The organism is Pseudochrobactrum algeriensis, assembly GCF_018436245.1.
Lineage (GTDB): Bacteria > Pseudomonadota > Alphaproteobacteria > Rhizobiales > Rhizobiaceae > Pseudochrobactrum > Pseudochrobactrum saccharolyticum.
Map to the genome: position 1 here is coordinate 807400 of NZ_CP075361.1, position 56867 is coordinate 864266.

The 56867-nt window shown below is 52.6% G+C and carries 56 protein-coding genes (2 of these 56 only partly in view); 41 read left to right on the forward strand and 15 right to left on the reverse strand.

What is annotated here, in order from left to right; all coding sequences use genetic code 11:
- From ureB to KHQ09_RS05660, 5 genes are all read left to right on the forward strand, one after another.
- Positions 1 to 29, forward strand: the 3' end of a protein-coding gene (gene ureB, locus KHQ09_RS05640; RefSeq protein ID WP_213596922.1) for an urease subunit beta. The gene continues 733 nt to the left of window position 1, outside the view; the window shows 29 of its 762 coding nt (coding positions 734-762); its start codon lies beyond the left edge, outside the window; the stop codon is at positions 27 to 29.
- Between the two features lie 90 nt (positions 30 to 119).
- Complete coding sequence (ureC, locus tag KHQ09_RS05645) at positions 120 to 1835, forward strand: urease subunit alpha (RefSeq protein ID WP_213596924.1); 1716 nt, start codon at positions 120 to 122, stop codon at positions 1833 to 1835.
- A gap of 210 nt (positions 1836 to 2045) precedes the next feature.
- Positions 2046 to 2738 carry an alpha/beta hydrolase gene (locus KHQ09_RS05650; protein WP_213596926.1) on the forward strand — a complete coding sequence of 231 codons (693 nt, stop codon included), beginning with the start codon at positions 2046 to 2048 and terminating at the stop codon, positions 2736 to 2738.
- Between the two features lie 365 nt (positions 2739 to 3103).
- Positions 3104 to 4393, forward strand: a complete 1290-nt coding sequence (locus KHQ09_RS05655) for an NCS2 family permease (protein WP_213596928.1) — start codon at positions 3104 to 3106, stop codon at positions 4391 to 4393.
- A gap of 271 nt (positions 4394 to 4664) precedes the next feature.
- The gene (locus tag KHQ09_RS05660) at positions 4665 to 6056 is read left to right on the forward strand and encodes an MATE family efflux transporter (RefSeq protein WP_075654794.1); all 1392 of its coding nucleotides are present in this window, start codon (positions 4665 to 4667) and stop codon (positions 6054 to 6056) included.
- A 59-nt stretch (positions 6057 to 6115) separates the two neighbouring features.
- Here KHQ09_RS05660 and KHQ09_RS05665 read toward each other — a convergent pair whose 3' ends face one another.
- Positions 6116 to 6805 (reverse strand): hydrolase, encoded by a 690-nt coding sequence (locus tag KHQ09_RS05665; RefSeq protein WP_022711184.1) that lies wholly within the window; start codon positions 6803 to 6805, stop codon positions 6116 to 6118.
- A 109-nt stretch (positions 6806 to 6914) separates the two neighbouring features.
- Entirely contained in the window at positions 6915 to 7796 is an 882-nt protein-coding gene (locus tag KHQ09_RS05670; protein ID WP_213596930.1) for a pirin family protein, read from the reverse strand.
- Between the two features lie 188 nt (positions 7797 to 7984).
- On the opposite strand from KHQ09_RS05670, the gene KHQ09_RS05675 reads away from it, so the two are divergent.
- Entirely contained in the window at positions 7985 to 8911 is a 927-nt protein-coding gene (locus tag KHQ09_RS05675; protein ID WP_022711182.1) for a LysR family transcriptional regulator, read from the forward strand.
- Positions 8912 to 8955: 44 nt separating this feature from the next.
- Here KHQ09_RS05675 and KHQ09_RS05680 read toward each other — a convergent pair whose 3' ends face one another.
- Positions 8956 to 11277: a heavy metal translocating P-type ATPase gene (locus tag KHQ09_RS05680; protein ID WP_213596932.1), complete on the reverse strand. Its 2322-nt coding sequence runs from the start codon at positions 11275 to 11277 to the stop codon at positions 8956 to 8958.
- Positions 11278 to 11352: 75 nt separating this feature from the next.
- Between KHQ09_RS05680 and KHQ09_RS05685 the strand changes: the two genes are divergently transcribed.
- Both KHQ09_RS05685 and KHQ09_RS05690 read left to right on the forward strand, forming a co-directional pair.
- Positions 11353 to 11802, forward strand: a complete 450-nt coding sequence (locus KHQ09_RS05685) for a MerR family transcriptional regulator (protein WP_213596934.1) — start codon at positions 11353 to 11355, stop codon at positions 11800 to 11802.
- A 25-nt stretch (positions 11803 to 11827) separates the two neighbouring features.
- Positions 11828 to 12175, forward strand: coding sequence for an ArsC family reductase (locus tag KHQ09_RS05690; protein ID WP_213596936.1), 348 nt, complete (start codon positions 11828 to 11830; stop codon positions 12173 to 12175).
- Between the two features lie 27 nt (positions 12176 to 12202).
- Here KHQ09_RS05690 and KHQ09_RS05695 read toward each other — a convergent pair whose 3' ends face one another.
- On the reverse strand, positions 12203 to 13222 hold the full coding sequence (locus KHQ09_RS05695; protein ID WP_213596938.1) for a polysaccharide deacetylase family protein: 1020 nt from the start codon (positions 13220 to 13222) through the stop codon (positions 12203 to 12205).
- A 410-nt stretch (positions 13223 to 13632) separates the two neighbouring features.
- Here KHQ09_RS05695 and KHQ09_RS05700 point away from each other — a divergent pair, with 410 nt between their 5' ends.
- The 6 genes from KHQ09_RS05700 (at position 13633) to KHQ09_RS05725 (ending at position 20128) form a co-directional block, all read left to right on the forward strand.
- Positions 13633 to 14304 (forward strand): tetratricopeptide repeat protein, encoded by a 672-nt coding sequence (locus tag KHQ09_RS05700; RefSeq protein WP_213596940.1) that lies wholly within the window; start codon positions 13633 to 13635, stop codon positions 14302 to 14304.
- Between the two features lie 59 nt (positions 14305 to 14363).
- Complete coding sequence (der, locus tag KHQ09_RS05705; protein ID WP_213596942.1) at positions 14364 to 15803, forward strand: ribosome biogenesis GTPase Der; 1440 nt, start codon at positions 14364 to 14366, stop codon at positions 15801 to 15803.
- 86 nt (positions 15804 to 15889) lie between these two features.
- A complete protein-coding gene (locus KHQ09_RS05710) occupies positions 15890 to 16471 on the forward strand; it encodes a histidine phosphatase family protein (protein WP_213596944.1) in 582 nt (193 codons plus the stop codon).
- 100 nt (positions 16472 to 16571) lie between these two features.
- The gene (locus KHQ09_RS05715; protein ID WP_213596946.1) at positions 16572 to 17534 is read left to right on the forward strand and encodes an L-threonylcarbamoyladenylate synthase; all 963 of its coding nucleotides are present in this window, start codon (positions 16572 to 16574) and stop codon (positions 17532 to 17534) included.
- A 20-nt stretch (positions 17535 to 17554) separates the two neighbouring features.
- A complete protein-coding gene (locus KHQ09_RS05720; RefSeq protein WP_213596949.1) occupies positions 17555 to 18973 on the forward strand; it encodes an FAD-binding oxidoreductase in 1419 nt (472 codons plus the stop codon).
- Between the two features lie 588 nt (positions 18974 to 19561).
- Positions 19562 to 20128 (forward strand): DUF6101 family protein, encoded by a 567-nt coding sequence (locus tag KHQ09_RS05725; protein WP_213599830.1) that lies wholly within the window; start codon positions 19562 to 19564, stop codon positions 20126 to 20128.
- A gap of 170 nt (positions 20129 to 20298) precedes the next feature.
- On the opposite strand, the gene KHQ09_RS05730 is transcribed toward KHQ09_RS05725, so the two are convergent.
- From KHQ09_RS05730 to purD, 3 genes are all read right to left on the reverse strand, one after another.
- A complete protein-coding gene (locus KHQ09_RS05730; RefSeq protein WP_213596951.1) occupies positions 20299 to 21051 on the reverse strand; it encodes a crotonase/enoyl-CoA hydratase family protein in 753 nt (250 codons plus the stop codon).
- Between the two features lie 2 nt (positions 21052 to 21053).
- The gene (locus tag KHQ09_RS05735) at positions 21054 to 22820 is read right to left on the reverse strand and encodes an acyl-CoA dehydrogenase family protein (protein ID WP_213596953.1); all 1767 of its coding nucleotides are present in this window, start codon (positions 22818 to 22820) and stop codon (positions 21054 to 21056) included.
- A 252-nt stretch (positions 22821 to 23072) separates the two neighbouring features.
- Positions 23073 to 24380: a phosphoribosylamine--glycine ligase gene (gene purD, locus KHQ09_RS05740; RefSeq protein WP_238481569.1), complete on the reverse strand. Its 1308-nt coding sequence runs from the start codon at positions 24378 to 24380 to the stop codon at positions 23073 to 23075.
- 102 nt (positions 24381 to 24482) lie between these two features.
- Between purD and ubiA the strand changes: the two genes are divergently transcribed.
- Positions 24483 to 25466 carry a 4-hydroxybenzoate octaprenyltransferase gene (ubiA, locus tag KHQ09_RS05745; RefSeq protein ID WP_213596957.1) on the forward strand — a complete coding sequence of 328 codons (984 nt, stop codon included), beginning with the start codon at positions 24483 to 24485 and terminating at the stop codon, positions 25464 to 25466.
- Between the two features lie 51 nt (positions 25467 to 25517).
- Here ubiA and pdxH read toward each other — a convergent pair whose 3' ends face one another.
- Positions 25518 to 26129: a pyridoxamine 5'-phosphate oxidase gene (gene pdxH / locus KHQ09_RS05750; RefSeq protein ID WP_213596959.1), complete on the reverse strand. Its 612-nt coding sequence runs from the start codon at positions 26127 to 26129 to the stop codon at positions 25518 to 25520.
- Between the two features lie 430 nt (positions 26130 to 26559).
- Here pdxH and KHQ09_RS05755 point away from each other — a divergent pair, with 430 nt between their 5' ends.
- From KHQ09_RS05755 to KHQ09_RS05770, 4 genes are all read left to right on the forward strand, one after another.
- Positions 26560 to 27030 carry an RT0821/Lpp0805 family surface protein gene (locus KHQ09_RS05755; RefSeq protein WP_370637800.1) on the forward strand — a complete coding sequence of 157 codons (471 nt, stop codon included), beginning with the start codon at positions 26560 to 26562 and terminating at the stop codon, positions 27028 to 27030.
- Between the two features lie 359 nt (positions 27031 to 27389).
- Positions 27390 to 28310, forward strand: a complete 921-nt coding sequence (locus KHQ09_RS05760) for a DnaJ C-terminal domain-containing protein (protein WP_022711640.1) — start codon at positions 27390 to 27392, stop codon at positions 28308 to 28310.
- Between the two features lie 208 nt (positions 28311 to 28518).
- A complete protein-coding gene (gene fabI / locus KHQ09_RS05765; RefSeq protein WP_116087060.1) occupies positions 28519 to 29337 on the forward strand; it encodes an enoyl-ACP reductase FabI in 819 nt (272 codons plus the stop codon).
- Between the two features lie 11 nt (positions 29338 to 29348).
- Entirely contained in the window at positions 29349 to 29948 is a 600-nt protein-coding gene (locus tag KHQ09_RS05770) for a histidine phosphatase family protein (RefSeq protein WP_213596961.1), read from the forward strand.
- 78 nt (positions 29949 to 30026) lie between these two features.
- Here the strand turns inward: KHQ09_RS05770 and KHQ09_RS05775 are convergent, their stop codons facing one another.
- The gene (locus KHQ09_RS05775) at positions 30027 to 30284 is read right to left on the reverse strand and encodes a DUF1344 domain-containing protein (protein WP_022709980.1); all 258 of its coding nucleotides are present in this window, start codon (positions 30282 to 30284) and stop codon (positions 30027 to 30029) included.
- 292 nt (positions 30285 to 30576) lie between these two features.
- Here KHQ09_RS05775 and aroC point away from each other — a divergent pair, with 292 nt between their 5' ends.
- From aroC to KHQ09_RS05795, 4 genes are all read left to right on the forward strand, one after another.
- On the forward strand, positions 30577 to 31668 hold the full coding sequence (gene aroC / locus KHQ09_RS05780; RefSeq protein WP_213596964.1) for a chorismate synthase: 1092 nt from the start codon (positions 30577 to 30579) through the stop codon (positions 31666 to 31668).
- 58 nt (positions 31669 to 31726) lie between these two features.
- Entirely contained in the window at positions 31727 to 32833 is a 1107-nt protein-coding gene (ribB, locus tag KHQ09_RS05785) for a 3,4-dihydroxy-2-butanone-4-phosphate synthase (RefSeq protein WP_075654473.1), read from the forward strand.
- 142 nt (positions 32834 to 32975) lie between these two features.
- A complete protein-coding gene (locus KHQ09_RS05790) occupies positions 32976 to 33938 on the forward strand; it encodes a histone deacetylase family protein (protein ID WP_213596966.1) in 963 nt (320 codons plus the stop codon).
- A gap of 3 nt (positions 33939 to 33941) precedes the next feature.
- Complete coding sequence (locus KHQ09_RS05795; protein ID WP_022709975.1) at positions 33942 to 34211, forward strand: exodeoxyribonuclease VII small subunit; 270 nt, start codon at positions 33942 to 33944, stop codon at positions 34209 to 34211.
- An 84-nt stretch (positions 34212 to 34295) separates the two neighbouring features.
- Here KHQ09_RS05795 and KHQ09_RS05800 read toward each other — a convergent pair whose 3' ends face one another.
- Positions 34296 to 34793 (reverse strand): DedA family protein, encoded by a 498-nt coding sequence (locus KHQ09_RS05800; RefSeq protein ID WP_213596968.1) that lies wholly within the window; start codon positions 34791 to 34793, stop codon positions 34296 to 34298.
- Positions 34794 to 34811: 18 nt separating this feature from the next.
- A complete protein-coding gene (locus tag KHQ09_RS05805; RefSeq protein WP_022709973.1) occupies positions 34812 to 35072 on the reverse strand; it encodes a GlsB/YeaQ/YmgE family stress response membrane protein in 261 nt (86 codons plus the stop codon).
- Positions 35073 to 35332: 260 nt separating this feature from the next.
- Between KHQ09_RS05805 and KHQ09_RS05810 the strand changes: the two genes are divergently transcribed.
- The 5 genes from KHQ09_RS05810 to KHQ09_RS05830 all read left to right on the forward strand — a co-directional run bounded on the left by KHQ09_RS05810 (position 35333) and on the right by KHQ09_RS05830 (position 41233).
- Positions 35333 to 35980: a YidB family protein gene (locus KHQ09_RS05810; RefSeq protein ID WP_116087069.1), complete on the forward strand. Its 648-nt coding sequence runs from the start codon at positions 35333 to 35335 to the stop codon at positions 35978 to 35980.
- Between the two features lie 229 nt (positions 35981 to 36209).
- Complete coding sequence (locus KHQ09_RS05815; RefSeq protein ID WP_213596970.1) at positions 36210 to 37145, forward strand: pirin family protein; 936 nt, start codon at positions 36210 to 36212, stop codon at positions 37143 to 37145.
- Positions 37146 to 37242: 97 nt separating this feature from the next.
- A complete protein-coding gene (gene dxs / locus KHQ09_RS05820; protein ID WP_213596972.1) occupies positions 37243 to 39183 on the forward strand; it encodes a 1-deoxy-D-xylulose-5-phosphate synthase in 1941 nt (646 codons plus the stop codon).
- A gap of 41 nt (positions 39184 to 39224) precedes the next feature.
- Positions 39225 to 40004 carry a TlyA family RNA methyltransferase gene (locus KHQ09_RS05825; protein ID WP_213596974.1) on the forward strand — a complete coding sequence of 260 codons (780 nt, stop codon included), beginning with the start codon at positions 39225 to 39227 and terminating at the stop codon, positions 40002 to 40004.
- Positions 40004 to 41233, forward strand: coding sequence for a class I SAM-dependent RNA methyltransferase (locus tag KHQ09_RS05830; protein ID WP_213596976.1), 1230 nt, complete (start codon positions 40004 to 40006; stop codon positions 41231 to 41233). Before KHQ09_RS05825 ends, KHQ09_RS05830 begins: the two co-directional genes overlap by 1 nt.
- Before the next feature lie 18 nt (positions 41234 to 41251).
- Here KHQ09_RS05830 and KHQ09_RS05835 read toward each other — a convergent pair whose 3' ends face one another.
- The 3 genes from KHQ09_RS05835 to KHQ09_RS05845 all read right to left on the reverse strand — a co-directional run bounded on the left by KHQ09_RS05835 (position 41252) and on the right by KHQ09_RS05845 (position 44149).
- Positions 41252 to 42001 (reverse strand): SDR family oxidoreductase, encoded by a 750-nt coding sequence (locus tag KHQ09_RS05835; RefSeq protein ID WP_213596978.1) that lies wholly within the window; start codon positions 41999 to 42001, stop codon positions 41252 to 41254.
- A gap of 2 nt (positions 42002 to 42003) precedes the next feature.
- Complete coding sequence (gene tldD / locus KHQ09_RS05840) at positions 42004 to 43431, reverse strand: metalloprotease TldD (protein WP_213596980.1); 1428 nt, start codon at positions 43429 to 43431, stop codon at positions 42004 to 42006.
- A gap of 157 nt (positions 43432 to 43588) precedes the next feature.
- Positions 43589 to 44149, reverse strand: a complete 561-nt coding sequence (locus tag KHQ09_RS05845; protein WP_151158278.1) for an invasion associated locus B family protein — start codon at positions 44147 to 44149, stop codon at positions 43589 to 43591.
- Between the two features lie 883 nt (positions 44150 to 45032).
- Between KHQ09_RS05845 and coxB the strand changes: the two genes are divergently transcribed.
- The 12 genes from coxB (at position 45033) to KHQ09_RS05905 (ending at position 55597) form a co-directional block, all read left to right on the forward strand.
- Positions 45033 to 45917, forward strand: coding sequence for a cytochrome c oxidase subunit II (gene coxB / locus KHQ09_RS05850; RefSeq protein WP_033316145.1), 885 nt, complete (start codon positions 45033 to 45035; stop codon positions 45915 to 45917).
- A gap of 184 nt (positions 45918 to 46101) precedes the next feature.
- The gene (ctaD, locus tag KHQ09_RS05855; RefSeq protein ID WP_213596982.1) at positions 46102 to 47790 is read left to right on the forward strand and encodes a cytochrome c oxidase subunit I; all 1689 of its coding nucleotides are present in this window, start codon (positions 46102 to 46104) and stop codon (positions 47788 to 47790) included.
- A 339-nt stretch (positions 47791 to 48129) separates the two neighbouring features.
- Positions 48130 to 49083 carry a heme o synthase gene (locus tag KHQ09_RS05860; protein WP_213596984.1) on the forward strand — a complete coding sequence of 318 codons (954 nt, stop codon included), beginning with the start codon at positions 48130 to 48132 and terminating at the stop codon, positions 49081 to 49083.
- Positions 49083 to 49262, forward strand: coding sequence for a hypothetical protein (locus tag KHQ09_RS05865; protein WP_022711679.1), 180 nt, complete (start codon positions 49083 to 49085; stop codon positions 49260 to 49262). Before KHQ09_RS05860 ends, KHQ09_RS05865 begins: the two co-directional genes overlap by 1 nt.
- A 74-nt stretch (positions 49263 to 49336) precedes the next feature.
- A complete protein-coding gene (locus KHQ09_RS05870) occupies positions 49337 to 49984 on the forward strand; it encodes a cytochrome c oxidase assembly protein (protein WP_213599832.1) in 648 nt (215 codons plus the stop codon).
- Positions 49985 to 50187: 203 nt separating this feature from the next.
- Positions 50188 to 51066, forward strand: coding sequence for a cytochrome c oxidase subunit 3 (locus KHQ09_RS05875; RefSeq protein WP_022711677.1), 879 nt, complete (start codon positions 50188 to 50190; stop codon positions 51064 to 51066).
- A gap of 302 nt (positions 51067 to 51368) precedes the next feature.
- The gene (locus KHQ09_RS05880; protein WP_213599834.1) at positions 51369 to 51761 is read left to right on the forward strand and encodes a DUF983 domain-containing protein; all 393 of its coding nucleotides are present in this window, start codon (positions 51369 to 51371) and stop codon (positions 51759 to 51761) included.
- Positions 51758 to 52510, forward strand: a complete 753-nt coding sequence (locus KHQ09_RS05885; RefSeq protein WP_213596986.1) for an SURF1 family protein — start codon at positions 51758 to 51760, stop codon at positions 52508 to 52510. Before KHQ09_RS05880 ends, KHQ09_RS05885 begins: the two co-directional genes overlap by 4 nt.
- A gap of 111 nt (positions 52511 to 52621) precedes the next feature.
- Positions 52622 to 53623: a 4-hydroxy-3-methylbut-2-enyl diphosphate reductase gene (gene ispH, locus KHQ09_RS05890; protein ID WP_022711674.1), complete on the forward strand. Its 1002-nt coding sequence runs from the start codon at positions 52622 to 52624 to the stop codon at positions 53621 to 53623.
- A gap of 53 nt (positions 53624 to 53676) precedes the next feature.
- On the forward strand, positions 53677 to 54636 hold the full coding sequence (locus KHQ09_RS05895; protein WP_213596988.1) for a homoserine kinase: 960 nt from the start codon (positions 53677 to 53679) through the stop codon (positions 54634 to 54636).
- Positions 54637 to 54700: 64 nt separating this feature from the next.
- Positions 54701 to 55141 (forward strand): ribonuclease HI, encoded by a 441-nt coding sequence (rnhA, locus tag KHQ09_RS05900; RefSeq protein WP_116087091.1) that lies wholly within the window; start codon positions 54701 to 54703, stop codon positions 55139 to 55141.
- Between the two features lie 54 nt (positions 55142 to 55195).
- Positions 55196 to 55597 (forward strand): DUF3995 domain-containing protein, encoded by a 402-nt coding sequence (locus KHQ09_RS05905; protein ID WP_213596990.1) that lies wholly within the window; start codon positions 55196 to 55198, stop codon positions 55595 to 55597.
- A 68-nt stretch (positions 55598 to 55665) separates the two neighbouring features.
- Here KHQ09_RS05905 and KHQ09_RS05910 read toward each other — a convergent pair whose 3' ends face one another.
- Positions 55666 to 56151, reverse strand: coding sequence for a peroxiredoxin (locus tag KHQ09_RS05910; protein ID WP_075654487.1), 486 nt, complete (start codon positions 56149 to 56151; stop codon positions 55666 to 55668).
- Between the two features lie 389 nt (positions 56152 to 56540).
- On the opposite strand from KHQ09_RS05910, the gene KHQ09_RS05915 reads away from it, so the two are divergent.
- A protein-coding gene (locus KHQ09_RS05915) for a YqgE/AlgH family protein (RefSeq protein WP_075654488.1) crosses the window boundary here: on the forward strand, positions 56541 to 56867 show its 5' portion. 255 nt of this gene lie beyond the right edge of the window; 327 of the gene's 582 nt are visible here — the first part of the coding sequence; the start codon lies at positions 56541 to 56543; its stop codon lies beyond the right edge, outside the window.

A 56867-nucleotide genomic window follows, 5' to 3' on the forward strand; every position in this document is an offset into this window, starting at 1 on the left:
CTTTTGCCGACAGTCGCAGTGCTGAATGAGCGCTTGCATCATAGATTTTACACAACAATTTAAGCTTGCAGAGTGCCGGATATATGCATCACGCCGCGCTCTGCCGATAAGGATAAAACATGGTCTATAAAATAACCCGTGCAGATTACGCCAAGTTTTTCGGCCCGACCAAGGGTGATAAAGTTCGTTTGGGCGATACCAATCTCTATGCGGAAGTCGAGCATGATTACACCGTTTATGGTGACGAATGCATCTTCGGCTCCGGCAAGGTCATCCGTGATGGTATGGGGCAGGCAACGGGTGTCAGCAGTGATAAGGCACTGGATTGTATCATCACCAATGCGCTGATCATTGATTATACCGGCATCGTTAAAGCTGATATCGGCATCAAGGATGGTAAAATCGCCGGTATCGGCAAAGCCGGTAATCCGGATATTATGGCTGGTGTGCATCCTGATCTGGTGATCGGGGTAAATACAGAGGTGATCTCAGGCGAGGGCTGTATCGTCACCGCCGGTGGTATTGATACGCACTTCCATTATATCACGCCGTCACAGCCAATTACTTCGATTGCCAGCGGTTTAACCACGGTGCTCGGCGGCGGTACTGGTCCTGCAACAGGCTCAATGGCGACCACCTGCACGCCAAATCCGAACTACTTGCATAATATGATGCAGGCGACCGATGATCTGCCGCTCAATGTGATCTTTACCGGTCGTGGCAGTTCATCCCGACCTGAAGGTATGCGCGAGCAGGTTCTGGCCGGTGCTGCTGGTCTGAAGCTGCATGAGGACTGGGGCACAACACCGGCAGCTATTGCAACCTGTATGGATATGGCTGACGAATATGACATTCAGGTCACCATTCATATGGATTCCGTCAATGAAAGCTGCACGGTGGAAGATTCCATCAAGGCTTTCGGTGGTCGCTCCATCCATGCCTATCATGCGGAAGGTGCAGGCGGTGGTCATGCGCCGGATCTGATGCGCATCTGTGCGGAAGCCAATGTGCTGACCAGCTCCACCACGCCGACTTTGCCTTACACCGTGAATACGGTGGAAGAGCATCTCGATATGCTGATGGTCTGCCATCATCTGGATAAGAATATTCCGGAAGATGTGGCTTTTGCAGCCAGCCGTATCCGTGCCAATACGATTGCTGCCGAAGGCGTGCTGCATGATATCGGCGCGATTTCCATGATGACATCTGACAGTCAGGCGATGGGGCGCGGCGGTGAAGTGATCATGCGGACATGGCAGGTCGCCGATCAGATGAAGGCGCAGCGCGGAAGCCTGCCGCAGGATGGTGCGGGAAATGATAATTTCCGTATCAAGCGCTATATCGCCAAATATACCATCAATCCGGCAATTGCCCATGGTATCAGCCATCTCATCGGGTCAGTTGAAACCGGCAAAGTCGCTGATCTGGTGCTGTGGAAGCCGGCATTCTTCGGCCAGCGTCCTGAGCTGGTGATGAAGAGCGGTTTCATTGCCTATGCGCAGATCGGCGATGCCAATGCTTCGATCCCGACACCGCAGCCGGTAATCATGCGCCCGATGTTTGGTGCTTTGTCTTCCGGTATCGGCAAAACATCGATCCTGTTTGTTAGTCAGGCATCGGTCAATGACGGTAATGTGCTGAATCTCGGCCTGAATAAGCGTATCGAGCCGGTTGTTAAATGCCGTGGTCTGACCAAGGCTGACATGAAGCTCAATGATGCATTGCCGAAAATCACCGTTGATCCGAAGACGTATAAAGTCAGTGTTGACGGCGCAAAGGTCGGGGCGGAGCCGGTTTCTGTCGTGCCGCTCGCGCAACGTTACAACCTGTTCTGATTATTAAAGACAGCACGCCGTGTAGAAATATGCGGCGTGCTGCTACGAAAAATATTGAATGTCCGGTTGCCGGATAAAACAGGCGCTCTAATTACGAGGCACTGTCGTTACAGCAATATCGCATCATTCTAAAATAATAATATTCCTTATTCTGTAACGCATCAAAAGACAGCACATCTTTCAGGATTATCACTGCAAAAGGAGATAGCTATGGGTAGTCAGCTGACAATTGTATTGGTGCACGGGTTTTGGGGCGGTGCCGCCCATTGGAGCAAAGTTATTCTCGAATTGTCCCGTAAAGGATATGACAAAATCCGTGCCGTGGAAATGCCGCTGACATCTCTGGCAGATGATGCGGAACGCACCCGCAAAATGGTTAAACAGCAGGAAGGCAAAGTTTTGCTGGTCGGCCATTCCTATGGCGGAGCGGTTATTACCGAGATGGGCAATCTGCCAAATGTTGCCGGACTGGTCTATATTGCGGCCTTCGCACCGGATACAGGGGAAAGCCCCGGTCGTATCAGTCAGGCAAATCCGCCTGCAGCCATTGCCAATCTGGCTCCGGACAGTGACGGCTATCTCTGGATTAATTATGACAAATACCATGAAAGCTTCTGTCAGGATATGAGCGCAGATGAAGCGCTGGTAATGGCTGTAGCGCAGAAGGCGCCAATTGCCACAACATTCGGTGATAATGTGACCGACCCTGCATGGAAACATAAGCCGGTCTGGTATCAGCTTTCAACGCAGGATCACATGATCCATCCGGCCAATCAGAAACATATGGCTGAACGGATGAAGCCGCGTAAACTGATTGAGCTGGATGCAAGTCATGCCTCACTGGCTTCCCGCGCGGCAGAGGTTGTAAATCTGATTGATGAGGCTGCAAAAGCGCTCGGCTAAAGCTGTTTCTATATTGATCTTACCTGATCGCCGCTATGATGCGGCCTATTAAAAAGGAGTGTGTCGCAGTGTTCACGCGCGACACATTCCGGTGTTGAACCAGCCTGTCATCACGATTTTACCTGCGAGATTCCGGTGCATAAAGCCTGCACAGCGGAGTGCCGGAGGGTGCTGTGCATTTACGCGACCGGCTATTCATGATAATGGCGAAAATGTGGCGTTGTTTTATCCCGCCGGATCAGGCGCTATAAAACAGGTCGTCTCCCGTGGACTGCAGCAGGTTTTGCTATCAGGATTTTGCGAGGAGGCCATTCATCTGCAAGACGTCAGAATGCTTTCTTACCAAAGACTGACAGGGAGCTACCATGCTGGAAAAGCTTTTCAAATTACAGGAACATAAGACCAATGTGCGCACAGAAGTGCTCGCCGGTCTGACAACGTTCCTGACAATGTCCTATATCATTTTTGTTAATCCGGACATTCTGTCCTCGACCGGCATGGATCGTAATGCGATCTTTGTCGCGACCTGTCTTGCCGCAGCGCTTGGCTCTATCGTGATGGCATTTGTTGCCAACTGGCCGATCGGTATGGCACCGGGCATGGGTCTGAACGCGTTTTTTGCTTTCACCGTTGTCGGTATTATGGGCTTCACATGGCAGCAGGCTCTGGGCGCTGTCTTTATCTCCGGTGTGATTTTCTTCATCCTCACCATTTCCGGCATCCGTAGCTGGCTGGTTGACGGTATTCCGAAATCCCTGCGCAGTGCGATTGCTGTCGGTATCGGCATGTTCCTTGCGCTGGTCGGTATGAAAAGCTCCGGCATTATTGTCGGCAGCGAAGCAACCTTCATCACTCTTGGCGATCTGACCAAAACCGGCCCGCTGCTGGCGATCTTCGGCTTCTTCGTGATGGCCGTTCTGGATGCGCTGAAAGTGCGCGGCGCAATTCTGATCGGTATTCTGGTTGTGACCGTTCTGTCGATCATGCTCGGCGTCAGCCAGTTTCAGGGCGTATTCTCAGCACCGCCAAGCCTGATGCCGACATTCATGCAGCTCGATATTATGGGCGCTCTGCATGTGGGCTTCCTGCAGGTTATTCTGGTTTTTGTGCTGGTTGAAGTTTTTGATGCAACCGGTACGCTGATCGGCGTGAGCAAGCGTGCAGGCCTCATTCCTGAAGGTAAACCGAACCGCCTGAACCGCGCTCTGTTTGCTGACAGTACTGCAATTATCGGTGGTTCCATCATCGGTACCAGCTCGACAACGGCTTATGTTGAAAGCGCTTCCGGCGTTCAGGCCGGTGGCCGCACAGGTCTGACAGCACTGGTTATCGCTCTTCTGTTCCTTGCAGCCTTGTTCATTTCACCTCTGGCCGGATCCGTTCCCGCCTATGCAACAGCGCCGGCGCTGATCTATGTCGCCTGTCTGATGATGCGTGAAATGTCTGAAATCGAATGGGACGATGTAACGGAAGCTGCACCAGCCGCTCTGACAGCTCTGGGCATTCCGTTCACCTATTCGATTGCCAATGGTCTGGCCTTCGGCTTCATCAGCTATGTTGTGCTCAAGGCCGGTTCGGGTAAATGGCGGGTTATTCATCCGGCAACTTGGATTGTTGCGGCATTGTTTGTGATCCGCTTTGCCTATGTGCATTAAAGCATAGTAATCCTGATTATTACTATGTTGAGCCGCAGCGCTGGAAAGCTCTGCGGCTCAACACATTTGGTTGTTCTTTCAGATCGCTCTCGATCTTCATGAACCGGCATGATACAGCATGGTTCTCAATGTTAAGCGCCGGCTTCTTTGTCCGGAAATTGCTTGCGAATATACCATAACAAAATGAGCGTATTTTCCTGAGGCAGTCAGGCCGGAAAATGCTTTGAAAACCCGGCCTGTGCCGGAAAAAGCTGTCGGGAGGCGGCTGAACATGACTGCAATTACGCAGACAAATACAGGTAATCGCTGGGGGCGGGAGGTCATTTCGTCCTTTAAACTTGGCTGGCCGCTGATTTTTACGAATCTTTCGCAGGCAGCGCTGACAGCAACGGATGTCATTCTGATCGGGCGTCTCGGCGCCGATACGCTGGCTGCCGCCGTGCTGACCACCAGCTTTTATCATTCGATGATGATCTTCTGCATGGGGCTGGTTTCCGCCACGCTGCCGATGATGGCGATGGCGCTTGGCCGCAACCGCCATTCCGTGCGCGATGTGCGCCGCACTGTGCGTCAGGGATTCTGGACAGCGATTATCATCTGCATTCCGTTCTGGGTGCTGCTGTGGAATGCGGAATCCGTATTCCTGTTTATGGGGCAACGGCCGGATATTGCCGCGCATTCCGTGCAGATGATGCATACGCTGCAATGGGCGATGCTGCCATATCTCGGCTATATCGGTCTGCGTTCATTTCTGGCGGCAATGGAGCGTCCGCTCTGGACATTGCTGATTGCGGCTTTTGCTATCGTGTTCAATGCGATTGCTGCCTATAGCCTGATTTTCGGTAAATTTGGTATGCCGGAAATGGGTCTGCGCGGTGCCGGTATTGCGACCACAGCCTCCAGCTGGATGATGTTCTTCGGTCTGGTTGTCGTTGTCTGCACCCATAAGAAATTCCGCCGCTACCGTTTGTTTGGCCGCTTCTGGCGTCCTGACTGGCCGCGTTTTCTTGAATTGTGGCGCATCGGTTTGCCAATGGCGCTGACCTTTGCTTTCGAAACCACGATCTTCTATGCGGCTGTGCTGATGATGGGTAAAATCAGCCCGACATCGCTGGCTGCGCATGCGGTCGCGATGCAGATTGCTTCCCTGAGTTTCATGGTGCCGCTCGGCTTCGGACAGGTGGCGACGGTGCGTGTTGGCCGTGCCTATGGCGCGGGTAACCGTGAGGCCGTGGCCTATGCAGGCTGGAGTGCCTATGCTTTGGGGGTCGGCTTCATGGGCGTGATGGGGCTGCTGATGATCCTGATGCCGAAGGTGTTTATCAGTGCGTTTTTGGATATTCGTGATCCGGCCAATGCGGAAGTGATCCGGCTTTGCATATCATTTCTTGCTTTTGCGGCATTGTTCCAGATTGTTGACGGGGCACAGGCGGTGGCAGCGGGTATGCTGCGCGGCTTGCGTGATACACGCATTCCGATGTTTTTGGCACTGCTCGGCTATTGGGGCGTCGGCTTACCACTTGGCGCGCTGCTGGCCTTTACCTTCAATTTTGAAGGGATCGGCGTGTGGATCGGTCTGGCGACGGGACTTGCAATTGTCGCCGTGCTGATGACACAGCGCTGGATGCGCCGCGACAGTCTCAGCAATGTGGTCTATGTCTGATAAAAAATGGCTGCGGAACAGATAAGTTCCGCAGCCATTTTCATTTCTGTGACCGGAAATTATTTCCGCATTGAATCCAGTGTTTCGTGATTTTTCTCGACTTCCTGCGCTTTCATATAGCTTTCAATCAGAAGCTGGTAAGGCGGGAAAATCAGAGTATAGACTTTGGCCCATTCCGCCGCATCATCACGGTTCCAGCTGCGCTGAATTTCAGAGGCTACTGCTGCGGTATCCATCGGAATAACACCGGCCTGCGTCACCCGCGCCAGCGTAATTTCCTGAGCCATTTTGGAATAGGTGCCGGAAGCATCAACAACGGCAAAAACTTTATATCCGTCATAGACCGCTGAAATCGACGGAAAGGCCATGCAGACACTGGTAATTGTACCGGCAATAATCAGGGTCTTGCGACCTGTTGCTTTGACGGCAGCAACGAAATCCGGATTATCCCATGCATTAATTTCGCCTTTGCGGGCAACATATTTGGCGTGAGGGGCATTCTCATGAATTTCCGGTATCAGCGGGCCGTTCGGCCCCTGCGGCACTGATGCAGTGGTGATAACCGGAATTTTAGCCAGTGTGGCGATCTTGGCCAATGCGGTTGCATGGGCGCGTAATTCTGTCATGGGCATATCGCCGACGGTCTGAAAAAGCCCGCTCTGGTGGTCAATCAGCAGCATAACAGAATCTTCTGGATCAATAACCGGCCGCTGACCGTTAAAATTGGCAATGGTTGATGGAATATTCATTTCGACGTCTCCCTTGGATTAAATGTCAGGCTGAATCATTTCATCATCTGCCGGTCTCACGAAACTGGGGGGCAAGGTGAGACCGGCAGCGCATGGCCGGATAAACCGGTCATGAAAGGGGTATGTGTCCGAATTGGCCATTCTGAAAATCGCGGAGGGCGGAGCTGATTTCTTCCGTGCTGTTCATTACAAATGGCCCATGAATAACGACAGGCTCGTCAATTGGTTCCCCGCTGAGAACCAGAAAAGAGGCATTATTGTGCGCTTCTATCCAGACATCCGTGCCGTGGCGATCCAGCAAAACCAGCTGAGCCTCACCGGCCTGCTTGTCATTATTGATTGTCACTGAGCCGCTGAGCACGACCAGCATTGCCGTATGGCCGTCGGGAATAGTCAGGGTTGCAGTCGTGTTCTGCTGCAGGCTGACATCCCATAAATTGACGGGAGTGAAGGTACGGGCAGGGCCTTTGACCTTGTTATACGCACCGGCAATAACGCGCAGGCTGCCTGCCTTATCCGGCAGGTCAACAACTGGTATCTCTGCACTCCGTAAGTTCTGATAGCCGGGTTCTGCATTTTTATCTTTCGCAGGCAGATTGACCCAGAGCTGAACCATTTGCAGCGTGCCACCCTGTTCAGTAAAGGCGCGCGAATGCAGTTCTTCATGCAGGATGCCTTTGGCTGCCGTCATCCATTGCACATCGCCCGCACCGATCGTGCCGCCTTTGCCGGTTGAAACCCGATGTTCGAGTTCGCCCTGATAGACAAGGGTAACCGTTTCAAAGCCGCGATGCGGATGAATGCCTATGCCCCGCCGGTCACCGGAGGCATGACCGGCAGGGCTGAATTCTGCCGGACCTGCATAGTCAAGCAGAAGAAACGGACTGACATGCTCGCCGTGGCTGGCATGGGAAAACATCGAACGCACAGGAAAGCCGTCGCCTACCCAATGCGGGCGGGGGCTGCTGTAAACGCCTAATACCTTTCTCATTGTCTGTCTCCTGTTGTCGCTTGCAGCAAATGCTGTGTGCGTGTTGATGACAGGAAGATATGAGTGAGACAAAGAATGCGGTAGTCAGTAAAAATGCACTACAATGTCTGAAAAATGAGACAATGATGTAGCGCTTTATGATAATGCGATTATATTCTATTTCATGAAGGATGACACAGGGAGTTTCCATGCAGGATCTGAATGATCTGAGATTTTTCGTGGTTGTGGTGGAGCAGGGCGGTTTTGCAGCTGCGGCGCGCAAGCTGAATATGCCGCGCTCCCGTCTCAGCCGTCGCATCGGTTTGCTGGAAGACAGTCTCGGTGTGCGGTTGATCCAGCGCACGACCCGTCATTTCGCGGTGACGGAAGTCGGGCATGAATATTACCGCCATTGTGTGGCTATGCTGGTTGAGGCAGAGGCTGCGCAGGAGGTGATCGACCGGATGCGTTCGGAACCGCAGGGTATTGTGCGGGTCAGCTGTCCGTCCTCGATGATTTATTTCCAGATCGGCGACATGATTGCCCGTTTCATGCAGGAAAATCCGAAAGTTGATGTGTTGCTGGAAAGCACAAACCGCCGCGTTGATGTGCTGCGGGAAGGTTTTGATCTGGCAATCCGCGTGCGCTTTCCGCCGCTTGATGACAGCGATCTGGTTATTCGTAAACTGGCGGAAAGTCCGCAACGCCTTGTCGCCAGCCCGTCGGTGATTGCTGAAATTAACCGGCCTTTGGTGCCGGCTGATCTGGCTTCTTTGCCAAGCATGGCATGGGATCCGCTGCGGGTGGACCATGAATGGTGTCTGGAAAAAGCGGATGGCGCAACCGCCAGAGTGCATCACAAACCGCGTTTGATAACGGAAGATATGGTGGCGCTGCGTATGGCCGCAATACATGGCGTCGGGGTCTGTCAGTTGCCGACAATGGTTATCCGGGATGATCTGCGCGAAGGGCGTCTGGTCGATGTGCTGCCGGAATGGGCACCGCGCACCGGTATTCTCCATGCGGCGTTTCCGTCGCGGCGCGGCTTGCTGCCTTCTGTTCGCTCGCTGCTGGATTTTCTCGGCAATGAATATGCAAAAATCGCCCGTGAAGAAACGGATTACAGCCTGACATAAATAAAACAGGGCACCGGATGGTGCCCTGTTTTATGTCGTGGAGATTATGGCTTCCAGCGCAGCAAGCGCATGGCATTGGCTGTCACCAGAACCGTGGCACCGGTATCGGCCAGAATGGCTGGCCACAGACCGGTAATGCCGAGAATGGTGGTAATCAGGAACACCACCTTCAATCCAATGGCGAGCGTAATATTCTGCTTGATATTCGCCATGGTTGTTTTTGACAGGTCAATCATATTGGCAACGTCAGTCACGCGGCCATGCATGATCGCGGCATCAGCAGTTTCGAGCGCCACATCAGTACCGCCGCCCATGGCGATACCGAGATCGGCAGCGGCCAGTGCCGGAGCATCATTGATACCGTCACCGATTTTCGCAACCACCTGTTTACCGGCTTTCAGTTCACCGACCACGCGGCGTTTGTCTGCCGGCATCATTTCCGCATGGACTTCCATGCCGAGATCGCGGCCGATCGCTTCTGCCGTACGGCGGTTGTCACCGGTCAGCATGATGGTGCGGATACCCTGAGCCTGCAGTGCTTTGATACCCTGACGCGCATCTTCACGCGGCTCATCACGCATGGCGATACCACCGGCAAGCTGATCGCCGATCATCAACAGCGAGACGGTCTTGCCCTGATCGTTCATATCGGCAATGCGCTTCTGATCCGCATCAGAAATGCTGGTCTTGGCGGCAATGGCTTTAGGAGAGGCCAGCAGAATGGCTTTGCCGTCAACCGTGCCGGACACACCCTTGCCACCGAGTGCCGCCCCGTCATGTACTTGCGGCAGAGCCAGTTTCTTGTCTTCCGCAGCCTTGAGAATGGCAACAGCAAGCGGATGGCTTGAGCCCTGTTCAACGGCCGCCGCATAGCGCAACACTTCTTCTTCCGAACTGCCAAAGGCGATAATGTCGGTAACAACAGGCTTGCCTTCTGTCAGCGTGCCGGTCTTGTCAAAGGCGGCAGCCGTTACATGACCGGCGCTTTCCAGCACCGCACCACCCTTCATCAGCAGACCACGGCGGGCACCGGAGGAAAGACCGGCAGCAATAGCGGCAGGGGTGGAAATAACCAGAGCACAAGGGCAGCCGATCAGCAGAATAGCCAGACCTTTATAGATCCATTCATTCCAGTCACCACCGGCAACAAGCGGCGGTATAATCGCCACCAGAGCAGCAAGGATCATCACCGCAGGTGTGTACCAGACCGAGAAACGGTCGATAAAACGCTCGGTCGGTGCTTTGGATTCCTGTGCTTCCTCAACCTGCGCGATAATACGGGCAATGGTGTTGTTCTGCGCAGTGGCCGTGACTTTAACCCGCAAGACAGCATCGGAATTGATAGTGCCTGCGAAAACCTTGTCGCCGACTTCTTTATTCTTAGGCGTACTTTCACCGGTCACAGGGGCTTCATTGACGGCGCTGTTTCCGCTGATAATTTCACCATCGGCGGCAATACGGTCACCCGGACGCACCAGAATGATTGTGCCAAGTGCGAGGCTTGCCGCATCCTGCTCAATAATCTGGCCGTCTTTTTCCACACGCGCGGTTTTTGGCACCAGATCGGCAAGGCCACGGATGGAGTTACGGGCACGGCGTGCGGCCACACCTTCCAGAAGCTCACCGATCAGGAACAGGAAGACAACCATCGCGGCTTCTTCCACAGCGCCGATAAACAGTGCGCCGACAGCGGCAACGGTCATCAGTGTTTCAATAGAGAATGGTGTGCCGAAGCGGGCACCGGCCAGAGCGCGGCGGGCAATCGGCACCAGCCCCACCAGCATTGCAGCGGAGAAAATATAGATTTCATATTGCGGAACAAAATGGCCGAGAAGATAGGCTGCAACCAGTGCCGTACCCGCAGCAATTGTTAGTTTGGCTTTGCCCTGCTGCCACCAAGGTTTGCTGTCTTCATCCGTACCATGATCATGCATATGCAGAGGTGAGGCCTCTTTAGCCTGCACTTGTTTCTGCTCGTGTGCATGACTGTGACTATGGTCTTTATGATCATGCGAGGCATGATCGTGGCCGCTGTGGTCATGCCCTGCGTGATCATGATCATCATGACTATGCTTGTGGTCATGGCCGGAGCAGCAGGCATGTGCTTCGGTTTCCGGCTCTGCAACAGCAGCGCCTTGATTGGCACCCATATAGCTGGATTTATAGCCGAGTTTTTTCAGCTGGCCGGTAATGGCATCAGCTTCGACACCATTATGGGTCACTGTCATTGTGCCTTTGGTGACCGAAACATTGACATCGCTGATCTGTTTGCCAAGGCGGCGCACAGCGGTGTCAATTTTCATGGCGCAGGAGGCGCAATCCATGCCTTCGACGCGGAATTTATCCTGACGGACGGGACCGGACATCTCCAATTTCCTTTTCTCTTGCATCTTTTGAGAAAGACCCTAAATGCTCTAGTGGCTATAGGAGCAAGCGGAAAAATGGACAAAAAAGGTTATACGATTGGCAAAGTTGCAGCACGCAGCGGTGTTAAGGTGCCAACTATCCGTTTTTACGAGCAAATCGGGCTGATCCGCGAGCCGGAGCGCACCGAAAGCCAGCGACGGGAATATGGCGCGGAAGATATTAAGCGTCTGACTTTTATCCGTCATGCCCGTGATCTCGGTTTTGAAATCAATGATATTCGTGAATTGCTGGCAATGACTGAGACACCCAATGCGTCCTGTCACGAGGCAGATTCGATTGCGCGGCGTCATCTTGATGAGATTGAAGACCGGATTGAGCGCCTGTCAGCCTTGCGCGATGAATTACGCCGCATGGTGAGTGAATGTGATCACGGACGGGTTTGTGAATGCAGGGTGATCCAGATACTCGAAGATCACAGCCAATGCGGTCACGATCATGATCATCCGGCACAGACGCCGAAATAGCATTATCTATAAGAGAGGAATGGACGTGACTGTAACTATTTACGGAATTAAAAACTGTGACACGATGCGCAAGGCACAGGACTGGCTGGCAGCGCAGAATATTGCCTTTGACTTTCATGATTATAAAAAGGCCGGTCTGGATCGTGCCAAGCTGGAAAACTGGTGCCAGACACTGGGCTGGGAAACGGTAATCAACCGCGCAGGCCAGACATTCCGTAAACTCGATGATGCACAGAAGCAGGATTTGACTGAAGCCAAGGCTATTGAACTGATGCTCGGCAATCTGTCGATGATTAAACGTCCGGTTCTGGAAAAGGACGGCAAATTGCTGGCCGGTTTCAAACCGGAAATCTACGCGGAATTTTTCGCTTAAATCTTCAAACTGCCGTTCTCTGTTCTGTCAGAGAACGGTTTGTCTTTTATGCAGCTCAGGTTCCGCCAGATAATCCTGATAGCTGACGCAGCGTACATCCTGACGCTTGCACACATCACGGGCAAAACGCTCCAGCGCATTCCAGTAAGCGCCGTTATTCATCAGCACAAAGTGGAAGCCCATTTGCAGCGGAATACGCTGGCCGTCATATTGTTTGTTGAACGCATTCATAAAGGCATCATAACTGCGCTGCTCAAATTGCGCTGCCTGTTCCGGTTTCTCTTTGCCGCCCGAATGACGCACATAGAGATTATAGTCCATGGCAATCACGGGTTTGCGGGCAGGGCCTTCCGGTATCAGCGGCAGGCCGAAACTTTTGAGACCTGCAAGATTCTTTGGCAATTCAGGCCCTGAGGTCACGCCGCTGGCCTGATAGGCAAAACCGCTTTCACGCAAAGCTGTCTGCACCGGCTTGTCATCGGAGAGATAGGGCGCACGAAAGCCGGTGATCTTGTTATAGACCAGATCTTTCCAGCCTTCCGGTTCGCCGTCAATTTTATTGGCGCTCCATGCATTGCCGACAATAGTGCGGAATGCCTGAATTTCCTGCGCCCATTCTTTTGCCGTCCAGCTCTTGCCGTCAAAATGGCCGCAACCGTGGCTGGCAATTTCATGGCCTTCCAGATTGGCTTTCCACACCTGATCGAGACGGGTGGCAATTTCTGCTTTATCCTGTGCAAAGCCGACATTGGAGCGGCCTGCTTTCATACGCGGTGGCTGATATTGCGCACGGTCTGCGCGTTCCAGATAAAAGACGCAGGAAAGAAAATAAGTGAAATGTGCACCGGTTTCCTGTCCTAATGCGCGGCTGCGCTGCCAGAGCTTGTTATCATGCGCGCCGTCAAAGGAGATAATCACCACCTGTTTCGGGCGGGTATCAGCCGGTTTTTCCTGTTGCTGAGGCGCTGCGGGCATATCGGGCATAGCCTGCGCAGCCGTGGCCAGACACAGAGAAACCGCAAAACCGGAAAGAAGAGACTGATACATGAAAACGAAAGCTCATTGCGAAATCGGAAGCGGATTGATTAGGTATGAAATGTGGCAAAGCACAGGCAGAGAGCGCTCTGCGTCTGAATAGATGCACAAAGATGCTCTGATCTCTTGATACTGTGCCATTGATTTGAGCGCTAGAGCGGTTAACGTCCAGATTGGATCATAGCGCTCGCTCTAGATTCTTTATTTGGTCGCATTATCACGGGCGTCAAGTCGATCCAACTTGACTGTGAAATGCTCTAAGCAGCGCAAATTAAGGAATTATGCAGGAATTCGCAATCAGGACTACCATCTGTCGGCGATTCCGACTAAAAGCCGGATAGGTGTGTTAAGTCGCGGGCTGTGTATATAGTCCGTGCTCTTGATGCATATTCGATAATCTTGACAAGTTTCACAGGGTATTCATGACAGACGACAGCTTTATCCGCGAAGTCAACGAAGAGCTCCGCTCAGAACAGGTGCGCGCTGTATGGCGGCGTTTTGGTCCGGTTTTGATCGGTGGCGCGGTAGCCGTTGTTATCGGTACAGCCGGTTATGTCGGTTATGAATATTGGCGCGAGAGCAAAGCGGCAGTGTCGGGCGATCAGTTCCTGACCGCGCTTGATCTGGCCGGTGAAAAGAAAACAGATGAAGCCCTGAGCGCTCTGAAGAAGCTGGAAACCGAAGGTGCAGGGTCTTATCCGGTTCTGGCACAGTTGCGCACAGCAACATTGCTTGAGCAGAAAAAAGACATGGCCGGTGCGGTCACTGCTTTTGATGCGGTTGCGGCAGACAGCAAGGCACCGGTTGCCCTGCGTGATGTTGCCAAGCTTCGGGCTGCCTATATTCTGGTCGATACCGGCTCTTATGAAGATGTAGCCAAACGTGCGGAAACACTGAGCGCGGATGGTAATCCGATGCGCAGTTCTGCCCGTGAAGTGCTGGGTCTGGCGGCTTACAAGGCAGGTCGTGCAGACGATGCCCGCAAACTGTTCCAGCAAAATGCGGATGATGCGGCAATCCCTGCCAATCTCCGCCAGCGTGCCAATACAATGCTTGACCTGATGCGCAGCTCAGAGACTGCAGCAAAAGGCTGAAACACTCATTAGAGCGGGACGGTTTAAGTGCCGCTCTATAATACGGAAAAATAAGCTGAATGAGCTTTACACTCGCAATTATCGGACGTCCGAATGTCGGCAAGTCCACACTGTTTAACCGCATTGTCGGGCGCAAACTGGCGCTGGTCGATGATACGCCGGGTGTTACCCGTGACCGTCGTATTCACGACGGCAAGCTCTATGATCTGCATTTCAAAGTTATTGACACTGCCGGTCTGGAAATTGCTGAAGCCGGTACGTTGGAAGGCCGTATGCGCGCGCAGACCGAAGCCGCGATTGACGAGGCTGATGCGGTTCTGTTCGTGATTGATGCCAAAGCCGGTTTGACTCCGACGGATATTGAATTCGCGCAGCTGGTACGCAAATTCAGCAAACCGATTATTCTGGTTGCCAATAAATCTGAAGCCCGCGGCGCTGATGCCGGTCTTTATGATGCCTATCGTTTGGGGCTGGGTGAGCCTTGCCCGATCTCTGCCGAGCATGGTCAGGGTCTGCCTGATCTGCGCGACGCGATTGTGGAAGCCATCGGTAAAGAAAAAGCCTTCGCGGAAGAAAAAGCCGAAGAAGAGTTTACACAGGAAAAAATCGGCGCACTGGTTGGTGAAGACGTCAGCGATGAGGATGAGGAAATCATCCCTGAATATGACGCGACCAAGCCGCTGCGCATTGCCATTGTCGGACGTCCGAATGCCGGTAAGTCCACAATGATTAATACAATGCTCGGTCAGGATCGCTTGCTGACAGGCCCTGAAGCCGGTATTACCCGCGACTCGATTTCCGTTGAGTGGGAATGGCGTGGCCGCGAGGTTAAGCTGTTCGACACCGCCGGTCTGCGCCGCAAAGCGCGCGTGCAGGAAAAGCTGGAAAAGCTCTCCGTTGCTGATGGTCTGCGCGCTATCCGTTTTGCGGAAGTGGTGATTATCGTTCTCGATGCGACCATTCCTTTCGAAAAGCAGGATTTGCAGATCATTGATCTGATTATCCGTGAAGGCCGTGCGCCGATTATCGCTTTCAATAAATGGGATCTGATCGAAGACCGTCAGGCATTGCTGGCTGATCTGCGCGAAAAGACCGAGCGTCTGCTGCCGCAGGTACGCGGCATCCGCGCTGTGCCGATTTCCGGTGAAACCGGCCACGGCATTGATAAGCTGATGGAAAGCGTTGAGATGACGCACCGTATCTGGAATACGCGCATTTCCACAGGTCGTCTGAACCGCTGGCTCGAAGGTGTGATTACCCATCATCCGCCTCCGGCAGTGGCTGGCCGTCGTCTGAAGGTCAAATATATGACGCAGGTCAAGACACGCCCGCCGGGCTTTATGGTGTCCTGCTCGCGTCCTGATGTGATGCCGCAATCCTATGTGCGTTATCTCATCAATGGTCTGCGTGATACATTCGAAATGCCGGGCGTGCCGATCCGCCTGTCCTTGCGTACATCGGAAAATCCTTTTGCCGGACGGGCAAAGAAGAAACGCTGATGTCATCTTGATGATGTATTTTAAAATCCTGCCGGAAGTGTTCCGGCAGGATTTTTTATTGCCGGTAACAGATTGGCGGGAATGCAATGCAGCTGATTTTTCTGAGCCATCCGCAGGTTGTTGTCGATCCGGCCGTGCCGGTTGAGCGCTGGCATTTGTCACAAGCGGGCAGGGCTGCATTACAACAGTTTCTCGAGAGCAATATCTGGCCGGTGCCGGATATGATCTGGAGCAGTACGGAAACCAAAGCGCAGGAGACTGCTGCTTTATTGGGCGCGTATTTTACCAAGACTGTGCAGAGCCATATTGCCTTGGGAGAAAATGATCGCTCCGCAACGGGTTTCCTCCCTCCGGCAGAGTTTGAACAACTTGCTGACCAGTTCTTTGCCCAGCCGCATCATTCCGTGCGTGGTTGGGAAAGAGCGGTGGATGCACAGGCGAGAATTTGCACGGCAGTTCGTGACATTATGGATGCTGCTGCCAAGGCTCAGCATAAGAACATTATCATCTGCGGTCATGGAGCAACCGGCACATTACTTTATTGTGTGCTGGCCGGATTGCCGGTTTCCCGCCGCTATGATCAGCCTTCGCAGGGGCATTATTGGCACTATGATGACGGGGCAAAACAGATGCTGCATCATTGGCGAAGCATTAATGATCATACCTGACAGGGATTACAGTCTTGCATCGCGTTTCATGGTTCTGTAGTCAGAGAACATGCAGGTCCTGACAGTGCTGCCAGCTTGCAAAAAATTGCAGGAGTGCGGCATGGCACAAATTATTTCTACTGACATTTCATCTCTTGAACTGGCTGCAAATGCGCTGGGCACAGGCAAACTTGTGGCTCTGCCGACCGAGACTGTCTACGGACTGGCCGCTGATGCTACCAATGGTAATGCGGTTGCCGGTATTTTCTCTGCCAAAGGTCGCCCGCATTTCAATCCGCTGATTGCGCATATGGCAACGCTCGCAATGGCTGAACGTTATGTTCAGTTTGATGATCTGTCCCGTAAACTTGCGACAAAATTCTGGCCGGGGCCGCTGACACTGGTGCTGCCGGTGCGTGACGGCGCAGAGATTCATCCGCTGGTGACCGCGGGTCTGACAACGCTGGCCATTCGTATGCCGCGCGGGCCGGTGCGTGAGATCATCGCCATGCTTGACCGCCCGCTGGCCGCGCCGAGTGCCAATAGTTCGGGGCGTATCAGCGCCACCTCGGCACAGGCTGTGCAGGATGATCTGGGTGCCAAACTCGATCTGATCGTTGATGGCGGTGCCTGTGTAGTGGGGCTGGAATCCACCATTGTTAAAATCGAAAATGGTCAGGCATTTCTGCTGCGTCCGGGTGGTCTGGCAGCAGAAGAGATCGAAGCCTTTCTCGGCCAGCCTTTGCATCGTCTGGATCAGCGTGCGGCCATTCAGGCGCCGGGCATGATGGCGTCTCACTATGCGCCGGATGCAGCGATGCGGTTGAATGTCTCTGAAGTGCGTGAAGGCGAGGCGCTGCTGGGTTTTGGAGCGCAACGTGCAGCGGGGGCAGAAAATGCGGCTGCGGTGCTGAATCTGAGCCCTTCCGGTGATCTGCATGAAGCTGCCGTACATTTGTTTGATTATATGAAAAAACTGGATGCAGCAGGGGCGAAGACGATTGCCGTTGAGCCGGTGCCGCATCATGGTCTGGGCGAAGCAATTAATGATCGCTTATCCCGCGCGGCTGCGCCGCGCGATTAGTTGAATTTGGGCGGAAACAGATGATGACGATGTCAGAAGAGTTGATCGCGCGCTTCACTGCAATTGTCGGTGAGAAAAATGCACTCTGCGATCCCGCCGATCAGATTTCTTACTTAAGCGAGCCGCGCGATCTGTTTCATGGCCGCGCTGCTTTGGTGCTGCGCCCTGCATCGGTGGATGAAGTCTCAGCCATTATGAAACTGGCCTATGAGACTGCAACACCTGTGGTGCCACAGGGCGGTAATACCGGCCTTGTCGGTGCGCAGCAGCCGGATACAAGCGGACGGGCGATCATTCTCTCGCTGTCGCGTCTCAATAAAATACGCAACATTGACACGATCGGCAATCTTGTCACGGTTGAAGCCGGTGTGGTTTTGCAAAATCTGCAGGAAGCCGTGCAGGATGCGGGACGGTTGTTCCCTCTGTCCCTTGGCGCGGAAGGTTCGTGCCAGATCGGCGGCAATCTCTCATCCAATGCTGGTGGCACCGCTGTGTTGGCCTATGGCAATATGCGCGAATTATGCCTTGGTCTTGAAGTCGTCTTACCGGACGGGCAGGTGCTGAATGATCTGCGCCGCGTGAAAAAAGATAATACCGGCTATGATCTGCGTGATCTGTTTATCGGTGCGGAAGGCACGCTCGGGGTTATCACCGCGGCTGTGCTGAAAATGCACCCGCAGCCGAAAGGCAAAGCGGTCGCCTATGCCGGATTGCAGTCGCCGGAAGATGTGGTGCAGCTGTTCCGTTTGGCGGCCGATCAGGCGGGGCAGGCGCTGACCGGCTTTGAGCTGATGCCGCGCATTGGCATGGAATTTATTCTCCGCCATATTGCAGAAGCGCGTGATCCGCTGGAAAACGCCTATCCGTGGTATGTGCTGATTGAGATTTCTTCCGCCCGCTCTGAGGCGGATGCGCAGGAAATGATGGAAGCTGTTCTGACGCAAGGTTTTGAGACCGGACTGGTGCAGGATGCAGCCATTGCGCAAAATGGTGCGCAGGCTGATTTGTTCTGGAAAATGCGTGAGGAAATGTCTCCGGCGCAGAAGCCGGAAGGCGGCTCAATCAAACATGATATTTCTGTGCCTGTTGCTTCAATCCCTGCATTCCTTGCCGAAGCGGCGATTGCAGGTGAGGAAATGATCCCGTCTGCACGTGTGGTTTGTTTCGGTCATATTGGCGACGGCAATCTGCATTATAATGTGTCGCAGCCGGTCGGAGCGGATAAGCAGGCCTTTCTGGCACGCTGGCATGAACTCAACCATCGCATCCATACGATTGTGATGAGTTATAATGGTTCCATCTCGGCAGAGCACGGTATCGGCGCATTGAAGCGTGAAGAATTGCGTGCCTTTAAACAGCCGCTGGCATTGGAGCTGATGCGCCGGATCAAGCAGGCTTTTGATCCGAAGAATATTATGAATCCGGACAAGCTGCTTTGAACTGAGCCTTGTTAAAGTTTAAACATTGAGCCGCCGTTTCGTTAAGAAGCGGCGGCTCAATTGTTAAAAACAGGCCGCTTTGCCCACCGCTCATCATAAACGAGCGGTAAATATCCACATTCTGAGCAGCGAAAACGCGGTTAGCAAAAGATTGATGTGCTGTCCGGCGTGTTTAACGCGGATTTAATGTCCACAGCCTCAGCCTTAATAACTGGTTGCTGCCGGATTGTGGTTTTCAGACAATCTTCAGATTTGGAAGCTCCGGAAGCGGTAAAATACTGTTGGCGAAGCAGAACGGGTGCTTATTGTTTAGCTCTTGTTAAAAATCATGAATATTCGCTGATTTTCATGGTTTAAATGCTGTTTACCGGTCTTTCCGAAGTCTTACTTCTGTTTAGCTATTGGTTGGAATCTGTAAACCATTCCCGCAAAGACAGAAGCATTAACCCTGTCATTTAAGCAGATTGGTGACTTTGCCGCGCTATTCTTGTGTCCAACGAAGCCAAAAAGGCTCGCAAATATAACAGGACCGAAAATAAAAATAACAGCGGTTCTCAGAAGCAACAGGGCGCGAAAACAATGAACCAGATGCTGGAAAAACAGGACAAACCAGTTTGGGCGAGCAGGGAGATCCGTCTCGATCCTTTCCAGTTCCCGCAGAGCGTATCTTACGCTTCAACGGGCGAGCAGGAAGATGTGACTTTTACGATCAATGAACGTGGCGCAGTGCTGCGACGTGTATTGCCTTCCAGCGGTTTGCCAATGTCTGTGGCATTGCCTGCCCATGTGTTTCTTGGTGTGACTGCCCGTGCAGTTGAAGATGAACACGGTCTGATTACTGTGACATTGGAACTGATGCACGAAGATGCGCAAATGTCTGTGCCGCTGCTGGTGGCGCATGATCTGGATGATGTTGCCGCCGACTGGCATGCATGGGCAAATGCTTACAAGCTGCCGATGCTTCTGGTTGAGGCCGATGGTGTTGCCCGTCCGCTTCATGACAGCATTGGCGGTGTTACAGCTTCGGCCAGCACAGAGCGTCGTCAGGGACAGGAACCGCGCCGTCGCCGTCCACGTTTTCTGGCACGCCGCAAAACCGGTTCGCTGGGCGTAAGTTTGAAGATTTCTGGCCGCGAGATTATCTCGCGAGTGTAAAAAAGCTGAGATCATCTCGCGAGTTTAAAAGACAGGAAATTATTTCGCGCGTTTAAGAAACCGAAGACTGTCTCGCACGTTAAAGAATTAAATATGTGATCTCCAGTCACAGAACATGCAAAAAACCGTATGCTTGAAGGGGCATACGGTTTTTTGCGTTGTGACTGAAATTACTTTTTGCGGGAGAGGAACGCGCCGACAGCCTGTGCAGTCTCTGCAGATTTCAGGCGATCAGCAAAAATCTGCGCCTCGCGGTCGATCCGGTCTGTGAGCGGTTCGGCGGCGCTGCGCAGCAAATCACGGGTCAGTTGCAGAGCCGCAGGCGGGCGTGCGGCAAGCTTTTGAGCGGTTTTCAGCACTTCCTCTTCCAGTTCATCTTCCGCCACAACGCGCCAGACAATGCCGGCTTCCAGCGCCTGTTGTGCGGTCATGGCTTCCCCCATTGCCAGCAGAGCAAAGGCACGTTGATAGCCCATGATTTTAGGGCCGAGCAGGCTTGAACCGGCTTCCGGCACCAGCCCGAGATCTACAAATGGCGTGTGAAACACGGAGCGCGGCGTGGCAAAAGTCAGATCGCAATGCAGGTTCAGCGTGGTGCCGACACCGATTGCCAGTCCGTCAACACCGGAGATCAGCGGTTTGCGTGTCAGTGCCAGCCTGTGCAGAAAGTCGATAATTTCCTCACCGAGGCTGCCTTGTGACAGGGCTGCATGCATAAAGTCCTGCATGTCATTACCGGCGGAGAATGCACCGGGCTGACCTAGAATAACGCTGACACGGATAGTGTCGTCGCTGTCGGCCTGTTTCAGTGCCTCGGCAATGCCGTGATACATATCACGGGTGATGGCATTTTTCTTTTCCGGCCGGTTGAGGTGGATAATCTGCACTGCATCCTGACGTTCAATCTGAAGAAATTCGCTCATCATCAAATATCCTGCAAAATTGTTGCGGCATTGCTCAGGCTGGCTGCGCCATTGAGTACGACCTGTTTAAGCGCGGCAGTTTCCTGAAGCGTGTTTTCGGCAAAGAATGCGGCAAGGGCAGCAGTCCGGTCGTCATGCAATCCGGCTTTGGTGAGATAAAGCGCGCCGGCAGTCAGCGAGAGCAGGCGCTGATAGGGGGTAGCACCGCAAAGCGCTGTCTGACTATCGCCTTTGACAAGACAATCTTGCAGGAAGCGGGTGGCTTCTTCTGTAGCATCCAGCGCAGTTTCTAGCCGCGGAGCGACTGCGGAGAGCTTGCCGGAGGTTTTGGCCTGTCCGGCAATGTCGCGTAATTCCTGCAGAAAGCCATGAATATGACCGCCATTTTCCAGTGGTAATTTGCGCATCACCAGATCCATGGCCTGAATGCCATTGGTACCTTCATAAATCGGCAGGATGCGGGCATCGCGCAGCAACTGAGCGGCGCCGGTTTCTTCAATATAACCCATGCCGCCATGCACCTGAATGCCGAGGGATGCCACATCCACACCGCTATCGGTGGAGAAAGCCTTGGCAAGCGGGGTCAGCAGGCTGGCACGGTTTGCCCAGAAGTCCGCTTTGGCGCTGTCGGCTTTGGCCATATCCAGCGCCTGTGCGGTAGCATAGCAAATGGCACGGGAAGCCTGTGTCAGCCCTTTCATGGTCAGCAACATGCGCTGGATATCGGGATGCTCGATGATCGGGCTCATTTCTGCGCCCTTCGGCGCATTCAGGGCACGTCCCTGACGCCGCTCCGCCGCATAGGCGCGGGCTTTCTGGTAGGCAGCTTCGGCAATCGCAACGCCCTGAATACCGACCAGCAGACGGGCATTGTTCATCATGGTGAACATATAGACGAGGCCTTTATGCTCCTCGCCGATCAGATAGCCGACAGCACCTTTTTCACCCGTATCACCAAAACCGTCACCATAAATCATGGTGCAGGTTGGCGAAGCGTGAAGGCCGAGCTTTTCTTCCAGTCCGGCGCAAAATACATCATTGCGTGCGCCAAGCGAGCCGTCTTCATTGACCAGATATTTAGGCACCAGAAACAGCGAAATTCCCTTCGTTCCTGCCGGTGCATCGGGCAGGCGCGCCAGCACCAGATGCACAATATTATCGGTCAGATCATGCTCACCATAGGTGATAAAGATTTTCTGCCCGAAAATCCGGTATGTCCCGTCATCCGCCCGTTCAGCGCGGCAACGCAAGGCACCCAGATCGGAACCAGCCTGCGGTTCGGTGAGGTTCATGGTGCCTGACCATTCACCGGAAATCAGCTTGTCGAGATAGGTGTTTTTCAGTTCATCACTGGCATGATGTTCCAGTGCTTCAACTGCACCCATCGTCAGGGTTGAGGCAATGGCAAAACCAAGGGAGCCGGAGTTCCACATTTCCGCAACGGCAACCGAAAGCAAAATTGGCAGGCCTTGGCCGCCATAGGCAGGATCGCCGGTCAGGGCGTTCCAGCCGCCATCCGTCCAGTCTTTGTAAAGTTCTTTCCAGCCTTCTGCCGTGGTGACCTGCGCATCTTTCAGTGTTGCGCCCTGATGATCGCCTTTGGTGCGTAGCGGAGTGATGCGCGTCTCGCTGAACTTTGCTGCTTCCTGCAAAATGGCTTCGACAATATCCGGTGATAATTCTGAAAACAGTTCGGTTTTCAAAAGCTCCGGCAGGTCTGCAACCTGATTGAGTGTCTGGCTGATTTCAGCAAGTGGCGCGCGATACATCTGCTTCCTCCTTTTGGCGCATTCCGTTGAAAGAATGCAGCCGTAATTCTCCTTGCAAATATTGGTATCGGCTTATTACGTAAACGTCAATAAAATCTCAGAAGAGCAAAACAAGAAAAAACCCGCCGGAGAGGCGGGTTTTAAAAGCATGATCCCAAAAAGTGGGAACCGGTTTTTGGATAAGATTATGCTCAAATAAAGAGTTCAAACGGGATGATAATTTAATTTAACATCATTCCGTTTGAAAAGGTTTTACCTGACTGATTTTTCCCGTTCAACGGCGCGCCAACCAATATCCGAACGGCAGAAGCCACCAGCCCAGTCGATTTTAGACACAGCCTGATAGGCTTTCGCCTGAGCCTCGGAGACTGTCTTTCCGGTGGCCGTTACATTGAGAACGCGACCGCCATTAGCCAGCAGCTCGCCATCTTTATGTACAGTGCCCGCATGGAATACTTTCACATCCGGCAGAGCATCAGCCTCTTCAACGCCTTTGATGACAGTACCTTTGCGCGGGGAGGCCGGATAGCCTTCCGCTGCCATCACCACGGTGAGGGCGGCATCATCGCTCCAGCGGATTGAAACCTGATCCAGCATTTTATTGACCGCTGCCAGCATAATCACCAGCAGGTCGTCTTTAAGGCGGGTCATCAGTACCTGACATTCGGGGTCGCCAAAGCGGGTATTATATTCGATCAGTTTCGGGCCGTCTTTGCCGATCATCAGACCGGCAAACAACACGCCGCTGAAAGGTGCGCCGATCTCGGCCATGCCGCGCATTGTCGGCTCAATCAGCTCCTTCATCACACGTTCCGTCATGGCTTCATCCATGATCGGCGCAGGGGAATAAGCGCCCATGCCGCCGGTATTGGCACCGGTATCACCGTCACCAACGCGCTTATGATCCTGCGCGCTGCCGAAAGGCAAGGCTGTGGTACCGTCGCAAATGCAGAAGAAGCTGGCTTCTTCACCGTCGAGAAATTCTTCAACCACAACTTCTGCACCGGCATCGCCGAAATGGCCTTCAAAACAGGCATCCACGGCATCCAGCGCTTCTTCCAAAGTCATGGCAACAACCACGCCCTTACCGGCGGCAAGGCCATCAGCTTTAACAACAATCGGCGCACCTTGCTCACGGATATAGGCCTTGGCCTTTGGCGCATTGTTAAAGCGGCCATAGCTGCCGGTCGGAATATCAAAACGGGCACAAAGATCTTTGGTGAAACCTTTTGAGCCTTCCAACTGAGCTGCGGCCTGTGAAGGGCCGAATACTTTAATGCCTGCAGCGATCAGCGGATCGGTAATACCGGCAACCAGCGGCGCTTCAGGCCCAACTACGACCAGATCAATCTCAAAGCTGTGGCAGAAGGCAATCACGGCGTCATGATCATCAATATCCAGATCAATCAGCGTGGCACATTCGGCAATGCCCGGATTGCCCGGAGCGCAATAGAGAGTGCCGAGCAGCGGAGATGCTGCCAGTTTCCAGCTGAGCACGTGTTCACGGCCACCGGAGCCGATCAGCAGAACTTTAAGAGCGTCTGAGGGGGAGGTGGTCACAGGCATTTCTCCATATGTGCTTGAGGCTTGCTCCTCCTTTACGAAATCGGTAGAGAATTTAAAAGCATTTATGAGAATGCAACTGCGAAAGGTTTGCATAAAATGGTTCAGATTCAGGCACGCGGACAAACGGGCAAGGTTATGGACGCGCCGTCCGGCCATTGGGTCTACCGGTTATTGCCGCCAAGCCTGTGGCCTTATGCGCAGCTTGCCCGCTGGGATCGCCCGATTGGCTGGCAGCTGCTGCTCTGGCCATGCCTGTGGTCTGCAGCTTTGGTAGCGAGTGCCGGTGCCAAACCCGGAGACGATATCTGGACTGTACTGCCTTCGCTTTGGCATATGGTGCTGTTCCTGATCGGCGCTATTGCCATGCGTGGTGCCGGTTGCACGCTCAATGATCTGGCGGATCAGGATATTGACGATAAGGTTGCGCGCACCCGTTCCCGCCCGCTGCCATCCGGTCAGGTCAGCCGCAAACAGGCTTGGGTTTTCTTAGGCCTGCAATGTCTGGCCGGTCTTGCTGTGGTGTTGCAATTTAACTGGTTCACCGTTGCTTTGAGTTTTGCCTCGCTGGTGATTGTTGCAGCCTATCCGTTTATGAAACGTATTACTGACTGGCCGCAGCTGGTGCTGGGTATGGCTTTTTCATGGGGTGCATTGGTGGCGTGGTCGGCGCAAACCGGTTCTCTGTCACTTTCGCCTGTGCTGCTTTATATCGGCGCGATCCTGTGGACGATCGGCTATGACACGATCTATGCCCATCAGGATAAAGAAGATGATGCATTGGTGGGCGTGCGCTCGACTGCCCGTTTGTTCGGCTCCAAGACGAAACAAGCCCTCATGGTGCTTTATGGCGGTGCGCTGATGTGCTTTGCCGGTGCTTTTGCCGTGGCAGAAGTGCCGATGCCTGCACTGGCCGGTCTGCTTGCCGCCGGTGTGCATCTCTACCGCCAGATTGTTGTGCTGGATATTGATAATCCGGAGCAATGCCTGCGCCTGTTCCGTTCCAATAATATTGTCGGCTGGTTGATCTTTGCGGGTCTGGTGCTCGGCTCTTTGTGGGTTGTGGTTAAACCGGTGATCTGATCCGGATCAGATAATAAAAAAAGCCGCTCTGAAAAAGAGCGGCTTTTTTGTTTACGGATAGAATTTCTGTGTTGTCCAATCGCCTTCCGGTGCATCGCGTTTGAAGATCAAACGATCGTGCAGGCGGAATGGGCGGTCATGCCAGAATTCAATATAGGTTGGTTTGATGCGGAAGCCCGACCAGTATTCAGGGCGCGGAATTTCACCGATGGCATAGCGCGCGGTATATTCGGCAACCGCTTTTTCCAGTGCAAAACGGCTTTCCAGCGGGCGGGATTGTTTGGAGGCCCATGCGCCGATGCGGCTGCCGCGCGGGCGCGACTTGTAATAGGCGTCAGCTTCCTCTGCCGTTACCTGTTCGACAGGACCGCGCACACGGATCTGACGGCGCAGGGATTTCCAGTGGAAGCACATGGCTGCTTTGCCGGCTGACAGGATTTCGCAACCCTTCTGGCTCTCATAATTTGTATAAAATACAAAGCCATGCTCATCGAAATCTTTCAGCAGCACTATGCGCACATTCGGCATGCCGCTTTCGTCTACGGTTGCCACTGCAACAGCATTCGGATCATTCGGCTCGGATTTTGTTGCATCCTCTAACCATTCTGCAAACAGACGAAAAGGCTCGGTCGCAGTTGTAAAATCATTCGCTGATGTCGTCATATTGGTATGTTCACTTGCTTGGTAATCGGAAGGCTTCAGCGGTGCTTAACCCGCGCTTCCATCATCATGACCAGCATAAGTTACATGACCGGCAGTGCTTGTGAAGACCCGCAAGTTTTTTATTGTACAAAAAACCGGCTGAGATATCGGATGAAGGCCGCGTTGCGTCTTCAGTCTGCGGATCGGAAATAGCCGCGAAAACAACAAGAAATAATCACAAAACGCGAATAAACGGGCGCATATGCGGAATGCTGTGAAAACATGTTTCAGAAGCCTTTGACGGCTGCTATCGATTTGTTTACCTTCTGCACAAACCGCTTGTTAACGCAGACCGGCACATAATAAACGCCTGTTTTCAATTAACACCGGAATGTCTTTACGGATATTCTGTTCTTCAGCCTGTCAGGACGATCATTTGCCAGTCACTACAATGACTTCAGAATTACGGAAAAGCGGTTTTTTGCAGTTGATGCGGGGGGCATCCTGCCGTTTTCTTATGGTCGCCTGTACTGTTTCTGTCCTGTCCGGCTGCGCAATGTCCGGTTTTGATCTTGAAAAAGCGATGCCGGATAAAAACAGTATTACTGGTTCTGTCGCAAAACAGCCTGCTGTGACGGCAGAGGTCAATGACAGCAGTAAAGTATCGGATCAGAATACCATCCGGAATGTGGTCTCCGCTCTGAACTTTACGCAGTGGGGCAAAACACCGATCCCGTGGGCTAATCCGGATACCGGCAGTCAGGGGACAATCACGACTGTCGCCGAGAAAAAGACGGATGCCGGACTGTGCCGCGAATTTGAAACCTCGCGCGAAGCCTTTGACGGTGCTGCACTTTATCGCGGACAGGCCTGTATGGCGCAAGGTGGTGCCTGGGCTCTGACCTCTTTTGCCCCGATTTAATAATTATACGGAAATTGAAGGCCAAGTTTTGCAGATGAACGGCTATATTTGCCGTTTAACATCTGGAAAACAGCCGTATTGATGCGCATATTGCTGTATAAAAGCATGCCGGAACCATGCCGTGAAACACTGTCGCTGTCTTTACAAGCTGATCGGGTGTTTAATCCGCGCGGTAAAATGGTGTCGTATGCGCTAAAGCGTGTTGTGTGAAGTTTGATCTACTGCACACGCTTTATCTTTTTGATTTGACGCATGTCTTTGTCCCAAAACCGGTACCCGCTTTTGGGAGACATGCGCTAAGCTCTTATCAGATGACAGGTGATTCTGTTTAGCAATCACCGCAGCTATGAAGGAATATTATGCGCGATCCCTACAGCGTATTGGGCGTCGCTAAAACGGCGAAGCCTGAAGAAGTAAAATCTGCTTTTCGTAAACTGGCCAAGAAATATCATCCGGACCAGAATCAGGATGATCCGAAGGCGCAGGAGAAGTTTGCCGAGATTAATCAGGCCTATGAAATTATCGGCGATAAAGACAAACGCGGTCAGTTTGACCGTGGCGAGATTGATGCGGAAGGAAAGCCGGCAGGTTTTGCCGGTCATGGTTTTGGTGGCCAAGGTGGTGGTTTTCAGGGCGATCCGTTCGCCGGTTTCCGTCGTGGTGGTGCTGGCGGGCAAGGTGGCTTCCAGCAGGGTGGTTTTGACGGCGCAGAGGACATTCTGAGCAGCATTTTCGGTGGTGGCTTTGGTGGTGGCGGAAGCCGTACACGCAGCCGCGCACCGTCAAAAGCGCCGGATCTGAAAGCCTCGATCTCTGTTTCTCTGGAACAGGCGGCAGGAGCCGAGAAGGTTGAGGCGGTTTTCCCGAACGGCAAGAAACTGTCGATCAAACTGCCGAAATATGTTGAGGACGGCCAGACGATCCGCCTGAAAGGTCAGGGAGAAACCATTCCCGGTGCTGTTGACGGCGATGCATTGGTCACAATCAATTTCAAAAAACACCCGCGTTTCCGTCAGGACGGGCGTGATTTGCATCTTGATTTACCGGTGCAGCTCAGTGATGCGGTGCTTGGTGCCCGTGCTGAAGTGGAAACTTTGAGCGGGCGTGTGGCTGTGCGTATTCCTGCCTGGTCAAGCTCGGATAAGATTTTGCGCCTGAAGGGCAAAGGATTGCCTAATAAAACGGGAGATGCTGCGGATTTATTCGTGCATATCCGGATTATGTTGCCTGAAAATGGTGATGAAGAGCTCGAATCGCTATTGCGGTCACGGGCAGGATAAAGTGATTCACGGGTGGATTCGCGCCCGTGAATACTGCTTTATATTGCTGACGGGAACCGTTACATATTAGAAACAACAAGCTGATATTTGCACTTAAATACCTGCTTTCAAGGGGAAGGGGGACAAAATTTACTGTCCTTGCTTGAAGCCAATGCTGTGCTGTGCGATAGGCAGCTATTCAGATTATATTTTTTATGAGGTATGGTGAATGACCACCAAATCCGGTTTGTTGCAAGGAAAACGCGGGCTGATCTTGGGTCTGGCCAATAATCGCTCAATCGCCTGGGGTATTGCCAAGGCTGCACGGGATGCCGGTGCGGAGATCGCTTTAACTTATCAGGGCGATGCGATGAAGAAGCGCGTCGAGCCGCTTGCGGCTGAACTGGACGCGCTGGTCTGCGGCCATTGCGACGTGACTGACGACGCATCCATGGATGCGGTTTTCGCTCTGATCGAAGAGAAATGGGGCAAGCTCGACTTCCTCGTTCATGCTATCGGCTTCTCTGATAAGGATGAGCTGACTGGCCGCTATCTCGATACATCGGCAGAAAACTTCTCCAACACGATGCTGATCTCGGTTTATTCCTTCACTGCGCTGGCCAAGCGCGCGGAAAAACTGATGACAGACGGCGGTTCTATGCTGACACTCACCTATTACGGTGCAGAAAAAGTCATGCCGAACTACAATGTGATGGGTGTTGCCAAGGCCGCTCTGGAAGCCAGTGTGAAATATCTCGCTGTTGATCTTGGTCCGCAGAATATCCGCGTTAATGCGATTTCTGCCGGTCCGATCAAGACGCTTGCGGCTTCGGGTATCGGCGATTTCCGCTATATTCTGAAATGGAACGAGTATAACGCACCGCTGCGTCGTACCGTCAGCATTGAAGAAGTCGGCGATTCAGGTCTGTATTTCCTCTCCGATCTTTCCCGTTCCGTTACCGGTGAAGTTCACCACGTGGACAGTGGTTATCATACAATCGGTATGAAAGCCGTGGATGCACCGGATATTTCGGTTGTAAAAGACTGAGGACAGCAGGAATGGCACGGGAAATCATTTACTTCTCGCGTCATGGCGAGACGGACTGGAATGTCTCCCAGCGTGTGCAGGGGCAGATGGACATTGATATCAATGCCCATGGCCGCACACAGGCTGACCGCAACGGCGATATGCTGAAGTCGCTGATTGGTGCTGCAGAAGGATTTGACTTTGTTGCAAGTCCTCTGCGCCGTACCCGTGAGACGATGGAGCGTATCCGCACCCGTATGGGGCTCGACCCGCTGGCTTACCGCACCGATCCTTTGCTGATGGAGGTGCATTTCGGTGACTGGCAGGGGCATATGATGGAAGAGTTTGAGGCTGCCGGTGTCGGCAGTGCAAGTCTCTTGCAGCAGCGTGAGCGTGACAAATGGAACTTTGTTCCGCCGGGCGAACATGCCGAAAGCTACATGATTCTTTCAGGGCGCGTTGCCAAATGGCTTGAAAGCGTGAAGGGCAAAACAGTGTGCGTGACCCATGGCGGTTGCATTCGCACTTTGTTTTATCTGGTTGAAGGCATGAGCGGGCAGGATGCAGCGCATCTTTCCGTGCCGCAGGACAAGCTGCTGAAGCTTGAAAATAACCGTCTTGAATGGGTTTGAGTAAAGCAGCTTCTTTATAATAAAAAAAGCGCCGGAAACGGCGCTTTTGTCAGTTTATGATGGCCGGTAATTACGGGTTTAACCGCCGTCGGCTTCGTCAATATTGCTGATATAGCGAACATTATCGACGAGATCATAGGTCACGATAACCTTCATGCCCTTTTCAATCGCACTATAATCGAATTCTCCGGGCAGGCGGTAATCTTTGCCATTGTCCAGCGTAATGGTTTCCGTATCTTCATTGATCTTGGTGATCTTACCCTCAGCATCGTCTGCAAGCGCAGTGCCTGCAAAGAGCGGGGCGAGTAACACCGTGAGAATGGCCAAAATACGCATGAGAAATCCTTGTGCGTTATAAAATCCGGTTCCGAAGCTGCAGGTCAATTATGGCATTAGCACGACCTGCTTCGCTGAAACGCTCTGCTGGAGAGACTAGATCATATCCGCAGATTTTCGCAACATTTTCCGGTTATTTGGTGCGCGTGCCGGAAACGGTATCGTTTGGAGCTGCTTTTTTGTGCGCCGGTCTTTCTCTCGTTTGACCACTGCTTAAAAGGCGAATAGAAACAGATTACCAAACTGAAATTAAAATGAGCCGCAAAGAACCGGTTCAATCTTGGGGTTTTCTATGTCGCATAACAGCTTTGGCCATCTTTTCCGCGTGACGACCTGGGGCGAAAGCCATGGTCCGGCGCTGGGCTGTATCATTGATGGCTGCCCTCCGGGTATTCAATTTACCGAAGCTGAAATTCAGGCCTATCTTGATAAGCGCAAGCCGGGTCAGTCAAAATATACCACGCAGCGCCGCGAGCCGGATCAGGTGCGGGTATTGTCCGGTGTTCTCACCAGTGAAGACGGGGTGATGACCACCACCGGCACGCCGATTTCCATGATGATTGAGAACGTGGATCAGCGTTCAAAAGATTATGGTGAGATTGCCCGCCAGTATCGTCCGGGACATGCGGATTATGCTTATGATGTAAAATATGGCCTGCGCGATTATCGCGGTGGCGGACGTTCTTCTGCGCGTGAAACCGCAGCGCGTGTTGCTGCCGGTGCGATTGCCCGCAAAGTCGTTCCGGGTTTGAAAATCCGTGCAGCATTGGTCGGCATGGGTATTCACAAGATCGACCGCTCCCGCTGGGATTGGGCAGAGGTCGACAATAACCCGTTTTTCACACCGGATGCAGGCTCAGTAGAGCTGTTTGCCAGCTATCTCGATGGTATCCGCAAAAACGGTTCTTCCATTGGTGCAGTGATTGAGGTTGTGGCAGAAGGCGTTCCCGCCGGTATCGGCGCACCGCTTTATGCCAAGCTGGATCAGGATATTGCGTCCAATCTGATGTCGATCCCTGCAGTAAAAGGTGTTGAAATCGGTAATGGCTTTGAGGCCGCGACGCTGACCGGTGAAGAAAATGCCGACGAAATGCGCATTGATGCCGATGGCAATCCGGTCTTCCTGTCGAATAATGCCGGTGGTATTCTTGGCGGTATCGCAACCGGTGCGCCGATTGTTGCCCGTTTTGCCGTGAAGCCGACCTCGTCCATTCTCACCACACGTCGTTCTATTGATGTGGATAAGAAGGAAGTGGATGTAATGACCAAAGGCCGTCACGACCCGTGCGTTGGCATCCGTGCCGTGCCGATTGGTGAAGCAATGCTCGCTTGCGCGATTGCGGATCATTATTTGCGTCACCGCGGCCAGACTGGCCGCGTCTGATAACCATGCGGCCAGAGCAGTTATAGGTGATGTTCTTTGAAAGATTACGGAGTGAAGCATGAGCTATAATCAGAAACAGGTTGTTGATGCACTCCGTGCTTTTGAACGCGGTGAAATCGTTGTTGTTATGGACGACGACGGGCGCGAAAATGAAGGCGATCTGATTGTCGCCGCGGTGCATTGTACAGCGGAGAAAATGGCATTCATCGTGCGCCATACATCCGGCATCGTCTGCACACCAATGCCGAAGGAAGAGGCCAAGCGCCTCAATCTGACGGCAATGGTGGCGGAAAATGATGCACCGCATTCCACTGCCTTCACCATTACTGTTGACTATAAACACGGCACGACAACCGGTATTTCTGCCGATGATCGCACGCTGACTGTGCGCAATCTGGCGAACCCGAATGCTGGCCCTGCGGACTTCGTGCGTCCGGGGCATATTTTCCCGCTGGTGGCGCGTGAAGGCGGCGTGCTGATGCGCTCCGGTCATACGGAAGCGGCAGTCGATCTGTGCAAGCTGGCCAATCTGCCGCCTGTTGGGGTGATCTGCGAACTGGTCAATGATGATGGTTCTGTGATGCGCGGTCCTCAGGTGACGGAATTCGCGGAAACACATGGATTGCACCGCATTACTGTGGCCGATCTGATCGCCTATCGCCAGCGCAAGGAAACGCTGATTGTGCGCATGGGCGAGACTGAGGTGGACACATCGGCGGGGCACGCCTGCGCATTCACCTATCAGCTGCCGTGGGAGCCGATGCAACATGTGGCTCTGGTTTTCGGCGATATTCGTGACGGTGAAGATGTACCGGTGCGTCTGCATCGGGAAGATGTGCTGGCAGATACATTCGGTGCCGGTTCCGGCCTTGATGCCGTGCTGAAGCGAATGGCTGCGGAAAAGCGCGGGGTGCTGGTGTACTTGCGTGAAGGGTCTGTCGGCGTCGGTAAAAATGACAAGTCGCGCCGCCGTGCGGAAAATCATGACAGGGAAGAGCACAAAGAAGCACAGGCGCGTGAGGAAGAATGGCGCCAGATCGGTCTTGGTGCGCAGATCCTGAAAGATCTCGGCATCAGTTCCATCCGCCTGCTGGCATCCAAAGAGCGTCATTATGTCGGGTTGGAAGGTTTCGGTATTACTATTCTTAAAACTGAAATCTTGTAACTTTATTCTGCCTGATTAGAGCGCCGTGCGCCCCGTTGGGCGCACAAAACTCGCCCTAACGCTTTAAAATGCGAGCATAATTTTACCTTAAACTGATTCAAATTTAAGAAATTACGCTCTGAGCAGGCAGATACAGGATATTATGGCAACCAGACTTTATTCGCATCCGGTCTTTCTTGAGCATCTGACGCCGGCGGGGCATCCTGAGCGTCCGGATCGGTTGCGGGCTTTATTCAGCGTTCTGGAAGGCTATGATTATTATGCGCTGGATCAGGTGGAGGCACCTGTTGCCGATGAGCAGGCGTTGGAGCTTGTGCATCCGGCCTCTTACCTGAAGCAAATTAAAGCACAGATTCCCGATCCGCTTGATGAAGAGCAAGTTGCTTCCGGCATGGCACAGCCGATTGTGAATGTCGGACAGGACACCTATGTCAGCCCGCAAAGCTGGCATGCCGTGTTGGCAGCAACTGGCTCTGCCCTTGCTGCCGTTGAAGATGTATTTAACGGGCAAGCGGATAATATCTTTATTGCTGCCCGTCCGCCAGGTCATCATGCGACGGCCGATACGGCGATGGGGTTCTGCATCACCAATACAGCCGCGATAGCTGCCCGCTATGCGCAGAGCCATTTTGGTGCGGAACGCGTGGCGATCATCGATTGGGATGTGCATCACGGTAACGGCACGCAGGATATTTTCGCTGCGGATAAGAATGTACTGTTCTGTTCAACGCATCAGGCGCAGATTTATCCGGGTACCGGTCTGGTCAAGGAGACCGGTGTCGGTAATATCATTAATGCACCTTTGCTTGCTGACAGTGGTAGCCGGGAGTTCCGCGAAGCCTTTACTTCCCGTATTTTACCGGCATTGGACAATTTTCGCCCTGACCTGATCTTGATTTCAGCCGGCTTTGATGGTCATTATCTTGACCCATTGGCTCAACTTAATTTGACCGAAACAGATTATGATTGGGTGACAGGGCAGGTGATGGAGCGCGCCGACCGGTTTTGCAATAACCGGCTGATCAGTTTTCTTGAAGGCGGATATGATTTACAGGGCTTGTCCTTTTCCGCCGCAGCGCATATTACGCGTTTAATGAAAGGATAAATTATGACCGAGCCGAACACCACCGGACAAGCTTCCAATGATGATATTGCAGTGATGAGCTTCGAACAGGCGCTCAAGCAGCTGGAAACAATTGTCGATGATCTGGAACGCGGTGATGTGCCTTTGGAAAAATCGATCCTGATTTATGAACGCGGTGAAGCGCTGAAAAATCATTGCGAGAAACTGCTGCAATCGGCAGAGGATAAAGTTGAGAAAATCAAGCTCAGCCGCGACGGCCAGCCAACCGGCACCGAACCGCTTGATCCTGAGTGAGTATCCGGCAGTGATTTAAACCGAAGCCCCGCAATGTCGGGGCTTTTTTGTACGCCGATGATACAGCCGGTTATAAATCAGCCTCTAAAGTAGTCTTTTAAACAAGGCGCTGAAATAATAGGGACCTGCACCCCAGACCAAAGTCCAGAGTGCCGCGCCGATAATATTGGCGGAGACGAATTTCAGCCAGTGCATTTTTAAAGCGCCGGCCATGATACCGTTTAGCTGGCGTAAAATAGCAAAGAAGCGTGCAGTGATGACAATGCCGCTGCCGTATTTTTCAAACAGTTTTTCGAATTGCTCCAGCCGCTCCGATGTCAGCTTGATATAGGGGCCGAAGCGGATCAGAATTTTCCGCCCGCCAAAATGGCCGATCAGATAACCTGTGCTGTCGCCCAGTATTGCGCCGAGAAACACCGCGAGTAACATAACCGGTAAAGACAGCTCGCCTTGCTGAGCCAGCAGGGATGCAGCAATAAGCAGTGTCTCTCCCGGTACCGGCGCACCGAAGCTTTCAAAATAAATGATGATAAACAGAGCGATTGAGCCATAAGCGGCGATATATGGCTCAACCCAATGCATGTTCGTGCCTGTTTATGTTTATCGCAGTTGCCTCTGGCCGCTGATTGCGTGATAAAGGAACAGCACGACCACTGCACCGATTACGGAAACAATCAGGCTGTAAATATTCAGGCCGGTAACACCCGCCGCACCGAAGAAATTGAAAATAACACCGCCGATAACCGCGCCGACAATGCCGAGGACAATATCCATCAGCATGCCCTGACCGCTTTTGTTGACGATTTTGCTGCCGATAAAACCGGCAATGAGACCGAGAATAATCCAGCTGATAACTGACATTGTATGTTCTCCGTTTCGCAAAAAGCATTTTACAGAGACAGATCACATCCGGCGCTGCAAGAATGCGAAAATCAAAGAAACCGGAACGCAGACCATCAATTAAATTCACGTGTTGGCAAATTCATGAGGCTGGCTCTGGAAACTCGGTAAAACGCTCCCATATCATTACATGCTTGGCAAGTGACAATCTTGCCAAGTAAATATTTTTGCGCGATGCTGCTAAGTATCCGGCATTTCAGCAGGTTTGGAGGAAGTATAGAATGGGCCTTTTTGGTGGTGACTCTTCAAATAATGAACCGGTACCGGGCGGCAGTCTGACCAAACCGGTTCTGATTGCACTCGGTGCATTGCTCGTTGGTCGTATGTTCAGCGGTAAATCCGATGATAATGAACAGCCTCAGGTGAATGCGCCGGATCAGGCCGCATCCGGCGGCGGTCTCGGCGATCTTCTGGGTAGCGTGTTCGGCGGCGGACAGCAGGCGAATGCTCCGGCAGGTACGCAGGCAGATTCACAGGCTGGTGGCCTTGGTGGTCTCGGCAGTGTTCTTGGCGGATTGCTTGGCGGTGTTCTGGGTGGCACAGCCGCAGGACAAGCCGGACAGACCGGCAGCGGCGGTGGACTTGGCGGCGGTTTAGGCGGCTTGCTTGAGCAGCTTACACAGGCCGGCCATGCAGATAAAGTTGATAGCTGGGTTGGTTCCGGCAGCAATGCGCCGATTGAACCGGATCAGCTTGGCAATGCCATTGGCAAAAACACAATTTCGGATATTGCCCGTCAGACGGGTGTCAATGAACAGGATTTGCTGGCAGAGCTTTCCGCAGCATTGCCGGGTATTGTTGACAAGCTGACAGCGAATGGTCAGGTGCCGGATATGCAGCAATTGCTGAAAATGCTTGGTCAGAAATAACAGGCATTTATATCCGATCCTGTCTGACTGTTTTGTGATGAAATGTCCGGATGTAAAACTCCGGACATTTCTTATTTTATGATATGCTGTTTAAAGTGCATCCCGAAAATCTGTTGCAGATTTCGGTGCGAATGCGTTTGAAAGCTGGTGGGTCAGGTATTTCAATGGCTTAGCTTAAGCCGGAAATGCTTCGCTCTGGGCGTTTCATTGTTTCTGAAAGGACAGATTTGTGAGCTTCTTTCCCGGTCAGGATCCGGTTCCCGGCGATCATCAGTCGATTGATGCAATTGAAACGCTGATTATTCCGCGTACCAGTGAAGTCGGCGGTTTGCAGGTGCGCCGTGCATTACCTACTGCAAAGCGCAGGCTCGTCGGGCCTTTCATTTTCTTTGACCGGATGGGGCCGGCCTTATTACGGGCCGGGCAGGCGCTGGATGTAGCGCCGCATCCGCATATCGGGCTTTCAACGGTTACTTATCTTCTGGACGGCAATATCCGACACCGTGACAGTCTCGGTACCGAGCAGGTGATTAATCCCGGTGAAGTCAACTTGATGACTGCGGGACGCGGCATTGTGCATTCCGAGCGCACACCGGAGGAAATGCGCGGGTCACCGCTGGCAATCTCCGGCGTGCAGACATGGGTTGCCTTGCCGGAACGCGCTGAGAATATGGCGCCGGAATTCAGCAATCATACGGTGCAGCAATTGCCGTGGCTGGAGGAGAAAGAGTTCCGTATGCGCCTGATGATCGGCGATATGCACGGGCTGAAATCCGATGTGCCGACCTATAGCGAGACACTCTATGCCGATGTGTTTATTGAGGCGGGTGGCAAATTCCATCTGCCTGCGGTACAGGAAGAGCGGGCGATTTATATCCTGAGCGGTGCCGTGCGCATTGCCGGAGAGGTTTTCACTGATAATCAGCTGCTGGCCTTCCGGCAGGGCGATGATATTGTGATTGAAGCCGTGCCGCAAAATTTCGCCAGTGAGGGTGCACAGATCATGGTCTTCGGTGGCGAGGCGATGGACAGCCGCCGTTATATCTGGTGGAATTTCGTTTCATCATCAAAAGAACGTATTGAACAGGCAAAAGAAGAGTGGCGCAGCCGCCGCTTTGATATTGTACCGGGCGATGCGGAAGAATTTATCCCGCTGCCTGAATAAATATTTGATATAGCTGATTGCAAAATACAGGCGGATGGGAAACAAAGCCGTTAATTTCCGCCTGTTCTGACTGTCCATAGAATAATAAGGTTTTCCGATGACCGGTTTTGATAACAAGTTGCACACGCCATTGCTGGATCAGGTGCATTTGCCGGAAGATTTGCGAAAGCTTGCGCCTGCACAATTGCCGCAACTGGCGGATGAATTGCGCGCTGATCTGATTGATGTTGTGTCCCGTACCGGTGGTCATCTCGGCTCAAGCCTTGGTGTGGTCGAGCTTACTGTGGCGCTGCATTACCTGTTTGATACGCCGAATGACCGTCTGATCTGGGATGTGGGGCACCAAACCTATCCGCATAAAATTCTGACCGGACGACGCGAGCGTATGCCGACCATTCGTCAGGAGGGCGGCCTGTCCGGTTTTACCAAACGTGCTGAAAGCGAATATGACGATTTCGGCACCGGCCATGCGTCCACTTCGATTTCCGCTGGTCTGGGTATGTCTGTGGCAAGTGAACTCAAAGGTGAGAAGCGCAATGTCATTGCAGTGATCGGTGACGGTTCCATGTCCGCCGGTATGGCCTATGAGGCGATGAATAATGCCGGTGCGCTGGATGCCCGTCTTATCGTTATTCTCAATGATAATGATATGTCGATTGCGCCGCCGACCGGTGCAATGAGCGCCTATCTGGCGCGTCTGGTTTCGGGGCCGACTTATCGTAACCTGCGCGAGATGGCGAAGCAGATCAGCAAGAAATTGCCAAAATTCTTTCAGGATAAAGCCCGTAAAACGGAAGAATTTGCCCGCGGTTTCTGGGCTGGCGGCACAATGTTTGAAGAGCTGGGCATGTATTATGTCGGCCCTGTGGATGGTCATAATCTCGATCATCTTCTGCCGGTTCTGACCAATATCCGCGATAATGTTGAGGGGCCTGTGCTGGTGCATGTGGTGACCCAGAAGGGTAAAGGTTATGCCCCTGCGGAAGCCGCTGCTGACAAATATCACGGTGTTAATAAATTCGATGTCATTACCGGCAAGCAGTCAAAACCGCCTGCAAATGCACCGAGCTATACAAAAGTTTTCGCCAATGCGCTGATTGAGGAAGCGCGCCACGACGAAAAGGTTGTGGCAGTGACGGCAGCAATGCCGGATGGCACGGGGCTTAATCTTTTCGGACAGGCTTTTCCGAAGCGCACTTTCGACGTTGGCATGGCCGAGCAACATGCAGTGACTTTTGCAGCCGGTCTGGCTGCTGAAGGGCTGAAACCTTTTGCAGCGATTTACTCCACCTTTCTGCAACGCGCCTATGATCAGGTCGTGCATGATGTGGCGATCCAGCATTTGCCGGTGCGCTTTGCGATTGATCGTGCCGGTGTGGTTGGCGCGGATGGGGCGACCCATGCGGGCAGTTTTGATACTGCTTTCCTGAGCAACCTGCCGGGCTTTGTGGTGATGGCCGCTTCGGATGAAGCGGAACTGGTACATATGGTGCGCACCGCTGCGGAATATGAAGACGGGCCGATCTCCTTCCGCTATCCGCGCGGGGATGGTGTGGGCGTTGATCTGCCGGAGCGTGGTACTGTTCTGGAAATCGGTAAAGGCCGTATTGTCCGCGAAGGCAACAAAATTGCGATCTTAAGCTTTGGCGCGCGGTTGCAGGAATGTCTTGCGGCTGCTGATGAGCTGGATGCGGCCGGTCTTTCTACCACTGTTGCCGATGCGCGTTTTGCCAAACCGCTGGATCATGATCTGATCCGCCGTCTCGCCAAAGAGCATCAGGTGCTGCTGACGATTGAAGAAGGCGCAGCCGGTGGCTTCGGGGCGCATGTGGTGCATTATCTCAGCAATGAAGGCGCGCTGGATCATGGCTTGCGGGTTCGCACATTGACTTTGCCGGATGCATTTATGGATCATGCCAAGCCTGAGGCTATGTATGCCCGAGCTGGTTTGGATAGTGCAGGCATCGTGCGAGCGGCCTTTGCAGCGCTCGGCCGTGATGTGCTGACCGGTGAGGCTGGCGGCGGACTGCGCGCATAAAGCCTCTTGTGTTCAGGCGTTGTCTCATTCATTGAGGCAGCATGAATGAAAAGACAGATAAGATACGCCTTGATCAGGCGCTGGTGGAGCGCGGGTTGTTTGCTTCGCGCTCGCGTGCCCGCGATGCGGTGGCACGTGGCACTGTGCGGGTGAATGGTCAGGTGGTCACAAAAGCCGGGCAGATTGTGACGGCACAAGCTGAGCTGGCAGTGGATGATCCGGCCAGCCGTTTTGTCTCCCGTGCGGCGCTGAAACTGACAGCCGCGCTCGATCATTTCGGATTTGAGGTTGAGGGCAAGACAGCACTGGATATCGGTGCTTCCACTGGCGGTTTCACACAAGTGCTGCTGGAGCGCGGTGCAGAGCATGTGATCTGCGTCGATGTCGGCCATGACCAGTTGCATGAGACTTTGCGCGGCGATAAACGCGTTACCAATCTCGAAGGGTTGAATGCCCGTGTTCTTGATGTAAGTCATTTACAGGGATGCAAGGTTGAGATTGTTGTCTCGGATGTCAGCTTCATTTCGCTGAAACTGGCGCTGCCCAATGCGCTTGATCTTTGCGCGGATGACGGCTGGTGTCTGCTGTTGGTCAAGCCGCAATTTGAAGCGGGGCGCGAGGCAATCGGCAAAGGCGGCATTCTCAAAGACCCGTCACAGGGTGAAAAGATTGCGCTGGATTTGCAGGATTGGCTCAATGAGCAGGCCAGCTGGCAGGCTTTAGGATTTTGTGCCTCACCGATTACCGGTGGTGACGGCAATCAGGAATATATTTTGGCAGGCAGGAAGAACAAAGCTGCCGCCGCGAAGGACGATGTTTGATGAGTTTGCGTGTTACAATCAATGCGATGGGTGCCGGTGGTGATGGTGTTGCCCAGCTGCCGGATGGTCAGGTTTTTGTGCCTTTTACCCTGCCGGGTGAGGTTGCCAATGTTGCGCGGGATAAGAACCGCGCCAGCCTGATGGCGCTACTGGAAACATCCGAACAGCGTGTGGAGCCATCCTGCCGCCATTTCGAGGATTGCGGCGGTTGCGCCTTGCAGCATTGGGAAATGTCTGCCTATCAGGCATGGAAGCGCTCGCTGGTTGCAGCCAGTCTTGATGGCCGCGGATTGAAATATGAGCTGGAGCCGCTGGTACCATGTTCGCAACAGAGCCGCCGCCGTGCGACATTCGCCATTCGCAAAACTGAAGCCGGTTTGCTGCTCGGTTTTAACCGACACCAGAGCCATGAGCTGATCAATATCTCTGAATGTGCGGTGACGGTTCCGGCGATTATTTCCCGTCTGGATGACTTGCGCAAAGTCGCCATTCATCTGGCTGATGGTGCCAAGCCGTTTAAACTGACGGTTACCGATACGGAATCCGGTCTTGATCTGGCAGCAAGCGGCTGCCCGACACCGGATGATGCAGCACGACGCATTCTCACCCCTTTGATGATGGAGTTGGGTTTTGCCCGTCTCAGCGTTGACGGCGAGATTATTCTGGAACCGAAAAAGCCGTTGATTACCTTTGGCAAGGTGCCGGTGAATATCCCGTCCGGCAGCTTCCTTCAGGCAACAATTGAAGCAGAAGAAGCCATGGTTGCGCTGGTGATCGGCCATTTCAAAAAGGTCAAAAAAGCGGCTGACCTGTTCTGCGGTGTTGGTACTTTTGCTCTGCGTATGGCTGAAACTATGGCTGTTCATGCGGTGGAAAATGATGCACCGGCATTGGCGGCACTGGATCGCGGTATCCGTCATGTGCAGGGGCTGAAACCGGTCACGCATGAGCGGCGCGATCTGTTCCGCCGTCCGATCCTTTATAAGGATCTCAATGCTTATCAGGGCGTGGTCTTCGATCCGCCGCGTGCCGGTGCTGAAGAACAGGCAATGCAGATTGCCAAATCATCCGTGCCTAAAGTCGCGGCTGTTTCCTGTAATCCGGTGACACTGGCACGCGACCTCGCCATTCTGGTGAAGGGCGGCTACAAGATCGACAAGATTATCCCTGTCGATCAGTTCCTGTGGTCATCCCATGTGGAAACTGTAGCGCTGCTCTCGAAGAAATAATCAGGAGAGGGCGGGTGTTCAGCCGAACAACCCGCCTTCATCCGTATCAATTGTGATTGACGACAGCGTGATATGGCGCGGTCGGGTGATCGCAAACATCACTGCTTCACAAACATCGCGATTGGTTGCGCGCTCACCTTTGGCGCGTTCGGGAATGGCATCCCATTCCGTATCTGCCGGTGAGATATCATCCAGATAGGGCGGATGCACACAGAGTGAGCGCACCGGCGTGCCGCGCAGCATTTGCTGCAGACCTGTTGCTATCGCTGCCTGTGCATGTTTCGCAGCATAAAACGGTACAGCCACACTATGCAGCGGGGCGTTTGGCAATGCGCTGATCGAGCCGATGGTCACTATATCCGGTCTGGATGAGCGTTTCAGCAGCGGCAACAGCCCTTGCGTAAACAGAAAACTGCCGGTTACCGCAGCATTGATCGTGCCGAACACTTCTTGTTCGCTATGCGGTTCATCACTGGCTTCCAGCCACATCGCACCATTATTAATCAGCAGATCAATCGTGTTATATTTTGCTGTGATCTGCGCAATCGCGTGGCCGATACTGGTATTGTCCGCCAGATCAACCACAACATGATCAGGACGCAGACCTGTCCGTTGTTCAATCTGACCGGCAATATCATTGAGCGCAGAGTGATTGCGGGCGCAGAGCACAATCTTGCAACCGGCATCCGCCAGCAGCATCGCCATTGCAGCACCAAGGCCACGGCCGGAGCCGGTGATAACAGCCGTCAAACCATTCAGATTTTTCATGTTTATACCGCGGTTCCGCCGACTGTCATTTGATCCATACGCAGATGCGGCTGGCCAACGCCAACCGGCACCCACTGGCCGCCTTTACCGCAATTGCCGGAGCCGTTGTCGAGCTTGCTGTCATTGCCGATCATCGACACGCGATGCATGGCATCCGGGCCGTTACCGATCAACATCGCACCTTTGACAGGCGCACCGACTTTGCCATCTTCAATCATATAGGCTTCGGTGCAACCGAAAACGAATTTACCGGAGGTAATGTCTACCTGACCACCGCCGAAAGACACCGCATAGATGCCCTTTTTAACAGAAGCGATAATCTCTTCCGGTGTTTTGTCACCGGACAGCATCATCGTATTGGTCATGCGCGGCATTGGCGCATGGGTATAGGATTCCCGTCGGCCATTGCCTGTCGGCTTCATGCCCATCAGGCGGGCATTCTGACGATCCTGCATATAATTGACGAGCTTGCCGTCATCGATCAGCACAGTGCTGTTGGTCGGCGTGCCTTCGTCATCAATGGTCAGCGAGCCGCGACGATCAGTAATCGTGCCATCATCAACCACGGTCACGCCTTTGGCGGCAATCTGTTGTCCCATGAGACCTGCGAAAGCTGAGAGTTGCTTGCGGTTGAAGTCGCCTTCAAGTCCATGTCCGACGGCTTCATGCAACATCACACCGGGCCAGCCATTGGACAGCACAATATCAAATGTACCGGCAGGAGCAGGGATCGCTTCGAGATTAACCAGAGCCTGACGCAGGGCTTCATCCGCTGCATGCTGCCATGAGCCTGTAGCGATAAAATCTTCAAACAAACGACGGCCACCCATGGAATAGGAGCCGGATTCCTGACGGTCGCCCTGACCGGCCATGACTGAAATCGACAGGCGTACCATCGGGCGGATGTCACGAACGAAATGTCCGTCCGCACGCAAAATTTCGACCTGCTGCCATGAGCCGCCAATGCTGACACTGACCTGACGCACTTTGCTGTCTTTGGCGCGCAAATAGCCGTCAATCTGCTGAAGCAGAACGACTTTTTCATTGAAAGTCGGAGAGCCCAGCGGGTTCACATCCGTATAGAGATGGCGGTTGGTGCCAGCCGGAGCTGCGCTGTAGGTGCCTGAAGATCCGCGGGAAATCGCGGATGCTGCATCGGATGCACGAAGCAGGGCGCTATGGGTCAGTTCGCCGGAATGGGCATAGCCGACCGTCTCACCGGAGACACAACGCAGACCAAAACCCTGTCCCTGATTGAAAGAGCCGTTTTTCAGACGGCCATCATCAAAGACCAGAGATTCAGATTCCGCATATTCCAGATAAAGTTCACCGTCTTCACTGCCGTGGAGCGATTGCGCAACCAATTTTTCAACCTTGTCACGGCTGACATCGAATTCATCAATCAGGCTTCGGGACGTGGTGGAACTCATAGATTTACTCCGGAACAGCGGCTGTGTCCTGTATCAGACGGGTGATTGTTCTTTGTATATGGCGAGTTTGCTGCCGTGGGACAAGCCGGACAGCGGGATAAAATAAAAACGCCGCCGTCAAAATATGAGCGGCGGCGTTTTAATCAGATTGAAGAGCTTATGGCAGCTTGTTGAAGCCGTCGCTGAAGCCCTGCAGTTCAACGGGAATACCCACGCCTTCTTCCGGTGTCTGGAACACGATGAAAGTCGCGGCCTTACCCTTGCGCAGTGTGTCGATCAGTGCGTCGTCAAGGATAACTTCCGCATAGCAGCCGTCTTCAAAACAGCGCACGAAATAAGCGCGGCCGATATCTTTGCCGTCCACATTGAGGCCGAGGCCGTTTGGCAGCAAAACGCCGAGTGGTGCAAGCACACGCAGGATACGCGCTTTATTGTCGGCAGTTTTCAGAACAACGACCGAAAGGCCGAGCTCAGGACGGTCAGCAGCGATCACATTCTGGATCAGCGCACATTGTTCGGTCTTGGCACCGGCAGGCTTGTCGCAAAGAATGGACCATGCGCCATGCTGCGAGCGCAAAGTGCCGTTTTTCTGCGATGCACTGGTCGCCGCTGGCTGCGGTGCAGTCTGAGCAAAAGCAGCAGAGGCGGATACAGCCATTAGGCCTGCACCGAGCAGAGCAGCGGCAACTTTACGGCTGACAGAAGAGAAATGGTGCATATTTATGATACCTTTGGCGGCTCGGTAAACATTACATCGGTAAATGCGGCGCGAGCCGTAACTACCCTTTGAAAGCGTATTTAAGAGAGGGCTTTGCGTCATTTCCGGAAACCGGCAAATCAGAAAGCCATGCTTTTCATTCTGTGTACATGGATAATGGCGGAATTTGAACCGGATAAGGTAAAGTTTTAGTATAAATCAGATTGTGAACACCATTCTAAATCCGCATTACCGAAATTATCGCTATGCCATGCACAGTTTTCAGCATCTTCCCTCCGTTTTAGCACCGTGAATTGCATGCTGGCCTGAAATAGTGTGCAGGGTTTGAAATCTGCGGTGCTTTTCAGGATATTGTAGCAGCTTTGTGCACGATGCGCGGCGCATTGTTTTATCTGTATTTTACTTGATCCAGATCAATGCAAATAAGTCCGGACTATGAATTGATTCTCCGTTCTGAGGCCGGAATAAGGCATGATCTGCGGATTTGGGCTGTTTTGGCGCGGTTGAGACAATCAGGAAAACCTTGAGATTTTTCCGGACAGACAAAATCTGTAGAAGGTCGCGCTATACTGTTCTTCGTTTTCAACTCTTTGATTTTATGTGTTTTTATAGATTGATTTGAATGTTTTTATATCCGGTTGCCTGCGGGATGAACCGGAAAAGACCCGTGTTTTTGAGTTGTATTACGCGCAAAAATGCCGCACGGGAAAATCTTCGCCTTCCTTGCTTGGTGCTATAATGTGTTGTCAGTACGGTGGGGGAACGGGACATTGGCTGGGGAAGAGCTATGTCCGCGATTAACCGGCAAGGCTATAATCGGGAGAAGATGCTGGTGGATAGGGTTATTGCCACAAATAAAGCCGTTGCAGGTAAGGATTCTGCGATGAAAAAACATATTTTGACCGGCAGCGCGGTTGCATTCGGCGCAGTGTCGGGTCTTTTGGCGTCTGCAGCGGGCGCACTGGCTGACAAGCCGGTTGACTGGCAGCTGAGCTGGCAGGATTCCGCAACAAAAATTGCGGATCAGATACATTGGTTTGAGCGTTATTCGCTGATGTTCATTATTCCGGTAACCGGTCTGGTGATGCTGCTGCTCTTGTGGTGCATCCTGCGCTTCCGTAAAGGCGCAAATCCGGTTGCTTCCAAAACCAGCCATAACACAACGATTGAAGTGATCTGGACACTGGGTCCGGTCATTATTCTGCTGTTTCTGGCCATTCCGTCCTTCCAGCTTCTGACTGCGCAATATTCTCCGGATGAGCCAAAACTGACTGTTAAAGCAACAGGTTATCAGTGGTACTGGGGCTATGAATATCAGACAGAAGAGCCGCTTTCTTTTGATGCGCTTCTGCTGAAAGACGAAGACCGTGCGAGCGCTGGAAAGCAGGATCTGGCCGCTTATCCGCGTCTTCTGGCCGTTGATAATGAAGTTGTGGTTCCTGTGGATACGACTGTCCGCTTGCTGGTGACAGCTGCCGATGTGATCCACTCATGGGCAATGCCTGCTTTCGGCGTCAAGATGGACGGTGTTCCGGGACGCAATAACGAAACATGGTTCAAGGCCGCCCGTGAAGGGCTCTATTACGGCCAGTGTTCTGAACTATGCGGTAAAGATCATGCTTATATGCCGATTGCTGTGCGCGTTGTCTCACAGGAGCGTTATGATGCATGGCTTGCTGCTGCCCGCACGGATATTTCCGGTGCGAATAAGACGCTGATGGCCGAAATTGAAAATGACAACAAGACCGTGACTGTTGCCGGAAACTGATTATAAGCCTGACGTTAACGGAGTTTTCGTCAGGCTCTTGGGTTTTTACAGGTCACGAACCGCATGGCTGCTTAAAAATCAAATATGATTTAAGACGGAATTCATGTGGTAGTTCAATATTTTAGAATACCTGTTTTGGTTCCCTAAAGGGCATTTGGTATTCGTTCAGAACGGGAGCAATCTTATGGCTGGTACAACAGCTCACGATACCCGAAAGGGAGCCCCTCACGCAGGGGCGGATGCACACCATGACGACCACAAGCCGCGCGGCTGGGTACGCTGGGTGTATTCGACCAATCACAAGGATATCGGTACACTCTATCTGATCTTTGCGATTATTTCCGGTATCATCGGCGGGGCATTGTCCATCGCTATGCGTGCGGAATTGCAGGAGCCTGGTATCCAGATTTTCCATGGTCTGGCTTCCATGGTCTATGGCGTTGAAGGCGATGCGGCACTGGATGCCGGTAAGCATATGTTCAACGTGTTTACCTCCATGCATGCGCTGATTATGATCTTCTTCATGGTCATGCCTGCGCTGATCGGTGGTTTCGCCAACTGGATGGTTCCGCTGATGATCGGTGCGCCTGATATGGCGTTCCCGCGCATGAACAATATTTCATTCTGGCTGCTGCCTCCGGCATTGCTGCTGCTGCTGATTTCCTTCTTCGTGCCGGGTCCTGCCGGTGGCTGGGGTGCAGGTGGCGGCTGGACGCTGTATCCGCCGCTGTCGACTTCGGGACAGCCTGGACCTGCAGTGGATTTCGCAATTCTGTCGATCCACATTTCCGGTGCGTCGTCCATTCTCGGTGCGATCAACTTTATTACAACCATTCTGAATATGCGTGCGCCGGGCATGACCCTGCATAAAATGCCGCTTTTCGCATGGTCTGTTCTGGTAACTGCATTCCTGCTTCTGTTGTCGCTGCCGGTTCTGGCCGGTGCGATCACCATGTTGCTGACAGACCGTAACTTTGCGACAGCATTCTTCGCACCTGAAGGCGGCGGTGACCCGATCCTGTATCAGCATCTGTTCTGGTTCTTCGGTCATCCGGAAGTGTATATTCTGATCCTGCCGGGCTTCGGTATTGTCAGCCACGTGATTTCGACCTTCTCGAAGAAGCCGATTTTCGGTTATCTCGGCATGGCCTATGCAATGGTTGCAATCGGTGTTGTCGGCTTTGTGGTCTGGGCGCACCATATGTATACGGTGGGTCTGTCACTCGATACGCAGCGTTATTTTGTGTTCGCGACCATGGTGATTGCGGTGCCGACCGGCATCAAGATCTTCTCGTGGATTGCCACAATGTGGGGCGGTTCGATTGATTTCCGCACACCGATGCTGTGGTCAATCGGCTTCATCTTCATGTTCACCGTTGGTGGTATGACTGGTGTGCAGCTGGCCAATGCCGGTCTCGACCGTGCGCTGCATGACACTTATTATGTTGTCGCGCATTTCCATTACGTATTGTCGCTGGGTGCCGTATTCGCGATTTTCGCAGGCTGGTATTACTGGTTCCCGAAAATGTTCGGCTATATGTATAATGAAACCATCGGCAAAATTCACTTCTGGCTCACATTTATCGGTGTGAATCTGGTGTTCTTCCCGCAGCATTTCCTCGGTCTTGCCGGTATGCCACGCCGTTATATCGACTATCCTGATGCCTATACAGGCTGGAACATGGTGTCGTCCTACGGTTCGTATATTTCCGGCTTCGCGGTGCTGGTTTTCCTCTATGGTGTATTTGAGGCTTTTGCGAAAAAACGTGCCACAAGTGCAAATCCATGGGGTGAGGGTGCAACAACACTGGAATGGCAGCTGTCTTCGCCGCCGCCTTACCACCAGTGGGAACAGCTCCCGCATGTGAAGTAATATTGTTCGGGCGGCGTCAGTCATGCCGCCGCCCGATACAACCGAAAATGGCGGATAGCATGATTTATGTAATTTATAGAGCCGTTCACTTTTAGGCTATTTATGAATTTCCTAAATTATGACGGGTGTACCGTGCGGTGTTTGGGTGTATAGAGGCGCTATTAGCGCTTTATGCACCACAGGTGCTGCAACAGTCGCGCAAGAAAATGCGGCGTTGCGGGAGAAGCAGTCTCCACGCAAATAGCTGCTCAGAGTGTGACATTCGTTTTAAGGAATTACCGGATTTGAGATCCGGTATCCGGTTTTGCCGGAATTTTTGAATAAGGACAGATACAGATAATGTCTCTGGTTGAGAAAAATAACATGACAGGTGAAACCGCACAGCAGATGCAGCTGTCGGAAGCGAGCGCGGCTGATTATATCGCGCTGCTGAAACCACGTGTCATGTCGCTGGTTGTATTTACCGGTTTTGTTGGTCTGATCGTAGCTCCCGGTCATATGAACCCGGTTATGGCTGCGATTGCTATTCTTTGTATTGCGATCGGCGGCGGCGCCTCAGGCGCGCTGAATATGTGGTATGATGCTGACATTGACCGCATTATGAAACGCACAAAAAACCGGCCGATCCCTGCCGGTCTGATCCGTGAAGAAACAGTGCTTGCCTATGGTATTACACTGTCTGTCTTTTCCGTGATGACACTTGGCCTGCTCGTCAACTGGCTTGCTGCTGCTTTGCTGGCCTTTACAATTTTCTTCTACAGCGTCGTTTATACGATGTGGCTGAAACGCTCGACACCGCAGAATATTGTTATTGGCGGTGCCGCCGGTGCATTTCCGCCTATGATCGGCTGGGCTTCGGTAACGGGCACAGTTTCGGTTGAAAGTGTTGTTCTGTTTCTGATTATCTTTTTGTGGACGCCGCCGCATTTCTGGGCACTGTCTCTGTTCACATCCGGTGATTATGAAGCGGCAAAAATTCCGATGATGCCGAATGTGCGGGGTGAAAAATCCACACGTTTGCAGATCGTAGTCTATTCGCTGATCGTGGCGCCGGTTGGTGTTCTGCCATGGTTCCTCGGCTTCGGCGGCCATGTCTATGGTGTGCTTTCTGCTTTGCTTGGCGCAATCTTCGTATGGCGCGCAGTGCAGCTCTGGATGGCGCCGGAACATGAAACACAAATGCGCGCTGCCCGTGCGCTGTTTAAATTTTCGCTGGTTTATCTGTCCGCTTTGTTCAGCATCTTGCTTGTTGAGGCACTGGTGGCGAAAATACTGCCGGTAATAGGGGGATAATGATGGCGGATAAAGAAGCAAAAACTGAACTCGAACTGATAACGCAGACAGAGAAACAGAAGAAAGCCCAGCGCAGCCGTTCTGTGGCACTGGCACTGGCCTTAACGGCTTTTGTTCTGATCGTTTATATCGGCACATGGGTTAAACTCGGACCAGGTGTGCTGGTTCGCCCGATGTAATCGGAACTGTCAGCGTTTTAAGTCGCAGGGAGGCGGCATAGGCAATGATACAGAAACCGGAAAATACAGAAACAATGCAGGCGCCTGCAGCAGAAGACACTGCTGCAAAGGCTGCACGTCATCAGCGTTCCAATCGTATTGTTGCTCTGTCCTGTGCCAGTTTCTTCGTTGCCATGATCGGCATGGCCTATGCGGCTGTGCCGCTTTATCAGATGTTTTGTCAGGTTACCGGCTATGGCGGCACAACGCAGCGCGTTGAGCAGATGTCCGATACAATCCTCGATCAGACGGTCAATGTGCGCTTTGATGCCAATGTGTCCGGCGGATTGCCATGGGAGTTCAAGCCGGTTCAGCGCGAAGTGACTGTGCGTATCGGTGAGACCACCATCGTGAATTACGAAGCGAAGAATATCTCCGACCGTCCGGCTTCCGGACGCGCGACCTTCAATGTGTCGCCGGATCTCACAGGTTCTTATTTCAACAAGGTTCAGTGCTTCTGCTTTACAGACACAACCCTTGCCGCCGGTGAAACAATGGAAATGCCGGTCATGTTCTTTGTCGATCCGGATATTGTGAAAGAAAAAGACCTTAAAGGGCTGAAGACGATCACCTTGTCTTATACATTTTTCCCGCTGGACAAGGAGCCGGTGAACTCAGCCGCAGCGCCTGCTGTTTTGCAGAAAAATGCTGAAATTAAACCGGTGGTGAAGCCGCAAGGATAGAGATGCCGCGACATCATGTTGCGGTGCGTAAAAAAGCGAACTGCATCAAGAATATGGTCAAGAGGGGCTATGTTCGGGACGCAGAAACAGACCGCGCCTGCGACATAAAATAAAGAACAGGGTGCTTATCGGGGGATATCCGGATGCAGCACCGGAAAGATAAACAGAGGAGCCTTGGGGCATAAACCTTAAGGGGGAATGACATGGCAGACACTCATCAGAAGAACCACGACTATCATATTATAGATCCTAGTCCGTGGCCGTTTCTGAGCTCGGTTGGTGCATTTGTTCTGGCCATTGGCGGTATCGCTTATATGCGCTACCTCAATGCAGGCGAGCTGCATCTGTTTGGTATCAATTTTGTAACGCCATGGCTGTTCTTTATCGGCATCGCCATCATCCTGTACTGCATGTATGGCTGGTGGTCGGATACGATCCGTGAGGGCAAGGAAGGCCACCATACCCGCGTGGTTTCCATCCATCTGCGCTATGGCATGATTATGTTCATTGCCTCCGAAGTCATGTTCTTCGTGGCATGGTTCTGGGCGTTCTTTGATGCCAGCCTGTTCCCGAATGAAGTGCATCAGGTGATGCGTGCAGAATTCACCGGCGGTCAGTGGCCTCCGAAAGGCATGGAAGTTCTCGATCCTCTGCATCTGCCGCTTTATAATACCGTTATTCTGCTGCTCTCCGGCACCACGCTGACATGGGCGCATCATGCGCTGCTGCATAATGACCGCAAAGGCCTTGTCTGGGGGCTGGCGCTGACTGTTGTTCTCGGCGTGCTGTTTTCTTTCGTGCAGGCCTATGAATATATTCATGCGCCATTTGCATTCAAAGATTCCGTTTATGGTGCAACTTTCTTCATGGCGACCGGCTTCCATGGTTTCCACGTTATTGTTGGTACGATCTTTCTGGCCGTTTGTCTGATCCGCTCTATCCGCGGTGATTTCACGCCGAAGAACCATTTCGGTCTGGAGGCCGCTGCATGGTACTGGCATTTCGTGGACGTGGTCTGGCTGTTCCTGTTCTTCAGCATTTATGTATGGGGTTCATGGGGCGCACCGATTGCCGTACATTAACCGGTATCAGGAATAGCGGCATTTTGCCGGAGTTCTGAACCTGATGGGATAGGAAAGCGTCGCGGTTTTTGAGGGCTGCGGCGCTTTTTGTTTCTTAAAGTGCCGTGTGCCAGACTTGGCACATAAAACTCGCTCCAACACTTTAAAATTTTGCTCTGGTTTTAACGGCGCAACTAGAGCATTTCACAGTCAAGTTGGATCAACTTGACGGCAGTGATAATGCGACAAAATAAAGAATCTAGAGCGAGCGCTATGATCCAATCTGGACGTAAACCGCTCTAGACCGTAGCGGAGGTGGCATGATGCATAATGAAGATAGTCTTTATCCGCCGGTAGAGCCAATCAAAGCCGGTATCAAAGGACGTTGCCCGCGCTGCGGACAGGGCGCTTTGTTTAATGGTTATCTGAAACTGGCAAAGCGCTGCGAGGTCTGCGAACTGGATTATGGTTTTGCAGATTCCGGTGACGGGCCTGTTGTTTTTGTGCTTCTGCTTGACGGTTTTCTTGTTACGGCATTGGCGCTCTGGGCTGAGGTGTCTTATCAGCTGCCGCTCTGGCTGCATTTTATCATCTGGATACCGCTGGCAATTCTCATCGGGCTGGTGCTGACGCGCTGGATGAAAGGTATTCTGATAACACTGCAATATAAGCATAAAGCGGCGTCGGGGCAGCTCGACAGGCGGGAACGCGAATGACTGCCACCGGTAAGACACAGAAGTCCTTCCCATGGATTTTACTGCTCTGCAGCAGCATTGCTTTTGCCATTCTGCTGGGGCTTGGTATCTGGCAAACACAGCGTTTGTTCTGGAAAGAACAGCTGATTGCGCAGATTGAAGAAAGGGTGCATTCCGCACCTAAGCCGCTGAGTGACATTGAAGCTGAATTTGCCAAAACCGGTGTTGTGGATTACATGCCGGTGACTTTGCGCGGCACATTTCAGCATGAGCGCGAACAGTATTTTTTCACCACGTTTAAAGGTGCATCCGGTTATGCGGTTTATACGCCGCTGATCCTGAATGACGGGCGGGCTGTTCTGGTTAATCGTGGTTTTGTACCTTATGAAAAGCAAAATCCGGCGACACGTCCGCAAGGACAGATCGCGGGTGAAGTGACTGTTACGGGGCTTGCCCGTGATCCGTTGATTGCCAAACCGTCTTCCTATCTGCCGGACAATGAACCGGCCAAAAAACTTTATTACTGGAAAGACTGGGGCGCGATGATGGAAAATAGCGGCCTTGCTCAGGATCATGATTTTGTCGGGTTCTTTGTGGATGCGGATGCCACAGCCAATGCCGGTGGCTTGCCGCAGGGCGGGATAACCATTCTCGAGCAACCGAATAATCATCTGCAATATGCGGGCACGTGGTTCGGGCTGGCTGCTGTTTTGCTGGTTGTCACCTTTATCTATATTTTCCGTCAGCGTCGCAGCGGGGATGTGCAATAGCTGTTGACATTGAGCGATGCGAAGCCCAATTGCTACAGCAGGATATGTTTTACAGCGCATTGATGATCTATGGTCGCAATGTTGCTTTGAAGACAGGATAATCAGAGTTCAATGACCGATAAGCCTAAGCTGACCATCCGCCTGTGCGGTCCACGTGGATTTTGCGCCGGTGTTGATCGCGCTATTCAGATCGTTGTGCTGGCGCTGAAGAAATACGGCGCTCCGGTCTATGTGCGTCATGAGATTGTTCACAACCGTTATGTGGTTGAAGGCCTGCAGGCGCGTGGTGCGATCTTCGTGGAAGAGCTTGATGAAATTCCGATGGAACACCGCGATCAGCCGGTGGTATTTTCCGCTCACGGTGTGCCAAAATCAGTGCCGGAAGATGCGGATGCGAAAAACCTGTTCTATCTGGATGCAACCTGTCCACTGGTTTCCAAAGTGCATAAACAGGCGATGCGCCATCAGCGTCTTGGCCGGCATGTTATTCTGATCGGCCATTCCGGCCATCCGGAAGTGATCGGCACAATGGGGCAACTGCCGGAAGGTACGGTTTCCTTGATCGAGACTGTAGCAGATGCCGAGGCCTACCAGCCGGAAGATCCTGAAAACCTCGGCTTTGTAACGCAAACCACGCTGTCGGTAGACGATACTGCAGGGATTATTGCCAAGCTTCAGGAGCGGTTTCCGCAGCTGACAGCGCCTGCCGCTGAATCCATTTGTTATGCTACAACCAATCGTCAGGAAGCGGTGAAAGAAGCGGCTCCCGGCTGTGATCTGTTTCTGATTGTAGGTGCGCCGAACTCTTCAAATTCCAAACGTCTGGTGGAAGTGGCCGAGCGCTCCGGTGCCCGTCATTCTCTGCTTGTGCAGCGTGCGGAAGAGATCGACTGGGATAATCTGGGCGAGCTTTCTGTGCTGGGGATTTCGGCAGGGGCATCCGCACCGGAAATTATCGTTGATGAGATCATTGATGCGTTTTCGCAGCGTTTTGATGTCACAATTGATCTGGCGATCACCACCGTTGAAACCGAGAACTTTCTTGTCAATCGTCAGATCCGCGATGTGGAACTGACGGCTCAGGACATGGCGTTTGTGAACGGCAATCACTGAAATAAAGAATAATCTGCCGCGATTTTCGCAGGTGACGGCAGGGGGAGACCAGCATGGCTGTCTATACGGATATTAATGAAATTGAATTGGCAGCCTATCTGGAAAATTACAACATAGGTACTTTGCTGTCTTTCAAAGGCATTGCCGAAGGTGTTGAGAACTCCAATTTCCTGCTGCGCACGACTGAAGGTACATTCATTCTGACCCTTTATGAAAAACGCGTGGATCGTGATGATCTGCCGTTCTTCATAAAGCTGATGCAGCATCTGGCGGTCAACGGGATTGAGTGCCCGCAACCGGTTGTGCAAAAAAACGGTGAGGCGATTGGTGAATTGGCTGGCCGTCCGTCGGCAATTGTTACCTTCCTTGAAGGCATGTGGTTGCGTAAACCTGCAGCGGAACATTGCTATGCTCTGGGTGTGGCCATGGCGCAGATGCATCTCGCCGGTCAGAATTTTGCGATGGAACGCGAGAACAGCCTGACATTGAAAGACTGGCGCCCGCTCTGGGAAAAATGCATGGCAGATGCTGATGCCGTTGAAGCCGGTTTGCGTGCACAGACAGAAGCGGATCTGGCCTATCTGGAGCAGAACTGGCCGTCGGATCTGCCGCGCGGTGTGATCCATGCCGATCTGTTTCCGGATAATGTGTTTTTCATCGGTCCGAACCTGTCAGGCATTATCGATTTTTATTTCGCCTGCACGGATATGCTGGCCTATGATCTGGCAATCTGCCTCAATGCATGGTGCTTCGAGCGTGATTTTTCCTATAATCTGACTAAAGGCACAGCATTATTGCGCGGTTATAATTCGGTCCGCCCGCTCAGTGCTCAGGAGCAGCAGGCCTTACCGGTTTTGTGCCGCGGCGCTGCCTTGCGCTTTATGCTGACGCGGCTTTATGACTGGATTAATGTGCCTGCGGACAGTTTTGTGACGAAAAAAGACCCGATGGAATATCTGCGCCGTATGCGTTTTCATCGCGAAGTGCGCTCAGCCAGCGAATATGGTCAGTAAGCAACAGCAAGTTACGGTGCTGAATATCCGTGAACTGCCTTATAAATAAATGTGAGAAAACCGCTTGAAGACGATTACAGCCTATACGGATGGTGCCTGTTCAGGAAATCCGGGTCCCGGAGGATGGGGGGCTATACTGGAATATAACGGACACCGCAGAGAGCTGAATGGTGGTGAACGGGACACGACCAATAACCGGATGGAGCTGATGGCTGCAATTTCCGCATTGCAGGCGCTCAAAGAGCCGTGTCAGGTCGATCTCTATACGGACTCGGTTTATGTGCGCGACGGCATTTCCAAATGGATCGAAGGCTGGAAGCGTAATGGCTGGAAAACAGCGGCCAAGGCTCCGGTTAAAAATGCCGAGCTTTGGCAGGAGCTGGATGCAGCGCGCAAAAACCATAAGGTGACATGGCACTGGGTTAAAGGCCATGCGGGACATCCTGAGAATGAACGTGCCGATGAGCTTGCCCGTGAAGGTATGGCACCTTATAAAAAACGCTGATATTCGTGTAACGAAACTATCTGTGCAGCTGCAATGCTGCAGAAAGCAGAGACAATGTTTTATATCGGATTGTTGCTCACAGGTGTTTTTCTTATTTTATCCGCCATTCATGTCTATTGGGCGTTTGACGGCGAGATAGGGAAAACCGCCGCAGTTCCGGTAAGAGCAGACGGGCAGCAATCATTCACGCCGTCTAAAGCCGCTACTCTGGCTGTAGCCGTTGCTCTGTTTTTGTTTGCTGCTCTGGTGTTCTCTGTCGGTGTTCAGAATGTCACTATGCTTCAGCCGTTATGTTGGGGGCTGGCATTTATTCTGTTTCTGCGTGCTGTCGGAGATTTCAGGCTGGTCGGCTTTTTCAAACGCCCGTCTATGTCTGATTTTGCAAAATATGACAGCCGGTACTATTCGCCGCTTTGCTTGCTGCTGGCTGCCGGCATTTTATATATTTCGCTCTGATTTTGATCATTCTCTTTATAAAAAAAAGCCCGCTTTGTAGCGGGCTTTTCTGTTTGCGATTATAAAAATCAGAGCTTTTCGAGCATCGCTTCTGCGGAAGAAACTGTGGCAACGCCCGGATTTTCTTCAATGTCGAGGCTCTTTACAACGCCATCTTCGATCAGCGCTGAATAGCGCTTGGAGCGCACGCCAAGACCGCCGCCGGACAGGTCGATATCAAGACCGGCAGCTTTGGTGAATGCACCGATACCGTCGGAAAGATAGACGATCTTGCCTTCGCCTTCGGTGGCCTTTGCCCATGCGCCCATGACATGCACGTCATTGACGGAAACAACGGCAACAGTGTCCACGCCTTTAGCGATCAGCGCGTCGTAATTCGCCAGATAGCCCGGCAGATGGTTCAGTGTGCAGGTCGGGGTGAAAGCGCCCGGTACCGCAAAGAGAACGACTTTCTTACCCTGAAAAACGTCATCTGTGGTGACGTCTTTAACGCCGTCAGCAGTTTTGGTTTTGAAGCTTGCTGCTGGCAGTTTATCGCCGATCTGAATGGCCATTGTCTGTTCTCCTTCATACAGATTATGAGTAACGGATATTGGCATTATACATAGCCTCTGACCGGATTTTACGGAAGCGCTATTTCTTGAAAATTCTGACAGGCAGGCATGTAATTTTTCTCATTCAGGCAGAATATTTCGCTTTTAATATGAATTTTCTAAAATACTGATTTTAAGTAATACGCTGAAATGGCTGAAAAAATACAAGCAGGATTTTTGCACTTCAAAAAACTTCGATAAATGTGACTTGGCTCATGTAAGCGTTGTGTTATGCTGATTATTCACTATGCCGTGAATGAATAAAACAGACGCATAATCATCCCCAGCGAACGGCAAAAATTACACATTTATCTTTATCAATCCTGTTGCATTGAAATTGAAAGAGGCGTGTGGTGAACAACGGTTTTCTCAACGGACAATTTCTGCTTGCAATGCCCGGTATGACGGATGAGCGTTTTGCCCGTTCGGTCATTTATATTTGTGCGCATTCAGAGCAGGGGACGATGGGTTTTATCATTAACCAGCTGCAGCCGCTTGAGTTTCCTGACCTCTTGATCCGCCTTGGTATTATTACGCAGGCGCAGAGCATTTTGCTGCCCGAAAAAGCCCGCTCGCTGATGGTGCGCCGTGGCGGCCCTGTTGAAACAGGACGGGGCTTTGTGCTGCATAGTGATGATTTTATGGTCGGAACCAGTATTCCCGTCACCGATGATATC

What these genes read in the sequence shown, in the direction of transcription:
- ureC (WP_213596924.1), top strand. Translation starts at nt 120, where the DNA reads ATGGTCTATAAAATAACCCGTGCAGATTACGCCAAGTTTTTCGGCCCG.
- KHQ09_RS05650 (WP_213596926.1), top strand. Translation starts at nt 2,046, where the DNA reads ATGGGTAGTCAGCTGACAATTGTATTGGTGCACGGGTTTTGGGGCGGT.
- KHQ09_RS05655 (WP_213596928.1), top strand. Translation starts at nt 3,104, where the DNA reads ATGCTGGAAAAGCTTTTCAAATTACAGGAACATAAGACCAATGTGCGC.
- KHQ09_RS05660 (WP_075654794.1), top strand. Translation starts at nt 4,665, where the DNA reads ATGACTGCAATTACGCAGACAAATACAGGTAATCGCTGGGGGCGGGAG.
- KHQ09_RS05665 (WP_022711184.1), bottom strand. Translation starts at nt 6,805, where the DNA reads ATGAATATTCCATCAACCATTGCCAATTTTAACGGTCAGCGGCCGGTT.
- KHQ09_RS05670 (WP_213596930.1), bottom strand. Translation starts at nt 7,796, where the DNA reads ATGAGAAAGGTATTAGGCGTTTACAGCAGCCCCCGCCCGCATTGGGTA.
- KHQ09_RS05675 (WP_022711182.1), top strand. Translation starts at nt 7,985, where the DNA reads ATGCAGGATCTGAATGATCTGAGATTTTTCGTGGTTGTGGTGGAGCAG.
- KHQ09_RS05680 (WP_213596932.1), bottom strand. Translation starts at nt 11,277, where the DNA reads ATGTCCGGTCCCGTCCGTCAGGATAAATTCCGCGTCGAAGGCATGGAT.
- KHQ09_RS05685 (WP_213596934.1), top strand. Translation starts at nt 11,353, where the DNA reads ATGGACAAAAAAGGTTATACGATTGGCAAAGTTGCAGCACGCAGCGGT.
- KHQ09_RS05695 (WP_213596938.1), bottom strand. Translation starts at nt 13,222, where the DNA reads ATGTATCAGTCTCTTCTTTCCGGTTTTGCGGTTTCTCTGTGTCTGGCC.
- KHQ09_RS05700 (WP_213596940.1), top strand. Translation starts at nt 13,633, where the DNA reads ATGACAGACGACAGCTTTATCCGCGAAGTCAACGAAGAGCTCCGCTCA.
- der (WP_213596942.1), top strand. Translation starts at nt 14,364, where the DNA reads ATGAGCTTTACACTCGCAATTATCGGACGTCCGAATGTCGGCAAGTCC.
- KHQ09_RS05710 (WP_213596944.1), top strand. Translation starts at nt 15,890, where the DNA reads ATGCAGCTGATTTTTCTGAGCCATCCGCAGGTTGTTGTCGATCCGGCC.
- KHQ09_RS05715 (WP_213596946.1), top strand. Translation starts at nt 16,572, where the DNA reads ATGGCACAAATTATTTCTACTGACATTTCATCTCTTGAACTGGCTGCA.
- KHQ09_RS05720 (WP_213596949.1), top strand. Translation starts at nt 17,555, where the DNA reads ATGATGACGATGTCAGAAGAGTTGATCGCGCGCTTCACTGCAATTGTC.
- KHQ09_RS05725 (WP_213599830.1), top strand. Translation starts at nt 19,562, where the DNA reads ATGCTGGAAAAACAGGACAAACCAGTTTGGGCGAGCAGGGAGATCCGT.
- KHQ09_RS05730 (WP_213596951.1), bottom strand. Translation starts at nt 21,051, where the DNA reads ATGAGCGAATTTCTTCAGATTGAACGTCAGGATGCAGTGCAGATTATC.
- KHQ09_RS05735 (WP_213596953.1), bottom strand. Translation starts at nt 22,820, where the DNA reads ATGTATCGCGCGCCACTTGCTGAAATCAGCCAGACACTCAATCAGGTT.
- ubiA (WP_213596957.1), top strand. Translation starts at nt 24,483, where the DNA reads ATGGTTCAGATTCAGGCACGCGGACAAACGGGCAAGGTTATGGACGCG.
- pdxH (WP_213596959.1), bottom strand. Translation starts at nt 26,129, where the DNA reads ATGACGACATCAGCGAATGATTTTACAACTGCGACCGAGCCTTTTCGT.
- KHQ09_RS05755 (WP_370637800.1), top strand. Translation starts at nt 26,560, where the DNA reads ATGACTTCAGAATTACGGAAAAGCGGTTTTTTGCAGTTGATGCGGGGG.
- KHQ09_RS05760 (WP_022711640.1), top strand. Translation starts at nt 27,390, where the DNA reads ATGCGCGATCCCTACAGCGTATTGGGCGTCGCTAAAACGGCGAAGCCT.
- fabI (WP_116087060.1), top strand. Translation starts at nt 28,519, where the DNA reads ATGACCACCAAATCCGGTTTGTTGCAAGGAAAACGCGGGCTGATCTTG.
- KHQ09_RS05770 (WP_213596961.1), top strand. Translation starts at nt 29,349, where the DNA reads ATGGCACGGGAAATCATTTACTTCTCGCGTCATGGCGAGACGGACTGG.
- KHQ09_RS05775 (WP_022709980.1), bottom strand. Translation starts at nt 30,284, where the DNA reads ATGCGTATTTTGGCCATTCTCACGGTGTTACTCGCCCCGCTCTTTGCA.
- aroC (WP_213596964.1), top strand. Translation starts at nt 30,577, where the DNA reads ATGTCGCATAACAGCTTTGGCCATCTTTTCCGCGTGACGACCTGGGGC.
- ribB (WP_075654473.1), top strand. Translation starts at nt 31,727, where the DNA reads ATGAGCTATAATCAGAAACAGGTTGTTGATGCACTCCGTGCTTTTGAA.
- KHQ09_RS05790 (WP_213596966.1), top strand. Translation starts at nt 32,976, where the DNA reads ATGGCAACCAGACTTTATTCGCATCCGGTCTTTCTTGAGCATCTGACG.
- KHQ09_RS05795 (WP_022709975.1), top strand. Translation starts at nt 33,942, where the DNA reads ATGACCGAGCCGAACACCACCGGACAAGCTTCCAATGATGATATTGCA.
- KHQ09_RS05800 (WP_213596968.1), bottom strand. Translation starts at nt 34,793, where the DNA reads ATGCATTGGGTTGAGCCATATATCGCCGCTTATGGCTCAATCGCTCTG.
- KHQ09_RS05805 (WP_022709973.1), bottom strand. Translation starts at nt 35,072, where the DNA reads ATGTCAGTTATCAGCTGGATTATTCTCGGTCTCATTGCCGGTTTTATC.
- KHQ09_RS05810 (WP_116087069.1), top strand. Translation starts at nt 35,333, where the DNA reads ATGGGCCTTTTTGGTGGTGACTCTTCAAATAATGAACCGGTACCGGGC.
- dxs (WP_213596972.1), top strand. Translation starts at nt 37,243, where the DNA reads ATGACCGGTTTTGATAACAAGTTGCACACGCCATTGCTGGATCAGGTG.
- KHQ09_RS05825 (WP_213596974.1), top strand. Translation starts at nt 39,225, where the DNA reads ATGAATGAAAAGACAGATAAGATACGCCTTGATCAGGCGCTGGTGGAG.
- KHQ09_RS05830 (WP_213596976.1), top strand. Translation starts at nt 40,004, where the DNA reads ATGAGTTTGCGTGTTACAATCAATGCGATGGGTGCCGGTGGTGATGGT.
- KHQ09_RS05835 (WP_213596978.1), bottom strand. Translation starts at nt 42,001, where the DNA reads ATGAAAAATCTGAATGGTTTGACGGCTGTTATCACCGGCTCCGGCCGT.
- tldD (WP_213596980.1), bottom strand. Translation starts at nt 43,431, where the DNA reads ATGAGTTCCACCACGTCCCGAAGCCTGATTGATGAATTCGATGTCAGC.
- KHQ09_RS05845 (WP_151158278.1), bottom strand. Translation starts at nt 44,149, where the DNA reads ATGCACCATTTCTCTTCTGTCAGCCGTAAAGTTGCCGCTGCTCTGCTC.
- coxB (WP_033316145.1), top strand. Translation starts at nt 45,033, where the DNA reads ATGAAAAAACATATTTTGACCGGCAGCGCGGTTGCATTCGGCGCAGTG.
- ctaD (WP_213596982.1), top strand. Translation starts at nt 46,102, where the DNA reads ATGGCTGGTACAACAGCTCACGATACCCGAAAGGGAGCCCCTCACGCA.
- KHQ09_RS05860 (WP_213596984.1), top strand. Translation starts at nt 48,130, where the DNA reads ATGTCTCTGGTTGAGAAAAATAACATGACAGGTGAAACCGCACAGCAG.
- KHQ09_RS05865 (WP_022711679.1), top strand. Translation starts at nt 49,083, where the DNA reads ATGATGGCGGATAAAGAAGCAAAAACTGAACTCGAACTGATAACGCAG.
- KHQ09_RS05870 (WP_213599832.1), top strand. Translation starts at nt 49,337, where the DNA reads ATGCAGGCGCCTGCAGCAGAAGACACTGCTGCAAAGGCTGCACGTCAT.
- KHQ09_RS05875 (WP_022711677.1), top strand. Translation starts at nt 50,188, where the DNA reads ATGGCAGACACTCATCAGAAGAACCACGACTATCATATTATAGATCCT.
- KHQ09_RS05880 (WP_213599834.1), top strand. Translation starts at nt 51,369, where the DNA reads ATGCATAATGAAGATAGTCTTTATCCGCCGGTAGAGCCAATCAAAGCC.
- KHQ09_RS05885 (WP_213596986.1), top strand. Translation starts at nt 51,758, where the DNA reads ATGACTGCCACCGGTAAGACACAGAAGTCCTTCCCATGGATTTTACTG.
- ispH (WP_022711674.1), top strand. Translation starts at nt 52,622, where the DNA reads ATGACCGATAAGCCTAAGCTGACCATCCGCCTGTGCGGTCCACGTGGA.
- KHQ09_RS05895 (WP_213596988.1), top strand. Translation starts at nt 53,677, where the DNA reads ATGGCTGTCTATACGGATATTAATGAAATTGAATTGGCAGCCTATCTG.
- KHQ09_RS05905 (WP_213596990.1), top strand. Translation starts at nt 55,196, where the DNA reads ATGTTTTATATCGGATTGTTGCTCACAGGTGTTTTTCTTATTTTATCC.
- KHQ09_RS05910 (WP_075654487.1), bottom strand. Translation starts at nt 56,151, where the DNA reads ATGGCCATTCAGATCGGCGATAAACTGCCAGCAGCAAGCTTCAAAACC.